Source organism: Ruegeria sp. AI3, from assembly GCF_056541245.1.
Genome location: NZ_JBQFYA010000014.1, coordinates 1 through 56,997, shown reverse-complemented (window position 1 = coordinate 56,997; position 56,997 = coordinate 1). Strand labels below are relative to the sequence as shown.

The window sequence follows — 56,997 nt, the reverse complement described above, 5'->3', positions numbered from 1 at the left end:
CTGCTATTTGCGACGTGCATTTTAGCAATTGCCGTATTCAGAAGCCGAGCGGTCTTCTTTGCGCAAGTTGAAGCTGATCTGGAGCGCGGTCGCGAACGCGCAAAAAGACAACATGTCTCGGACCTTCTTAGCAAATACCTGCCGGAAGAAATCGCGAAGAAGCTCATTGACGACAACGCTCCGCTGAGGCCTCAGAAATCATTTGGTACGGCGCTCGTGTTGGATATTGCCGAGTTCACAAGATTTTCCTCACAGCATGATCCGGACGAAGTGATCAAACGCTTGGACCTCTTTCTCACGGACGCGACCGAGGAAGTTTCAGCCGAAAATGGGATCGTTATTTCTTATCTTGGCGATGGTTTTCTTGTCACATTCAACGCACCAGTCAAAGTCGCGCCTCCAGCGGATGCGGCGATAAGAACTGCAGAAGCCTTGCACGCGACCGCCGCCAGGCACGGGCTTTCAATTCGGATTGGCATCGCAAGCGGAGAGCTTGTCACAGGCACGATCGGGTCAGACATCCGCCAGTCGTTCACTGTGTACGGAGATCCCGTCAATCTTGCTTCTAGGTTAGAGGCCAAATGCAAAACGCTCGGCGCGGCGACTCTTTTTGATGCCGCAACCAATGACGCTCTATCGGGGATTGATAGGCTAGTGAGCTTTGGTTCGATTGAGATCGATGGTCTGGCCGAACCTGTCGCCGTATTTGGTGCTGACAAGTAGTATGTAAAGCTGTTTGGCTGTTTGCTCCGTGCGTCACCTTTTCGGTTACCGCAATCGAAAGCGCGCTCAATATGCAGAACAAGAAATTCTGTCAAATACATCCGCATAGCGGTCGAATAAAATTGAACTATGGCACAACTTCGGAAGTTAATTGCAAGCGGACATTCGAATTATATTTGTCAACGGCGACAAAGTCCCTCTTTACCGACCTCGGGCACGCGTCAATCTCGTAGGCACTGCCAATGGCGGGTTCAATGAAGCTGCATTGCGAAATGAACCGAAGCGCTGAATGGCTGGTATGGGCCGTGCGCTAGGAGAGAGTGTTCTGTCCGATCGGCCAAGTCCTAGCAAGACACACAGCGCCTGTTTCCAGGTTGCAAAGAGGCTCAATTGCTTTCTGTTTGACGCAGGCTTGAAGCGCTTGAACCGCCGAAACGCTCAAAAAGCGCAAAAAACACAGGGTGTTGAATTTAATAGGGGACGAGTCTCAACATTTAAGTCCCATTATTTTAGTGCTCCAACAATAGTGTCGGATCACCTAATTTGTGAGACTGCGGTTGAATCAAAATCAGTTACTTAAGGCTTTGAATTTTTGAGACTCCAGATTTCACTATTTTCTGGCCGAGCGATCGAGAAGCAGTCCTTCGTTTAATGCGCCGAGAATGTCGGGAACGAGCCCAAAGCGGGCTTTTAAATGACCGCTCTCTGCCCAAAAGCTAAGCGCGGGGGCGGACCCGGAATTACGTTTGTCGGTGCGCTGCATTACAGATTGTTCCGTGTTGGACTGTAGGTAGTCGCGCAACCTGCTCCAGCTCTTCTTTACTCGTCATAAAGTTCCACATCATGGGCGTAGCCACTACCGCGATTTGTATTTTTTGTGCTGTCCTGCCCAGAATGTTATTTTCGGTCGCGAACGCTCTTCCTTCGGCTTCCGCCGAGCCATCGGGTCCATGGCAACGTTCACAACGCAATCGGTCTGTCTCAGCTAGTCAAATCGATTCCCCTGCTACGACTTGAGGTGCAAAATCTTCACTCTGCGCTGTTGCCGGGAGAGCAAAGCTGACTGAAATGAGAAGTATGCTAGTAAGTACTTTCCACTTGGAGTGCCTCCTTCTTTTGATACTAAAGAACCATGCGAAAAACCCTGCGGTGCGGTAGCCATTTGACCTTGCTCTAACGCTCTCGCGGAGCGGACATCCGAGAGCAGTTGGGCTGGCTCGAAACTGAAAAGACATTGCAGGTTTCTGCTCTCAGCCCAAGGCCGTTTTCGAACTCCGCCGGGAAACCAGCAACGACCGAAAACGAAGCAACCCGAGACCAGCTTAGCCGTTTCCTGCCGTGGCACAGCTACCCTTTCGGGTTTCTCTTGGCACTGGTTCGAAAATGGTTCTTTGCCTCTTTTTCATAGTGCGAATCAATGGTAACCAAGCCGAAAACGAGGTTTTTCTATTGGCGAACTCTAGTTCTTGGACTCAACACGTTTCACATGGCATGTCGGAGTGTAAATCGGCAGGCGACGCTGCCGATACAACTTCAAGCGAACAAAAGTTAATTTCAGTGGTCATACCAGTTTTTAATGAAGAACTGTGTGTAGTTGAGACTCTTCAGAGGTTGAACGCTCTAAGAGATGGCATGGCCAAGAGAACTGATTTGGAATTCGTCTTGGTTAACGATGGTTCTTCTGACACGACTGGCCAAATAATCGCTGCAGAGGCCGCGCTGAATACGCACGTGAAGCTGGTCGAACTTAGTCGGAACTTCGGCCACCAGGTCGCGGTCACAGCTGGGCTTGACGCCGCAAGGGGCGATTATATTGCTATCATAGACGGCGACCTTCAGGACCCACCGGAATTAATCGAGCAAATGTATGAAATCGCGTTGGAAGGATATGATGTAGTCTATGGCCAAAGACGTGAAAGGTTAGGAGACACTTGGTTCAAAAAGGCTTCAGCTTCTGCGTTCTACCGACTGCTTAATGCACTTTCTGACACCCCGATCCCAAATGATACTGGCGATTTTCGACTGATTTCCAGGCGCGTGGCGATCGTTCTTTCTGACATGCGAGAACGAAATCGCTTCCTTCGTGGAATGGTGCCATGGGTTGGTTTCACCTCGTACGCGTTTCAATATGACCGTGATCAACGACGTGCGGGTACGACTAAATATCCACTTCGCAAGATGTTGGGTCTTGCGACCAATGCAATTACGTCATTCTCAAGCAAGCCTCTCTTGCTAGTCGTTCGCCTGGGATTGTTTATGTTGGGAATTGGAGCGTTCAGCGGCGTGTGCTTGCTCTGCCTTAAGCTCTTCACAACAACGGTTGTTCCAGGTATTACCTCAATTCTGATTTCAATTTTGGTCTTCAATGGTCTTCAGATCCTAATAATTGGGGTTGTCGGGACTTACGTTGCCAAGATGTTTGACGAAATCAAAGGCCGACCACTCTATGTTGTTAAGCGTACGATCAACATTTGAGAGGCTTCTCAGCTACTTCTGCGCGGTGACTGTCGGGTTTACTGCCGATGTCTTGGTGTTTCTCGCCCTTTCGAAGCTTGGCTGGCCTATTCTACCTGCAAATGCCGTGGGTTTTCTGATCGGTGCATCAGTAAACGTTCTGCTTATACGTAGGTTAGTATTTCGAGGTACGCCGGTTCCACGTCATTTGGATTTGCTATTCACTATTACCAGCAACGTGGCTATCATGTTGCTGGGCTCTTTGATCATCTGGACATTGTCGTTGAAGTTTGGTTTATCCCTACTCACTGCGAAGTTTGTGGCAAACGGCTGCACGCTCATATTGAACTTCGCGATAAGAACTCTTCTCGAACGGTATTGGCCTTGTTCTCAGATCTCTCGAAAAAAACCCTAGCGCGCGCCGCACTTCTTCAAGATGCGCCGGTCTATGTGCAGTTCTATGTCACTGCTCGCTGTAACCTGACCTGCGAACAATGCAATATTATCTACGCGAATGCAGATGTGCGCGAAGTGACAATCGACGAAGTTGAACGGATCGCGGACAATTTCGCTGAGATGGGCGTCGCTATCGTGCTTCTTACTGGAGGTGAGCCGTTTGCCCGCCGCGACCTTGCCAAGGTCATCCATGCTTTCGAAAGCCGCGGCGTTCATGTTCGGATGCAGACCAACGGTTTCGCGTCCGAAGACCGTATTGCTGAGGCCATAGAGGCTGGCGGTCGAGATATCTCGATTTCGCTCGACAGCCTGCATGGTGCGCAACAAGATCGCATCAATGGTGATTTCGACGAAAGTTGGCACCAAGCCCTAAAGGCGATCGCGGCGTTCACGCAGTATCTTCCCAAGCACAACAGTTTCGCGTCTTTAGGATGCGTGATGCAACCCTCTAACCTGTCGGACATCGAAGATGTAGTTCGCTTCGGGACAGAGATCTCGTGGTTCACGTCGCTTGTCCCGGCCCATGTCAGCAGTTTCGGACGCCCACGCGGGTTTCGCACGTTTGACCAAAGCCTGCGCTTCCGGCCCGAAGAACTGGGCGAAGCGGACAAGTTGCTCGATCGAATTCGCAAAATGCGCAAAGAGGGTTTTCTGCTTTATGATAGCGATCAGTATATCGACGATATAAAGCGCTTTATTCGCGGCGAGGCGACCACGTGGAGAAACAAGAACAAAGGTGTTTGCGACTCACCTAACTTGTATTTCGCGCTACTACCGAACGGAAACTTTGCACCATGCTGTGATTTCCGTTTGCCGACGAAGTATCCCGCATACGACCCGCATTTCCCAAAAACCTACCGAGAAGCCGCTTTCCGCAAGGAAGTGCATAAAGTGGTCAGTGAATGCGATGGTTGCATGTATGGCAGTTACCCCGAGATAACCATCTCCATGCGTTTCATGGCTGCCAAGTTGCAAAGGGTTCAGACATTTCTCACTTCACCGCCCGAGAAGAAATGGCCTGTTACTTACGAAGAGCTGTTGGAAAAAGCCGAGCGCATACGTAATGAAAAACGCGAGAGACCGCAATCCCGTCAGCTCCCAGAAAAGAAAGCTCAAGTAAGTGCCTAAAAAGATCCGTTTTGAGGCTTTCAAGTATCGTTTCCTCATCGAAGCCGAAAAGCATCCCATGACGCAAGGAATGAAAGCTTCCTCGGCATGGGACATATTCGTGGACGAGCTTGAATTTGCATACGACGCCGGAGATGTGGTCATCACCCACCCTTCATATCCGGGTCTCTGCGAACGCGTAGCGTTGAACGAGGCAGTCCTCTACAAGCGCGGCGACAACGAAATTGCGATCAGCAAACAAGAGACCGCAGGTCTCAGATTTGCTAACGACAAAGTGCAAGACGAAAACGAAGACTTTTTTCGCAATGTACTTGTGAAGGTCGGTATTGCTTCAGGGTTTGAGGAACAGGCCGGTGAAGAAGCCCGGATCGAAGCGGAACGCGAGTTTCACGATGCTTGGGCCGCCAGCGAGGATCTGTCCAAGATTGATGTAAGGCTTGCCAACGAAGCCTGCACGGCTCCGGAGATGCGGCACATCGCAAAAAAACTTGGGGACCTATCGGGCAAAACGGTGCTTGATCTAGGGTGCGGACTTGGCGAGGTGAGCGTCTATTTCGCGACCCTCGGTGCTGAGGTGACTGCCTCTGATCTATCTGCAGGAATGTGCGAGGCTGCCAGCCGACTGGCTCAGATCAATGGGGTTTCGATCAATACCCATGTTGCGTCATCCGAGTCGCTTGGACTTCCGGAGGACGCAAAATTCGACGTGATTTATGCGGGCAATATGCTCCACCATGTCGACATTGATGCCACCCTCGCGCAAGCCTTGCCCCATCTCAAGGAAGACGGCACATTTGTCAGCTGGGATCCTGTTGCCTACAATCCGGTCATAAACGTTTATCGTCGGATGGCCATGGAGGTCCGGACGGACGACGAGCATCCACTCACCAGAGCTGACGTCGCAAATATCATTAAGCACTTTGAACGCAGCGAAACCCGGTTTTACTGGCTTTCAACCCTTGTGATCTTCATTATTATGGCGGTTTTTCAGCGACGAGATCCAAACAAAGAAAGATACTGGAAAGCCGTAGTGCAAGAGGCGCCGAAATGGGAGCGGCTCTACACGCCTCTGGAGCGCTTTGACACGCTCTTGATGAGGTTTCTTCCGCCGCTGCGCTGGCTATGCTGGAATGTCGTAGTGATTGCGCGAAATCCACGGGCCAAGTGATGCAAGAAAAGGGCGCTGCGTCGAGAAGTTCTCAATTTGGAGCGGTTCACGACGACCAAGCAGCCCCAGATCGTCATCAATCACTGGCTCAAGCAATACAATCACGCCCGCCCTCATCAGGCGTCCAACAGTTCCAAAAACCTTACTAGAAAAACCGACTGATTAGTGGCCCAAGAACAGGAGGCTGTACAGTCGATCGCGGTCCACGTGTGAAGAGGTAACTACGTGACCATCGGTTTGGCAATGCTCAAAACTGACTAACACCGTGCGGTGATAGAAAGAATTCTGGCATCTTCGGAGACTCAAGAGGCCAAGGTCTTCTTCTTTCAGCCGAGATCGATTGGGGCAAAAAAATATAGCACCCAAGCTACCTCCTTCAGTTCAGTCGAGATGTGTAGACGTTAATAGCGGCGCAAATAGGTAATTCGACTTGTTTCTCGTTTCACAATGCACACCTCAAGTAAGGTCGAATTCCAGCTTCGGTTGCTGGGGTGGCCTGCTGAACAACAACACCGACAAGATCGTCATTTTCCCCAAGCGATGGCTTCCGGGCGAGGAACGCGGCCCTTAACTGGAAGGTTGCGATGACGCGCATGTGACTATCCTGGCTTTGAGAAGATAGAAAACTTCTCTTCGGCATAACGTAAATCTGAATTTCTTGAGGCTTGGCGAAACAGTTTCGCTTACTGGCAGAAGGTATATGCGACGGCATCGGACATTCCTGGGAACACCGCTTCAAACTCTACACTACCACGTTCGCACTCCAAACTGTTGGCCTTTGCAATATGCGATGTGATCTCCTCTTTGGTTCGAGTGCGCTCCTCCAAAGTCGCGTGGTCCTCCAAGTTTAAAATAAACTTTGGAGACTTTGAACCAATACACTCAATCAGAGCGCCAGCTATCTGGGGGTCGCTGACGAAATGATTGTAGATCATGCAAGTTTCGGGCTTTGCTTCCAGTACGGCATAGATTCCTGGAAAACCGCTCAGAATAAGGCCTCCTTGTCCTTCGGTCTTCCCTTCAAATTCTTTTTGAAATGCCTCAATCACCGGAACTTTCTCGTTACTTACCAAGATGCCTTTGAAGATGCTCACGTCGGTAAAGCTGCGTCCCACGAAAAATGTCGAAGGATCTCGATAGGGCGTGAGCTGCCAAAGTGTTAGGTAGATCGATAAGACACCGAAGAGCAGCGCGTGGGGCATCCATCTCCCCGCACCACGCTCAGCCCGTATGCCCAATGTCGCAAGGGCAGTTGCAATTGGGAGCAGGATCATCATCGCGGCAACACCCGCGATCACGCCTCCGCTGCTTGTTCCGGCGAACGCCGTGAACTGGCAAATAGCAACAATGCCCACCGCTCGAACTGGCCACTCGCTGGACCCGTTAGAACGTGCTGCAGTCCGCGCTGTGAATTGTGCAACAGCGCACAGCACAGGCCATCCCGCCAAGGTGTCAGTTCTAGGTCCGGGATATGGCAAACCAGCGGCCCGAAACTCAAGGATGTCGTGCACAATAGCAAACAGGAACAGGCAGGTCAGACAGAACAGGACAACCAAGAGGAGATTTCGCAATCCTCTCGGGGCGGGCGCAAAAAGAGCAGCAAGCATCAAAAGAAGGATAGCAAGATAGTCGCGTTGCATTTCGCGATCTGTCCAAAAACTTCCAACTGAAAAGCCTGAACTAAACCGTAGAGAACGCATAACGTCCTCAAAATCTGTAAGCGAAAGTATGACAGCCAATCCCAACGCACCGAAAAGCAACCCAAAACCGATCACTCGGAGAAGCGGATCAAACTGCTTGGACACCAAAAGGTAGATCAATAGGATTGCTGCCATTACCAAACCGGCGACAGGATAGGCTACGCCGGCCACCACAATCGTAGCGGCCCACCACCACGGCCTGACGGTCTTGGGCGATGCGAAGAGTAAAGCAAAAACAATCCACATCGCTTGAGCTACTGTGTTGTAGCTAACAGCAAAAATAGAATGGTGGGTTACCGCAAAACTCAATGCGACCGCCGCCAGAAGTGCGTTGGAGGGCTCTAGACCCAGACCGACAAGCCTGCGGCAACAAAACCAGCAAAGAAAAATTAACCCGATCACACAGAGCGCTCGTCCGAACAAAATAATACCCGTGTCACCGAACGCGAAAAGGTACGCCTTAAAGAACGGGAGAACGAAAACATAAACAAGTTGCTGGATATACAGATCGTTTGAAAAGAAACGGTTCGTTTCGGCGAGTCCAATGGCTTGGTAATAGTATTGGATTTCGTCTGTGAAATCTAAGCCGATCAAACTCCGCATAGTCAAAAGACAAAGGAATGCTCCTAGAAAAATGAAGAACTTTACCTTTTCTAGGTTTTTGCAGTCGCCTAACCCTTTCATTTGTATAGCCGCCGATATTGAAGTTTTTTTAAGATCACAGAAGAACCGCCGCTTTCTTTTTTATGGATCACACAGTCACTGGTCGAATACGCCTTCGCTTTGCACCCTAGAGAGGATTCAAGCAACCCTTTTCGAACTAGTTTCGAGAGAAGTTAGGACCTTGGAGGGCATCTGCGCGATGGAAGGAAGTGGCTATTCCGGTCATGGGTTGCCCCGCTTGCGGTCATTGCTGGTTTCCCGTCGAAATTGGACAGCTGCCTTGGGCGGGCAGCAGCGGTCCATGCTGCCGAGTCCAAAAGCGGCCTTGTCCCGCGTCTTACCTGTTCATAAGGCGTGCAGCTAATTTCGATCCATACAAACCAGCCTTTGGTGCAGATCGCGGCGAATGTGTCAGGAGAGCCCAGAACCACTGATGCTGCGTGACGCATGTATGACTGGTTCGCGGAACTCATTGGCTTTTTCGGCAGATTAGTCACCTGCAAGCGGCGGGTTTTACCTTACATCCGGGAACTGTAAAGCTTTCGAGCAAGGCACGTGGCCGGGCGGCCCGATTTCGAGGCATTTGGGGCGCGTGGATTTTACGAACAATAAGGCGGATGGGTCATACCTGACTGGAACGTACGGTTGGTTATCAGCTTGTTAACTGCAGTGGCGGAAGCTTTCATTGAATTTCTTCTACGCTCAGGCTCCCATGATAGTCGATCAATACCTTTGCCGAAAAGCCTTTCAGGAATATCTTAGAAAAGGCACCCCGATTATGTGGTCGATCAAGCAAGAGCGACCAACAACGCATTACATTTGGCGAACACGCCGCGGTGGCAGACGCCACTGCGGATCTGCTTCGCAGCTCTGCCCGGATGCTACGAAGATCGTTATAGGATGGAGCTATGATGTCTTTTGCAAGAGGTCTTTTGATGACCTGCAGCGCGACGTTCGGCTCATCACGGCCGATTTGCCAAACAGAATCTCTGAGGTAGCGATAGGCTGTCTCTCCCCTTGGACTTCCGGTGCCCCAGCTCGACCGAAGAGGAACGACGGGCCAATGCGGGCGATATGCAAGTTGCAGTTGCTCAATTTTCTCAGCCGACAGCGTCGACCAAATGTCATCTCCCTGCCGACCGCGGTCCCGACGACGCTCCAACCAGAAGACAAGGTTGGGTTCCCGGATCACGTAGTCCCAGACTTCGGGGTTGATCTCTTCGGCAAACCAAAAATCCCGCATGAACCAAAGTTGCCGCTGCTATTCGTGCCGATGGGGCAGCATGCCTATCCCAGGGCGACACAGCGATCTCGGATCAGAGAAAGGAGGGCCTCGCGATCTCCAAAACTCGCGGTCATATCGAAGAGTTTTTCGAGGGTATGGATCGCAAGTCCTGAAAATCGCCGAAGCCATTCAAGCGGAAGTGTGGCTCTGAGGTGGTGCATTGGCTCGCGCTGCAGGATATGCAGATCACAGAAACCGCCAGGTACTTCCAGCGCGGGCTCAAGATAAACCCGCGCATAGGCCTCGCGCTCGTTAGGGAGCGCTAAGCCAATCGCTGAACTTCCGTGTGGAATTCCTCTTGCTCGCCGTCTGCATAGGTGTCGTGACCGCCGGTGTCGGGTAGGATGGCAAGCGCCACCTCGTGGGCCACCCCATCCAAGGTGCCAGTGGCGCGATATTCCGCAAGAGCCCCGGCTAGGATGTGATTTCGTTGCCGACCAACATGCCCATGACTGGAATGGCGATGCAACGCTCCAAACGGTTTGGGATCAGATCATCTCCTATGAGCAGTTCCTACTGAAGGTCATGAAGCAGAGGACAGTGCGATCGAAGAGACAGCGCCTTGTCTCCGAGTTCCGCGGACTACTCGATCTTCTGCTCAGCACTCAAAAACCAAATGACCTGCGTCCGGTTGATGTGCTCGACAGCGCGCATTTTCCATCACCGGCCAAGCTGGGCTTCGCAACCCGTCAGTTGACGCAGCCATGTCACATCTGTCATCTGGTGGAAAGTCGTAAGGCTCTAGCAATCGTGATTTGCATGCTCGAAGATAAAGTTGAAGGATACGGATTCGACTCAGGAGCATCACCTATGCATCGAATCCGAGAGTTGATGTACCGCGATACCTTTGGCTGGTTTGAACAACACATCCTCAACATCGCCAGGCTCGCGCTTCCAATCTGAAGGGCCAGGGTTCTGGAATTTCTCTGTTGATCGAGTCCCAAAATTGGAGTCTCCTTTTTAAGGGAACTTAACAAATAGGCGCTTTCTCTATCGATTATCTAATAATAATGATTATGTTATTTATTGGACGCTTTAGGCATAGATTTGCGCAAAGCTAAAACCTCATGGTCTGGCCCGACGTTGACCCCTTGCTAAAAAAGGCGCGTAAAGCTTCCCTAACCCAAGAAGGTGGCAGGTCGTTGCAAAAATCTGCCATAAGTTGTCAGGCAAGCACTTAAATTAATACTATAAGATCGGCCAGCAGACTATGCCATCCGTTGCGGACATCGATCTGGATGCTCCAGGTCTCGCATTTTCTAGCCTTTTAAGACTAGCGAATCCGAAGAGGATCAAGACACTTCTACCCAACGAAATACTCGAGGTCATGGACGGGTTGGAGCCTGGTTTCAGTGATTCCGGCAAACTAACCGAACTCGCGGTTAAGATGTTGGATCCAGCTGCTACGCTTCAGGATGATACGTTGCGTTCAGAGATTATTTCGTTGATGCCGCTTAAGAAAGCGCGGGAGCTCTGCTCGAAACTCGGTAGTTTAGAGGGGCGCAACCCGTTTGATGAACTGACGAACGATTGTCTGTTTCATACAAACGGTTTGGGAATGCGACTAACTTATGTCGACGAAAGACACTCCCGTCGGGGGACTAGTGGACGCCATTTGTTGCCTGCTAAACATTCGCGGTAAGGGTCATAGGCGGGGCGCTTCAAGAGGACATAGAGGCTGACAGATCTACAGAGTCGAATGGTTTTGGACTGTCTCAACAACTTTGTCATGCGCGCCGACAGTGATCCAAGCCTCATATTGCGACATAAACACCTGACCGTTTAACTGATCAAGGAAATGAGATCGTTCCAGCCTGTCCATAACCGGCCCCTTGACCTCGGACAGATGCAGACCGACGCCCATATCAGACAGGCGTTGGTTGATCGCCTCAAGACTTTCCAACGCGGAATAATCAACTTCGTTCACCGCAGAAAACATCAAGATCACATGACTAACACTGCCTCCTTCAGGCACACGGTGCTGGATCAGATCTTCCAGAAACCGTGCGTTGACGAAATACAGGCTTTCATCCACGCGTAGGGTCACGACGGAAGGGATCGTCTCAACCTCGTGACGTAGAATGTTGCGGAAATGCTGTGTGTCGGGCACAAGCCCGACCTCGGCCACATGCGGGCGCGAAGTCTTGTAAAGGTGCAGTAGGATCGAGGTTCCCACGCCAGAGGCGACCCCCACCTCGACCCCCAACCCCAACGTAAGGCCAATGGTTGCGGCGACTGCAACAAAATCTGCACGAGAATAGACCCATGTCTTTTTCAGAACTGAAAAATCCACAAGACTGAGAACGGCAACGATGATCGTTGCTGCCAAAGTGGCCTTGGGCAGGAAATAAACCAACGGGGTCAGTGCAAACGCGGCAATAGCAAGGCCAACGGCCGTGAATGCACCGGCAGCCGGTGTTTCCGCTCCGGCATCAAAATTGACAACCGAACGCGCAAATCCACCCGTAACCGGATAGCCCCCTGTAAACGCTGCCCCCAGATTGGCCGCGCCCAAACCAATCAACTCCTGATCCGGATCGATCCGCTGGCGTTTTTTTGCAGCAAGTGTCTGCGCGACCGAGACACTTTCGACGAATCCGATGATCGAAATCAGGATCGCAGGAGCGATCAACTCTCCTACAAGATCGAAGGAAAGATCAGGCATTGTGAACGGAGGCAAGCCCTGTGGCACCGTCCCTACAATCTGCACCCCTTGAGCATTCAGGCCCAAAGCCCAGACGGAAACAGTTGTGGCGACCACGGCGGCGACAGGCCCGGCTTTCGTCAGAATGTCGGCAAGAACCGGCCCTGCCCCCAAGAACCCAAGAAAATGTTTGAGGTGCTTGCGCACCCAGAACAAAAAGCCGGTGGCAAGGCTTCCGATTGCCAGCGTCACCCAATTTGTCTCAGGCAAATGGGGAAGGATTGATCCGATCATTTCAGGCAGTGTGTGCCCATGCGCATCGACCCCCAGAATGTGCCTGAGTTGACTGGTCGCAATCAAAACGCCCGAGGCTGTGATAAACCCGGCAATCACCGGGTGGCTGAGGAAATTGGCCATGAACCCCAACCGCATCACGCCCATAAGCACCAGAAACGCGCCAGACAGAAAGGCCAAGGTCAGGGCTGCGACGGCATAACCTGCAGTGCCCTGCTCAGCCACCTGCCCGATCGCGGTGGCCGTCAAAAGCGACACCACCGCAACCGGTCCGACGGCCAGCGCGCGGCTTGTCCCGAAGATCGCATAAAGCACAATCGGAACAATCGACGCGTATATGCCGGCCTCGGGCGGCAATCCTGCCAACAGAGCGTAGGCAAGCGATTGCGGGATCAGCATGATCGTCACGATCAAGGCCGCAATCAGGTCGTTGGAAAATGCGCCGCGCGTATAGTTCCGGCCCCAATCGAGAATGGGGACAAATCGGCTAAGATGGTTGATCATCTGAGGTCTTCCGATGCGCAGGGCTATTCCGGGGCCACGTTCAGTTTTTCCGGATGCGCCATCCATTCCTTGCCACGCAGCATTGCCTTCCAATAGATCGGCGGCAGCACGCTTTCCTTCAGAAACCACGCCAAACGACTGGGTTTAGTGCCATCTAACAGAAATCGCGGAAAACTGGGCTTGAGCGCTCCACCATAGCCGAACTCTGCCAAGACGATCTTGCCGCGTTCGACGGTCAGCGGGCACGAGCCATAGCCGTCATATTGCGCCGTAGCAGACCGACCTGCGATGTCAGCCACGATGTTTTCCGCCACAGTGGGCGCCTGCTTGCGTGCTGCCGCCGCTGTTTTGGCATTCGGCGCATTCATCACATCGCCCAGGGACCAGATATTGTCAAAGCTCTTGTGCCTTAGCGTGGCCTGATCGACATCGACCCACCCAGCCGCATCCGCAAGCGGTGACACCCGCACAAAATCCGGAGCGGTCTGCGGTGGGCAGACATGGATCATGTCGAATCCCACTTCAACCCTGCGCTGTTCACTATCTGGTTGGGTCACCTCGAACACCGCCGTCTTTGCAGGCCCGTCGATGGCAACGAGGTTGTAGAAAAAGTTCAACGAAGCGTCGTATTTTTCTACATAGCGTTCCAGCGCCGGGACATAGTCTTTGACGCCAAACAGCACTCCACCGGCGTTCATGAACTGGATGTCAATGTCGCTCAGTACGCCCCGCCGAGACCACGCGTCGCCGGATAGGTACATGGCCTTTTGCGGCGCACCGGCACATTTGATTGGCATCGGAGGCTGGGTAAAAATTGCTCTGCCCTTTTGCATCTCTCGCACCAACTGCCACGTACATGGGGCAAGATCATAGCGATAGTTCGAGGTTACGCCGTTGCGACCAAGAGTTTCCTCCAACCCCTCGACCTTGCCCCAATCCAGCTTCAGACCCGGGCAGACGACAAGTCGGTCGTATTTCACCACTCGGCAACCATCCAAAACGACGGCGTTGCTTTCCGGCTCAAACGCGGCGACGGCCGCCTTGATCCAATGCACGCCTTTGGGAATCAGACTGCCCATGGTCTTGGCCGTCGTCTGGGCATCAAAGATACCGCCACCCACCATGGTCCAACCGGGCTGATAGTAGTGAACATCTGCTGGATCAATGACGGCAATATCCAGATCGGGTTGCCGCGATTTCAGACTGGCTGCGACCGAGATCCCACCTGCCCCCGCGCCGACAATAACAACCTGAAAATGGGCGTCGCCCGTATCTGTTGGGGTCTTGCCGCCATTTGCGATCCGGCGGGCCACGCCGTTCATGTCGTAGCCCGCTGCCTTGGTGGCTGTCAGGATTTCGGCAATCGGCCGTTTTATAGCCTCGTGAAACGACCACAGCATCGCCGAGCGTGTCCCGGTGCGACAATAGGCAAACACCGGGCGTTGCAGGTCCTCAAGCGCTGCGCCAAACGCCTCGACATCCTGATCCGTCACCATGCCTGATTGCACGGGAACATAGCGGGCCTTGATCCCTGCGGCCCTGGCTGCGGCGGCGATTTCCTTGAACGTGGGCTGATCCGCCCCTTCGCCATCCGGCCGGTTACAGATGATCGCGCGGAAACCCTGCGCAGCGATTGTCCCGACATCCTCGACAGAGATCTGAGGACTGACGGTGAATTTGGGTGATAACGTGCGAAACTCCATTTCTGCTCTCCTTCTGGCCCTTTAGAGGGCGTTTACAGGCACTTTGAGCATCGGGTTGCCGTCGGGATCCTTGGGCACCTCGCCTGCTCTCATGTTGACCTGCAGTGAAGGGATAATGAGGTTTGGCATCGCCAGCGTTGCATCACGTTCGGTGCGGAACTTGACGAATTCTTCCTTTGTCTTGCCGCCGCCAACATGGATATTGTGGGCCTTTTCCTCGGCTACGCTGGTTTCCCAGGCAATATCGCGCCCGTTCGGCCCATAGTCGTGGCACATGAACAGACGCGTCTCATCCGGCAATGCCAGAACTTTCTGGATCGAGTCATATAAAACGCTTGCGTCGCCGCCCGGAAAATCGGCCCGGGCGGAGCCGCCATCCGGCATGAACAGCGTATCCCCAACAAAGGCCGCATCACCCATGACATGAACCATGCAGGCTGGCGTGTGTCCGGGCGTGTACATGGCGTAGGCCTGCATATTGCCAATCATATAGGTGTCGCCATCTTCGAACAGAGCATCGAATTGCGAGCCGTCTCGTTGGAACTCGGTTCCTTCGTTAAAGACCTTGCCGAACGTGTCCTGCACTATGGTGATTTTGGAGCCGACCCCGATCTTGCCACCGAGTTTTTCCTGAATATACGGCGCAGCGGACAGATGATCGGCATGCACATGGGTTTCGATAATCCACTCCAGCTGAAGGCACCTGTCGATCACAGTTCGGATCAGTTCATCCGCGTGGTCGAAAGTGATACGCCCGGCCGCGTAGTCGATACCCATGACACTGTCGACGATCGCGCAAGCGCTCGAATCCGGGTCTTTCACGATGTAGCTGATCGTGTTCGTTGAAGCGTCAAAGAACGCAAATACGTCTGGCTTGATCGCCATGTTTACGGGGTAAGTGGCCATATCTTGTCTCCTCCGGGTCTCAATTCAGGTATCTGTTTGCAAATCAGGAGCCAGCGCCGCCTGCAGGCCCTTGGCGAGGGAAATGCCCACAATCAAGGCACCGACGAAAGCAAAGACCTCCCATCGGCCCGTGCCCAGTGCGGGCAATGCGCCGCCGGGGCAGAATCCGGCGATGCCCCAACCGATGCCGAACAAGGCGGACCCACCGACGAGCTTGACGTCGATCTTTCGCGCCGATGGCAAATGAAACGCAGGTTCAAGCACGGGTGCGGCGCGGCCGAAGACCATCTTGTAGCCGACAAAGGTGGTTATCAGTGCACCTCCCATGACAAAGATCAGGGACGGGTCCCAGGCACCAAACAGGTCGAAGAAATTCAGCACCTTGGCTGGGTTCGCCATGCCGGAAAGCGAGATTCCAACACCGAAGACCAGACCGATCAAATAGGTTGAGATGAGTTTCACGCTTTATCCTCCGAAAACGTGGCGTGTGACGAAAACCGTGGCAAAGGCGAACAGCATGAACGTTGCTGTGGCTGTGATCGAGCGTACGCTTAGTCTCGCCATTCCACACACACCGTGGCCCGAGGTGCAGCCGCCGCCCAGGGTCACACCGACACCGACAATCACACCGCCCAGAACAAACGCGGCAGTGGAGACCGGCACCTGTACCTGAGGCATCTGCCCAGACACTACCCACCCCACCAAGGGGCCGGTTGCCATGCCGGCCAACAACGCAGCGCGCCAAGTAAAATCACTGGACGATGCAGGCCGCAACAGCCCGGCCAAAACACCGGTTGCCCCCATCACGCGCCCAATCAGCAACATCAGCAGAACCGAGGCCACTCCAATCAGAACGCCGCCCGTCAGCGACGCCCAAGGGGTAAATGCCGTCTCGATCATCAGCAGTTCTGACAGGTCTTGAGGCCAACGATGCGATAGAGCGGGCAGTTGCCGACAAAGGCGGTAAGGGTGAACACACCCGCCACGATCAGCGCTAGCCAGAACAGGAGTCCCGCCCCCAGCACGCTCGTGCCCAAAGCCATGTATAAAAGCATCGCAGCAATCAAAATGCGCAAAACGCGGTCAAGTTTGCCCATATTTGTGGTCATGTCACACTCCATCGGGAATCGATGAAATGACAATTGCACAGCGCAGCTCACAGCTTTGGTGACATGGTCACCAAACTGCCGAAGCAAATTCAAAGTTTGAGTTCAGACCTCGGGCGTCGCCGATCTTGCTAGGCGTTCCAGCCCCTCGCGGTCGGTCAGGCAGACTTCGCCACGCGACTGTTCCACCCAGCCGCGGCGCTGGAATTCCGCCAAGGTACGCGAGATCACTTCGCGCGCCGTGCCCAGCTCTGTGCCCAACACTGCATGCGTTGCGTGTACGGTTTCGCCTACCCCTGCCAGCTCTAGCAGCCGCGAGGCCAGCCGTACGTCCATACGCTTGAACACGATATCGTCGATCAAAGTAAAGAGATCGGTGATCCGGCGTGAGTAAGCTGAAAAGACGAACTCGCGAAACACAGGGGATTTCGCAACCAGATCGTCGAACGTTTGGCGCGGGATAGCTACCGCTGAAACGTCTGTCTCGGCAATGCCGTCGGCGGAATAGTCTTCGAAGGCCAGCATACACGCCGTGGTCAGCACACAGCTTTCACCGGCGTGAACACGGTAGAGGAACACCTCGCGCCCGGTCTCAGATTTCTGCTGAACCCGGACGGTTCCCTCCAGCAGTAGCAATAGATTGTCAGCCGTTTGGCCAGGCGCGAATATCTGCGTGCCAGCGGGAACGTTGACGATCTGACTGCCGCTGATCAGGTCGGCGCGCACAGTATCCGGTAAGCGGCTGAGACCTTTGAACTTATCAATCCAAGAGTGTTGCATAGCCGAAAATCCTACCATTTTGCTTGCCGCAGCAATTGTGTCAGAACGGCGCTGTTGTTCAATGCGATATCTTGAATGTGAGGCGAACAACCGCGTTCTGAAAGATGCCATTCCTGTCACATGGCATTTCCCCGTGCTGGAATAGAATTGGGCTGCGTGGCTGGAGGTGGTGAACCCCCGCCCGCTTATCGCTCAGCAGTGTTTTTAAGCGATGCCATCAGGTTATGAAACTTCTCGCCTTGAACTGCGACATGGGAACGAAGGGCATTGGCAGTATCGTCCGCCAAACCGTCCTCAAGAGCGCGAACGATGTCCTCATGTTCGGACATCGACTGCGCCATACGGCCACGAAATCGAAGCTGTTGCCGCCGGAAAGGTTTGAGGCGCCGATGCAGTTTGGAGGCCTCTTGTTCCAGAAACGAATTCCCGGATTGCTTATAGATAATTCGATGAAACCGTTCGTTTTCGAGGTAGTACGTGTCTGGATCACCGGCATCGACGGCCTGCTGACATCTCGCGTTGGCGTCCGTCAGATCTTTCAAAGCCTCCTCGGAGATACGCATAGCGGCAAGTCGGCCGCAGACAGCTTCGAGCTCGGCCATGACCTCGAACATCTCCATCAGTTCTACCGGACCCGGCTGTCGCACAAAAGCACCACGGCGCGGAATGAGGTCGACCAAGCCCGACAGCGCAAGTCGTTGAAATGCTTCTCTAAGTGGTGTTCTCGAGACACCAAACTGTTCAGCCAGTTTGACCTCATCCAGACGATCGCCATCTGAGAATGTACCGTCAAAGATCAACTCTTCCAGTTCCTGGGCGATATTATCGGCAAGTCGTAAGTCCATAGGATTATGTATAGGACTCAATTTGCGAAAAATTCAAGAGCAATGATCTTGTATACAAAAACGTTGACTAAAAAACAGAACCGGCTTAAGCATACCCTGACCCCGGTACGCCGGGTCGAACCAGGGAGGAAATAATGAAAACCATTTTTAAGACAGCCGTTGCTATAGCAGCGCTTGTATCTGCTGGCACGCTTGTATCCGCAAAAGAGCTGCGCCTGTCGCACCAGTGGTCCAACAAGGACATCCGTCACCAGGTCGCCCAGATCGTGGCCGATGAGGTTGCCGCCGCCGATGTTGATCTGGAGATTAAGATTTTCGGCTCAAAATCGCTGTTCAAACCGCGCGAGCAGTACAAGCCGCTCAGCCGAGGTCAGCTGGACATGACCGTTCTGCCGCTCAGCTATGCCGGTGGTCAGCAGCCCGCCTATAACCTGACTTTAATGCCCGGTCTGGTGAAAAACCACGATCACGCAGCGCGTCTCTCCGACTCTCCCTTCATGGAAGCGTTGGAAGAGAAGATGGCCGAGGATGACGTGATGGTTCTGGTCCATGGCTATCTGGCCGGTGGCTTTGCCGGAAAGGACAAGTGCATCACCAAGCCCGAAGACATCGCCGGCTTGCAGACCCGCGCAGCAGGTAAATCCTTTGAGCAAATGCTGGCCGGGGCCGATGCTTCGATCGCCTCGATGGCGTCATCGGAAATCTACAATGCCATGCAAACCGGTGTTCTGCAGGCGGCCAATACTTCATCATCTTCCTTCGTCAGCTATCGCATCTACGAACAGGTCAGCTGCTATACGCCAGCGGGCGACGTCGCGCTGTGGTTCATGTATCAGCCACTGCTGATGAACAAATCCACCTTCGACGGGCTTAATGAAGATCAGCAAGCTGCATTGCTGGCCGCGTCTGAAAAGGCACAGACCTACTATCTTGAAGAAGCCAAGAAGCAGGACGCAAACTCAGCCAAAGTCTTCGCCGAAGCGGGCGTCGAGATCGCCGAAATGAGCGCGGAAGACTTCGAAGCATGGCGCGCCTTGGCGCAGGAAACATCCTATAAGGCTTTCGTGGAAGAAGTGCCGGACGGGCAGGAGCTGCTGGACAAGGCTCTGGCGGTCGAGTGACCCTTTCTTGCCCGGGCGGCTCCGCTGCCGCCCGGCACTGATCTCAGTTCTGATCTTCAGACTTAATTGCATCTCAATCATCAGGAGACGCAAATGGCCGGCCATAGCTCTGCCGTTGCTTCCCATACCGGGAACAATCCTTTCCTTCGTCTTGTCGCTGCGCTTTCAACTTTGGCCGGATGGTGTTCCGCAGCCATGATCGTTTCTGCCGTCGCCATCACCTGCCAAATGATCGTCGTGCGTTTTGTCCTGAATGGCTCGACAATCTGGCAGACCGAAGCGGTCATCTATCTTGTCATCGCTGCCACGCTTGTTGGTCTGCCTTATGTGCAACGCCTGCGTGGGCATGTGAATGTCGACCTGATCCCGATCTCGCTGGCCCCGCGCCCCCGCTATTTTATGGCGATCCTGACTTCAGTTCTGTCCATCGCCATCGTCTCGGTCATGCTGTTCTACGGCTACGAGTATTGGCACTTCGCATGGGAGCGAGGTTGGAAATCTGACACCGTATGGGGTGTGCGGCTGTGGATTCCCTACCTGTCTATCCCGGTCGGCTTTGGACTGCTGCTGCTTCAGCTAATCGCTGACCTCGTCGCCGTCCTGCTTGGCATCGATAAACCCTTTGGTCTGGAGTAAAGCCGATGGACCCCCTCCTGCTCGGCGCCATTGTCGCCATCGCCACCATCCTTGTTCTGTTTTCGGGCGTATCGGTCGCCATCGGTTTGTTGATCGTTTCAGCCGGGTTTCTGATTGTCTTCGACGGTCCGCGCTCGCTGGAACTGATGCCCGAGATTCTGTTCGGAAAGCTGGATAACTTTGCACTTCTGTCGATCCCGATGTTCATCATCATGGGGGCGTCCATCGCGTCGACGAGGGCCGGAGCCGACTTGTACGAAGCCTTGGAACGCTGGCTGACCCGTGTACCCGGAGGGTTGGTCGTATCAAACCTTGGTGCCTGCGCTTTGTTCGCAGCCATGTCCGGATCTTCACCTGCCACATGTGCCGCCATCGGCAAGATGGGCATCCCCGAGATGCGCAAGCGCGGCTATCCCGACGGCGTTGCCGCAGGTTCCATCGCTGCAGGTGGTACGCTTGGCATCTTGATCCCGCCCTCGGTCACCATGATCGTCTACGGCATCGCCACCGAGACTTCGATTGGTCGCCTGTTCCTGGCTGGCGTCATCCCTGGCCTGATGCTGGTCGGTCTGTTCATGGCCTGGTCACTTTATTCTACTTGGAAATCCGGTGACGCCACCCGTCTGGGGTCTGGCAGCTACACTTGGCGTGAACGTTTCGAGATCCTGCCGCGGGTTCTACCCTTCCTCGGCATCATTCTGGGTGTGCTGTACGCCATGTATGGCGGTATCGCCACGCCATCGGAAACGGCTGCCGTTGGTGCCCTGCTCTGCCTGCTGATCGCAATGATCATCTACAAGCTGTGGAACCCCAAGGACATCTGGGTCGTGCTGCGCGACAGCACCAAGGAAAGTGTGATGATCCTGTTCATCATCGCCGCTGCCGGTGTATTCTCGTACATGCTCAGCTCGCTGTTCATTACACAGGCGATTGCTGAATGGATCGGTACGCTGGATGTGAACCGCTGGGTTCTGATGGGTGCGGTCAACGTGTTCCTTCTGATCGCCGGGTTCTTCCTGCCCCCCGTCGCTGTAATCCTGATGGCGGCACCGATCCTGTTGCCTATTATCACTACCGCTGGCTTTGATCCGATCTGGTTTGCGGTTGTACTGACTATCAACATGGAGATTGGTCTGATCTCACCCCCCGTCGGCTTGAACCTCTATGTGATCAACGGCATCGCGCCCGACATCTCGCTGAAGACCATCCTGACAGGCTCTCTCCCCTTCGTGGCCTGCATGGTGATCGCAATTGTCCTGCTCTGCCTGTTCCCCGGTCTGGCCACCTGGCTGCCAGACCTGGTGATGGGAACGACGGTATGACCCTATTGGCGGATCTTCTGTCCACTGTGTTCGAGCGGCGCTATCGCCGCTCGGGCGCGGCGGCCCTCGACGGCCGCCCGCTGACCGAACTGGCCGATGCGCTGGTCGGGTCAGCGGGCGAGACTTCGGGGCTGGCGCTGGCCGAGGAAATCCTAACCCGGTTCGACACTCTGGGCGACGAGGAAAAGCTGGAGTTCTTCCGCTATATCGCCTCGGCCATGAATATCGACCCCGAGGCGGTGCGGTCGTCGCTGGATGAATACGAACGCGACCCCTCGAAAGCCACCTATCGCAGCTTTGCGGCTGCGGTGGAACCGGCCCGACAGGAATTGATCCGCCGGTTGAACCGCGTGCCCGGTGCCACCGGCGCACTGGTACAGATGCGCGCCGATCTGCTGCGGCTGGGCGGCAAGGAACCGGAACTGCAGGCGCTTGACCTGGACTTCCGGCATCTATTCGCCAGCTGGTTCAACCGTGGCTTTCTGGTGCTGCGCCCGATCAACTGGGAAAGCCCGGCGCATATTTTGGAAAAGATCATTGCTTATGAGGCAGTCCACGCCATCGACAGCTGGGATGACCTGCGCCGCAGGCTCGAGCCAACCGACCGGCGCTGTTTCGCTTTCTTTCACCCCTCGATGCCTGATGAGCCGCTGATCTTTGTCGAAGTGGCTCTGAACCAAGGTATCCCGGGCTCGGTTCAGGCGTTGCTTGCCGAAGACCGCGATCCGCTGCCGCAGGATCAGGCGGATACGGCTGTGTTCTACTCGATCTCGAATTGTCAGGCCGGGTTGGCCAGCATCTCGTTCGGCAACTCGCTGATCAAGCAGGTGGCCTCGGATCTGGCGGCGGAATTGTCGGGGCTGAAGACCTTTGTCACCCTGTCGCCCATTCCGGGCCTGAGCCAGTGGCTGACGCAGGAAAAAATTGAATGGGACATCGAAAAGCCCGATCAGATGAAGGGGCTGGCGGCGCATTACCTGCTGAACGCCAAGGGCTGGGGCAACATGCCGTTCGACCCGGTGGCGCGGTTCCATCTTGGCAACGGTGCGCTGATTCACGCGGTTCATGCCGATGCCGATACTTCGGACAAGGGGCGGGCACAGTCCGGCGGCACCATGGTCAACTATCTCTATGACCTTAGCCGCGTGGCGCAGAACCACGAGCAATTTGCGAATACCCGCGAGGTGAACGCCTCGACTGAGGTCAAATCGCTTGCCGCGTCCGCCTCTCTCACATCGACACAGGAAAGGTAATCCCTATGGCCAATCCTCTCTATGACGGTTTGTTCGGCGCTCACGCCGGCAAAGACACACCTTTTTTGCATCTGCTCGACGGTTCGGTGATAACGCATCAGGACTTTTTAAGCACCGCAGCGCAGATCGCCCACCTGACCACACAGCTAGGCCTAAAGCCCGGCGACCGGGTTGCGGCGCAGATCGAGAAATCAGCAGAAGCGCTGGCCCTCTATGCCGCCTGCGCGCAGGCCGGCCTGGTGTTTTTACCCTTGAATACCGCCTATACCGTTGATGAGCTGACCTACTTTATTGAAAACAGCGGTGCCTCGCTGATTGTCTGTGACGCCAAAAGTGAAGAGAAACTTGCCCCCATTGGCGCGCAACTGAGCGCGCGCGTAGAGACCCTGAACGCGGATGGCAGCGGTAGCCTGATGGAAAAGGCATCGGCTATGCCTATCAGTTTCGACACAGTCGATCGGGACGGCGAGGATTTGGCGGCATTCCTCTATACATCCGGCACCACGGGCCGGTCCAAAGGCGCGATGCTGACCCAGAACAACTTGTTGTCGAATGCTGAAACGCTCGTCGAAGAATGGCGTTTCACATCCGACGATGTGCTGCTGCACGCGCTGCCGATCTTTCACACTCACGGACTGTTTGTGGCAACCAATGTGTCACTGGCTGCGGGCAGCAGCATTATTTTTATGCCCAAGTTCGATATGGACGAGATTATCCGTCAGATGCCTCAGGCCACGACGATGATGGGCGTGCCCACTTTCTATACCCGCCTGTTGGATGACGATCGGTTCACAAAGGAACTGACCGAACACATGCGCCTGTTTGTTTCCGGTTCCGCGCCTTTGCTGGCGGAAACGCATGTGCAGTTCGAACAGCGTACCGGTCACCGCATACTCGAACGCTATGGCATGACCGAAACCAATATGAATACGTCAAACCCATATGAAGGGGAGCGTCGCGCAGGCACCGTTGGCGTGCCACTGCCCGGGGTTGAGCTGATAATCTGCGACTCTGACGGCAACGCCCTGCCCAATGGCGAGATCGGAGAGATCGAGGTGCGCGGACCAAACGTATTCAAAGGCTATTGGCAAATGCCGGAAAAAACCGCGGCCGAGCTACGGGAGAACGGCTTTTTCATCACCGGCGATCTGGGCCGGATCGATGAAGAGGGCTATGTCCAGATCGTAGGCCGAAACAAAGACCTGATCATCTCAGGTGGCTATAATATCTACCCCAAGGAGATTGAACTGGTGCTCGATGACCAACCCGGCGTGCTGGAAAGCGCCGTCGTTGGCGTACCCCACCCAGACTTCGGAGAAACGGTTCTTGGTGTGATTGTCGCGGAACCGGGAGAGACCCCCAACCTTGAACAGATGCAGGCTGCGGTATGCAACAGCCTCGCGCGGTTCAAGCACCCCCGCAAGTTGATCCTGATAGATGAGCTTCCCCGCAACACCATGGGAAAGGTTCAAAAGAACATCCTACGTGACCAGTACAAGGAAATGTTCGTGGCCGCATGAGAGGCTGCCGTTTTTCCGATCAAGCAATGCAACGTGGGGGCAACTGCGGCTTGCCCCAATTTCGCAAAAGTCGTGCGCGAAAAACACGTTAGATGTCACTTAGCCAAACCTGTCGAGGAGTCTCAGTCAGTTCGCAGATATACATATATTCCTAACCGCATGACGAATCAGCTGGCCATCCGTCATGGTATGGTTCGAAAATTTGAGCCAATACTTGGATGATGTCATGTATAGCGCATGGCGGGTCAAAGTTTCTTGCAGTAAACCGGCGCTGCGACAGAGCTGCGGTTTCGCCGAGCGCAACAATACTGGCGGCCCCAAAGGCCGTTTTCCCAAAGTTGAACGTTTTGTATCTCCTTCAGGTCGGGTAAAGCGCAGCCCGATTAATGTTGCTATTAGAGGCAAGCCATAGGGGTTTATTCCGCTGCCAATGGAGGCAGGAACCGGAATTCTCTGATGCTGTCGGGCTTCATCTCGATCGAGAACCCGGGCTGCGTCGGCGCGAAATAGGCCCCGTTCTTCACCACGCAGGGGTCGACAAAGTGCTCATGCAGGTGATCGACATACTCGATCCGCTTGCTGTCCTTCTCGCCCGAGATCGCGATGTAGTCGATCATCGACATATGCTGGACATATTCGCACAGGCCCACGCCCCCGGCATGGGGCCAAACCGGCAGTTCGTATTTCGCCGCCATCAGCATGACAGCGAGCACCTCGTTCAGCCCACCCATCCGGCAGCTGTCGATCTGAACGATGTCGATCGCGCCTTCCTTGATGAACTGCTTGAAAATGATCCGGTTCTGGCACATCTCGCCGGTCGCTACTTTGACCGGTGCGACGCCTTCTCGGATCGCCTTGTGGCCATATACATCGTCGGGGCTTGTGGGTTCTTCAATGAAGAAGGGGCGTGCAAAGGACAGGGCCTTGACCCAGTGGATCGCCTGATCGACCTCCCACACCTGATTGGCGTCGATCATGATGTTCATGTCTTCGCCCAGTACTTCACGTGCGATGGTCAGGCGGCGAATGTCGTCATCCAGATCGCGGCCAACTTTGAACTTGGTATGAGTAAAGCCCGCCTCCTTGGCCTCATGGCAAAGGCGGCGCAGCTTGTCGTCGGGATAGCCCAGCCAGCCCGCCGAGGTCGTGTAGCAGGGATAGCCCTCGTCCTTCAGTTTAGCGATACGCTCCGCTTTGCCCGGTTCAGCGGCGCGGAGCATCGCTAACGCCTCATCCGGAGTAATCGCATCGGTCAGGTAGCGGAAGTCGATCAAGCGCACGATTTCTTCGGGGCTCATCTCGCTGACCAATTGCCAGACGGGTTTGCCCGCCTCTTTGGCCCATAGATCCCAAGCCGCGTTCACGACCGCACCAGTCGCTAGGTGGATCGCCCCCTTGTCGGGACCAATCCAGCGCAGCTGGCTGTCACCGGTGATATGACGCCAGAACAGGCCCATATCTTCGATGATCCAGTCCAGTTCCAGCCCTTTTACCAACGCACCGAGGGCTTCGATCGCGGCTACACAGATCTCATTGCCGCGGCCAATGGTGAAGGTCAGTCCGTGACCCTCATGCGCGCCGTCAGTTTCCAGCACCACATAGGCGGCGGAGTAGTCGGGATCAGGGTTCATCGCATCTGAGCCATCCAGATTGTCCGAGGTCGGGAACCTCAGGTCCTCGGTCCGAATGCCGGTTATCTGGGTCATTTGCTCGCCTCAACGGTTTGGCGCTGAACGCCCAAACCTTCGATCCCCAACTCCATCCGGTCGCCGGGTTTCAGATAGGTCTGCGGGTCCTGCCCCATACCCACGCCCGGAGGCGTTCCGGTTGAGATCACATCGCCGGGTTGCAGTGACATGAATTGCGACAAGTGCGAGATCACGGTTGCTACGTCAAAATGCATCGTTTTTGTCGAGCCGTCCTGATACCGGTGCCCATTCACCTCAAGATACATCGGCAGGTTCTGCGGGTCCGACACCTCATCACGCGTCACCAGCCATGGGCCGATGGGGCCAAACGTGTCGGCGGACTTGCCCTTTACCCACTGGCCCGAGCGGCGCAGCTGGAAGTCGCGTTCCGACAGATCGTTGACCACGCAATAGCCCGCGACATGGTCCAGCGCGTCCTCGACGGTTACGTATTTTGTATGCTTGCCGATCACCACACCCAGTTCGACCTCCCAATCGGTTTTGACTGAGTTGCGGGGGATTTCCACAGTGTCATCAGGTCCCATGATCGCCGAGGTCGCCTTGAAGAAGATCACCGGTTCTTCGGGCAGTGCCATGCCAGATTCAGCAGCGTGGTCGGCATAGTTCAGGCCGATGCAAATGAACTTGCCCACATGCCCGACACAGGCTCCAATGCGCGGGGTACCTTCGACCTCGGGCAGAGCATCCACATCCAACGCGCGCAAGGCATCAAGCCCGGCATCCGACAACGCGTCGCCCGCTATATCGTCAATGACACCCGACAAAACGCGGATCACGCCATTTTCATCCATAAGGCCGGGTTTTTCTTGTCCGACCGGACCGTAACGCAGCAGTTTCATCTCAAATCTCCCTGATCAAACGGTCCAGCCGCCATCGATGGCGAAGGTCTGTCCGGTGGTGAATGCGGTCTCATCGCTGCCCAGATAGACGGCCAAGGCGGCAACCTCGTCTGCGTGACCGATACGGCCCATGGGCTGGCGCGCGATGAAGTCTTTCATCGCTTGCTCATAGTCGCCGGTGGCGCGCAGGCGGTCGTGTAGGCTGGGGCTATCTACGGTGCCAGGGCAGATCGCGTTGCAGCGGATGCCCTGCGTGATGAAGTCAGCGGCGATCGATTTCGTCAGGCCAATCACGGCCGCTTTGGACGCGCAGTACGAAAAGCGGTTCGGCACGCCTTTGATCGACGATGCGACCGAAGACATGTTGATGATCGAACCACCGCCATTTTCCAACATGCCGGGCAGAACCAGCTTAGCCAGCCTGTACATCGCCTTGACGTTCAGATCAAAGCTGAAATCCCACTGGTCGTCGTCGCAATCCAGAATGGACCCAGCCCCAACGAACCCTGCGCAGTTGAACAAAACGTCCAACGCTCCGACGGTTGCGACGACCCCAGCCACGGCATCCGCATCGGTGACGTCCAGCTTCAGAGCCGTCACACCCTCGATCGCAGCCAATTCCGCAAGCGTTGCATCATTGATATCGCAGGCAATCACCTGCGCGCCTTCGGCCACATATTTCTCGATGCTGGCGCGGCCAATGCCCTGCCCTGCAGCAGTAATCAGTGCTTTCTTTCCGGCCAAACGGCCCTGTGGTTTGGTCATGTCGTCCTCAATCCGTATGATAAACTTTGGTCATGGGTGCCCATTGTTTGTTTTCGCTGCGGCACAAATCAGTGGCAGGTGTGGAGCCATCAGGAAACCCACGCAGGTGGTGGCGTTCTACGCCTTGGTTTGATGCGTCAAATTCAGCCATGAGATAATGTTCCCGAACCTCCCGCGCTTACAGCTAGCGGTTTGATTTTGCTCGTTTGGAAATTCGCAAACGTATCAACGGTGTCACTGTTTTCGCAGCCGTTAGTGTCCAAGAAACCGTTGTGGCCCGACCAGCAAGCGCGCGTGACCGACCCCAACGGCTGGCTCGTCACGCCGACATTGCCAGCAGCCTTGGACGATTTTGGATCGTTGGAGAACACGCCGCTGCCCTGCCACTGCAGGTTAGGTGAGAGACTTCCCTCGATCACGTCCTGACCCAAATCGACCCTCATCTTCGAAGAGGTGCCTGTCAGAGATGCTTGCGCCTCATCAAGGCCAATCAACAACGGCAATGCTCGCCAGTCGGTGTTCAAGCTCACAATGCACTTATCGCTTTCGGCCACAGCCACCTCGTGGGGCTGGTAAACGAGGGCTTCCTGCGTGTTTGCATCATTTGTGCCGTAGAAGATCGCCTGATCCTTCACCTGTGGCCAGGTTTCGGAGACGGACAGAGCCTTGTTGCATTGCGCTTTATTCATTGCAGCCTGTTTCGCGCCTTCGGAGTTCGACTTGAGATAGCCCAGTTCCGAAACGTCAAACTGCGCGCACTGCAGCAGCAGAAGCTCGCCGTTCTTGGGAGGTGCATTAGTGTTGTTTGGTGCGAATTTGGAAATAGAGTCGTCCGAAACAAAACCGCCTATGTCGACATACAAACCTTCGTTTTTCTGTCCACCAATCAGCTTGGGTCTAAAAACAGCCTCGGGGTAAGACCTCCAGTCCGATTCGGCGTGCACTGCACCCGCGATCAGAATGACGCAGCTTGCAAGCAATCCATTGATTGTATGGGACGATTTCCTCACTTGCTTCTCCCTGATCTCGTTTTAGCGACTCTCCCGCATCGCTTTACTTTGTATTTAAAACTTTTATTTACCAATAAATCAACATTGACATCCACCGCGCATTCAAGGCACTTTGCCCACGCATTCGCCCGCAAGCGCGAATTGGGAGGAATACGTGTCGGCAACTTCAGAGAAATATCGTGCCCCTGCCCTAGAGAAGGGTTTGGACATCATCGAGTTGCTATCGCTGCATGCCGACGGGCTGGCGCAAGGTGACATTGCACGCGCTCTGGACCGGTCCCAAAGCGAAATCTACCGCATGCTGTCCACACTGGTGCGACGCGGTTATGTGATCCGGTCCTCTGACGATGATCTCTATTCGCTCAGCCTGAAAATGTTTGCGATTTCGCAAAGGTATCCTCCGGTCGAGCGGTTGCTTGAGATGGCGACACCCAAAATGCGGGCCGTAGCGCGAAAGGCCTGGCAATCCTGCCATATGGGTATGGAGAGCAATGGAGACATAGTTGTTGTCGCTTCGATCGCCTCACCCGGGAACTGGGGTTTGGCGTTGCGCGTCGGAACCGTGATTGGCCTTGGGAATACCGGCACCGGCCGTGTTCTTGCAGCGTTTCGCAGTGACGCCGCCCTTGAAGACCTTCTAGACAATCACAGGCTTGCGCAAGGTGAGCCGGAATTGGATGTCGTTGAATTCAGGGAACATGTCGCCCGCATACGCGAATTGGGCTACGAGCGAATGCCGTCAGCCACAGCTGTTGGTGTGACGAACCTCGCCTACCCTGTGCTGGACCAAGAAGGGCAGGCAATCAGCGTTGTGAACTGCCCATTTTTGGAAAGGATCGATCAGCTTGAAGTTCCGGGAATTGAAGACGTACATCAACTCTACAAATCGCTGGCGGAAGAATTGACCAATTTCTATACGGGCAAGTCGCAAGCCTGACCTACCAGTCGCTTGTCACCATGGGATAAGGTCAGGCAGGCTAGTACATATCCGTCCTGGTCCATGTGAGAAGAGGCTGTTTTCGCCAATAGTCGCATCTTTAGACAAGAGATGCGTCCTCTTTGGTTTTGTTGGCTAAAAGACCGCCAACTGTGATGAGACCAGCGCCTATCCAGCCCCACAAATCGGGCAAGGTATTCCAGATCAAATATCCGAAGAATACTGCCCAGAGCATTCCGGAATACTCAATCGAGGCCAGCGTACTAATTGGTGAGAAGGAACATGCTGACGTTCTGAAATACACACACAAAGCGCCACAAACACCCAGCAAGCCAACGAGCCAGATGTCGGAAGAACTTGGAACGTAGCTCCCATAGGGAACCAAAACAGCGGCTGCGGCAAAGACCATGAGATACTCATATCCAGCGATTGCTTCCGGTGTATCCCGTCTTGAAAGGGCACGCGCCGTGATTAAGCCGAGTGCGCTACACAACGCCGCCGCCAATGGAAAAAAGGCAGCCACGTTAAGACCTAGGCCCGGCGGGCGTATTAAAAGTAAAGCGCCCATAGCGCCTGAAACGAGTGCAAGTAGTTGTGGAAGTCCAGGATGTTCCCGAAACACAAGTGAAGACAAGACCATCGAAAAGATAGGCGCGACCATGAAGATCATAGTCACTTCGGCAAGCGGCAAGTTTTGAAGACCGGAAATGAAAAAGTACATTGTGCCTAAGGTCAGCACCCCTCTGGCCATCAATAGTGGCCATCTTGGTGAGGCCAATGATCCCCAGTTTCGAGGCGCAATAAATACAAAGAAAAACAAAAGGCCAAAGGTGCTTTCGAACAAGATGATCTGAAGCCCGGAATACGTCTCGGAAAGTACCTTGGCGACCGCATCCATCGCAGACATAAAAAACACGCCAAGCGCAAAGTAAGCTGGACCATTGGCGTAGAGTTGCGATGGTTTGAGGCGGGCGATCATGATGTGAGCTGATCAAAGACTGACGTGCGCTCAAGGCGAAAGCGCGCAGTGAACGGACCAGGTGTTTCGCGTAAAAATGCGTCCATGGACTTAAGCATTTCGATCGCATCTATTTTTTTCTGATTTACCGTGTTGCCCTCAAGCCATCGTTCAAGCCGAAGCAATTCATCGGGTTGCACACTGTTCTGTTGGCCGAGGTGTAGCATGTGTCTGTACGAGCGATTAGAGAAATACTCTTGATCCATCAGATTCAGGAGCTTATCGGCAGTTTCTTGGGAAATGACTTTGCATTCCGAAGCAACCTCAAGTGTTGCCCTGATGTTTACAAGGGGCTCTGACAACGACGGGTATTTCAGTTCGGCAGGTCCGTGATTCAAGGCAACCTCGTCGTCACGCGTCAATAGACCGTCGCGGTATTCCTCAAAGATGCGGCCGATCCCTTTCATGCCAAAACTATGCAGTTCCGCTGCCCTTAAGGCGCCCATGCTGGAGCTGCCGAACACGTGTATGCCCTGGTCAAGCGCCCAGAGTATTTCCTTGTGCAGCACGGAGGGTGTGAATTGAAAATAGCCGTCAATTATTCCGATGGCGTGTGGCTTTCGCGCGACCGCATTCAATACATCCCCCTGAGCTGCCGGCGGCAGATACTCAGCCGCCAAAATCTGCTTGGCTTCACATTCGTGAATGGTGGGGCCGCAGAAAACAAAAACCGTCATTGCATTAACTCTGACGCGTTTTGCGCACGCAAACCCGGCGTATAGCGCGGGTCGTCATGCGGCCCCTCCAACCCGGGGACGAGCACCCGAACAACTGCGATGTGATCGGAGACATAGTCGGCTGTAATGTCGATGCAGCAGGCACCGTCCAGTCCAGCTGCGGTCAATCGCGATTTGAGCCAAACAAGATCTCCCTCGGGAGATTTGCTTTCATGCGACTGCCTGGAGGCAAAACTCCGGCATCCAGGTCGGGCAATCGTTTCTTGGAACTTCATCTCAGAGTAGTAGTCTGAGTGCAGATCATCGCGCGCACCTGTGATCAATGTCAGCCTCTCCTGCGCAGCTTCTGTCAGGGCGCGTGAGAGCGCGATCTGCCGACACGGGTGACACCCTGCTCCGACAGATGGGCGCGAGAGAAGTACCGGCACGTTTCCGTTTTCACATGCCCATACCAAGTAGGCGGGCACGCCGATTTCCGTCGTCACGTCCCAGATCGCCAAGTTTATGTCTGCGTCCTTGAATTTGCTTAGGGTCTGGCACAAACCGTGATCTTCGATAGTCCGTTGATCAATTCGACGTGCATCACGCTCTTGCCACGGCAACCGCGACCATAGCGCAACAGCGTCCCGTTCGATCACCTCGCACAAGCCGTGTATCTTTGCTTCGGAAAGTGAGTTCCCCGAGGCCAGACCATTCGAACTCGACAGGAAAAACCCGCTCCCGGGTGGCAGAGGGCGTGTGTAGTTTGTATGAACCAATTCGTAGGGAACCCACACATCTCCGGACACCGTCAATAGTTGCATTTCGATCCAGAGGTTCGGCGCGAAAGGATCAAATTCCATCTCATTGCTCAGCGGCAATTGATCAACTGGCAAAACGTTGTGTGTGTATCTGATATCTTCAAGGCTCGCGAGTATGACCGGAGCCACAATACGTTCTGCGTGGAAAATCTCGATGGACTCCATCACGGCAGAAGCGACCGCAGCGTCATATGTCACGCCCTTCCCCTGAGAAACTGCCATTGATCGCGAGTTTGGCCTGCATACGACGGTTGTCGGTAGCCCAACACGATCAAGCCCCGTGACATCCGCTATTCGCGTGATGCCAAAAACCGGAAACAGGTCACGCAAAAGCTCAACCGTCTGCTTGGGCGAGCGAATGCGATGTGTCCCATCAAAATACTGTTTCAAAACAAGTTCTCACGCGACTGGGAACAATCTATCAGTGCGCGCAATGACGATTCATACTGCGCGACACGAACGTTGGCTCAAAGGCTTGAGCCAACACTCACATACGTTGCTTTGACTGGTTTTAAGCAGTTGGTTGAATCTTCGCCCCGACTTGGGCCGGATCAATCTTTGCACCCAGCTGAGACGGGTCAATTTTGGCTCCGTGTTGGCCGGGGTCAATCTTGGCTCCAATTTGGCCTGGATCGATCTTGGCCCCGATTTGGCCCGGATCAATCTTTGCACCCAGCTGAGACGGATCAATTTTGGCTCCATGCTGGCCGGGGTCAATCTTGGCACCGACCTGCGAAGGGTCACCGTGGCATACGTCTTCGGTAGTGATCGCAGATTGGCGATGTGCAGAATTGCTACCGGGCTGAGCAAAAACTCCGGATTGATCGATGGTGATCAGACGGCCATCAGGCGCACGAACAGTTCTTTTATTTTCAAACATTTAATTTCTCCCTTTGTTGGAATCTTCATTCTAATTTGTTTTGCACTTCAAGAACCAGAGCGCGCCTTTCACTAACATAGAATTTGCATGATCACCAAGGCGCATGACGGGCGCTATCCCAGATGAGTTGGAATGAGAAACCATGGTGAGGCCAATACAAAAGGCGTCGGTTTGACCAGTTTTGGTGTCTTTTGAAACCGCAAGCATTCATGAAGCAAAAGAAAAGCAGTTTTTTGACGTTCATTCTTTGCGTGACACCAACAAGCGCCATCAGCCAAAACCGAGTACTCAAACTTTTCTAGAAATGACCTAGTTCTCTAGCATTGGTAGCGGTCTGTTCAACTGCAAGTCGACTCGTTTTTAACACCACAAACAAAAACCAAAATGGTCTGCGGAGTCTGTTTGCTTGGTACTAGAGGTTTCGTTTGCAGCGCAAGCGCAGACCGCGATGTGAAACAAACTGCATGTCGTCCAAGCCCCGTGAACCAAACGTTTTCTGAAGGGCGCAATAAGCAGTAGTTTTAGGCACAAAACAGTCTCGCTTGCCCAAAACGCTCTCTTTTTGATTGGCCCTAAGGGAGATCAACGCCGACTGGTCAAAGAGACAGTGCGCCGTCTTAGAAACTCGAGTAGTTCCCGAGGATTGTTTGCCCGTTTTTCAATCTCGTCTCTCTCAATAGGGTCACCGACGATCGGGCGCTGGGGTTTATCCAAGGCATGCCGCACCTCGTACAAAAGCAACCCTTGGCGCAGCGTGGCGGAGACATTGCTGGCGATTTGATATGCGCGACTGTTGCGTCCCGGAAAACGAATGGGGACAACTGTGGCCCCAGAGCGCTGGATAAGTTTGGCTGTAAAGGGATTCCATTCGCGTTCGATCGCAGGCCCCCACCAACTGTTCGACGAGGCAACAACCCCGGAAGGGAACAATGCGATTAAACCTCCGTTCGCAAGATGCTCCATAGCTTTTCGGCGCATTTCCAGGCTCTTTTCAAGAGCGTTGGGTTCATGATCAAAGGGGACCGGGATCATGAACTGGTCAATCTCAACGACACCCGTCAGCAGAGACCGCGTTAGAATTTTATAATCGGTTCGGACCTGACCGATCAGTTCCGCCAGGATCATGCCGTCGACAAGCCCGTGCGGGTGATTGGCGACAACCACCACGGGCCCTTTGCTCGGGATTTGACGAATTTCTTCATCGGGCGTTTGCAGCGCGATGCCCATCACCTTGAGGGCCTGCCCCCAGAAGGGTTGCCCAGCGGGCACGCCCATTGCCTCGAATTTGCGGATGCGACGCAACAAATGGAATTTGCTTGTAGCCAGCTCAATCGCTTTGATCGCCCATCGCTGAACCGGGTTGCTGAATGTGGATGCATAAGACAAGCGGCGCCGATCATAGGGCTGTTCGCTCAGGTTTGTTCCGTCACTCTGGCCAAGCAACAGCCGTGTCTCTTTGTCCGGGCGGCCAGTACCGGGCCTTTTGAGGGTCTTAGACCCCTTACCCCTCATCGAAGGATGAAGACCGAACACGGCGCACGGCGTGAAATACGCGACGCCGTCGAGCCCAGAAGATAGTCTCGAACGCCAGGTTTGTGAGATCCGACAATAACCAAATCAACATGGTTCTCGCGGGCAAACTCCGCGACCTTCAGGCCGGGCTTGCCAGTGATGACTTCGGTCGAGATGTCGTCCGCATCGCCTGCAAGGCGATCCAGTTCGTCCTTGATGCGCGCTGTCAGGTGGTTCTCGGGTTTCGACTCCACGAATTCGGCGACGAAACCGGGTATGTCTTCCAGCACTGTCAACAAGGTCATCCGGCCGTCTTCGGCAAGCAGACGGTGCCCAGCGGCGATTTTGTTGGCGACAACGCCTTCGTGGTCCAGAGCGACCGGGATCAGAATGTGCTTGTACATAGTCAGTTCCTTTGTCGATTTAGGGGGCGTTTGTGGCGGCCGTGCCGCGGGAAACGATCATCTTGGCGGCCTCAGACATTTGCGCGCGCGAGTTCGCGAGCCAGATCAAGATATTGACCGGGAACCGCTATGCCATGCGCCTGCGCGCGGCTGATCGACTCTGCACGCCGATCCCCCGGAAGCCGTGCGCCTTCGAGGCTGTCGATGGCCGTCAGCACCATTTCGAGGCGATCCGTGAAGGCGCCCAGATTGCTTGGGAACATGGCAATCAGGAACTGCCCGGATCCCGGAGAAGGCCCCTCTGCGTCAAAAAACGAAGCCACGCCTAAGCTGGGGTTTGCACCGGTGAAAACCGACGCAAGAACCTCGACCATCAAGGCGAGCACGGTTCCCTTTGCCCCTCCGGCGGGGGCCATGGAACCAGCCAATGCGGCGGCTGGGTCGGTTGTGGGCTTGCCGTCTTTGTCAAAGGCCCAGTCCGGTGGGATGGGCTTACCTGCTTTTTTGGCATGCATGACCTTGCCGCGCGCAACATTCGAAAGCGCCAGGTCAATCACCAGCGGCGGCGCATCGCGTTGCGGCGCGGCAAAGGCGATGGGGTTGGTGCCAAAAACCGGGCTCGCGGCGCCCCAAGGCGCAATTGCTGGAGGGGCATTGGCAAACATCAAGCCCACAAGACCCTCGGCGGCGAGCTTTTCGACCTGCACCGACAGTGCGCCGGCGTGATGCGAGTTTTTGACCGACATCGTTGCTGTGCCGTATGAACGCGCGACACTTATGCCCTGTGAGATGGCATGATCCAGCGCCGGGTACGCAAAACCGAAATCGGCGTCCGTAGAAATCGCAGCTTGACTGGTCAGGCGAGAAGTAATGTTTGCGTCCCGGTTTATCTTTCCGCTACGCACTTGCGCGACATAGTCCCCGAGGCGCGAAAACCCGTGACCCGTCTGGCCTTCGGCTTCTGCCGCCACCAGCACATTGGCGACGGACTCAGAGTGTTCCTTAGAAACCCCCTGAGCCATCAATGCACCCGAAATGAGGGCCTTGGCCTCGGAAAGGCTGATGTTTTCCATATGTGCCATGGTTTTGTCTTTGGGTGGGGCGGCACCTTGGCGCCGCCCCTGCCAGATCTAGGCGCTGCGATAAAGCTTGGTCATCGAGAATTCGCGATGGCCAAGCGCTTCGGCGGCTGTGTTGCGGCCATTAGCTGTGCGGCGGATCATGTCGATCAAGGCATCGCCCGCTTCGTCAATGGTCTGTTCCCGGCGCAGGATACCCGAAACGTCGACGTCCACGTGCTCTCCCATCGTCCGCACGGTCCGAGGGTTCGCAGTGATCTTGATAACCGGAACAATCGGATTGCCCACCACATTGCCTTGACCCGTGGGGAAGGTGTGGATAACTGCGCCACCGGCCGCCATCAGGGTCACACATTCCGCCGCGGCCGAGGAGCTGTCCATGAAGTACAGCCCCGCGCCCGAGCTTGGCGCTTCGGCGGCATCGAGGATGTCGATATATTGCGAGGTCCGACCGATCTTCTCGAGGTTGCCCAAGGCTTTTTCCTCAATCGTGGTCAAACCGCCTTCGATGTTGCCTTTGGTCGGCTGGGAGTCCGAAAGGTCATCGGTTTGATGGGCAAAGATCACGTCGTCCTGATAGGCTTTCCACATCTTGTACCAGCGCTCGCCAACTTCGTCATCGATCGCGCGTTTCTGACAGATGTGTTCAGCGCCGGTTATCTCCGAAGTCTCGCCAAAGAAGCCGGTGATACCTTCGGGCAGCAGCTTGTCGTACATATTGCCAACCGTCGGGCAGGACCCCAGACCGGTGGTGGTGTCGGACTCACCGCATTTGGTTGAGATCCACAGCTCGTTCAGCGCGCATTCTTCGCGCTGGTATTCCGAGGTCAGATGCACGAATTCCTTCGCGGCCCAGCTGGCCTGACGGATGGTTTCAAAGTCGCCTTTTTGCTCGATCGAGAATTCGGCCACCGGTTTGCCGGTTTCGCGAATGCCGTCTGCAATCCGTTTGGTCCAACCGGGCTCAATGCCGATCACGACAACGGCGGCTACATTTGGGTTCGCCCCAGTGCCAATCATGGTCCGGAAGTGCAGTTCCAGATCCGCGCCAAACTGCAGGCGGCCATAGGCATGCGGGATCGCAAGCGTGCCTTTGACGTTATTTGCAATGGCTTCACAGGCCGCGTTCGAGATATCGTCAACCGGCAGGATTACCACGTGGTTTCGAACACCGACACGACCATTCTCACGACGGTAAGCATGCACAGACATATTTTTGAAATCGAGTGCCATGAAGAGGACTCCTTACCAGCGCTTTGTTTTGCAGTTGTGTGTGTGGACGTGGCCACCCTTGGGAATGTCGGCGATGATCTTGCCGATGTCCTCGCCGTATTTGATCGCGGTATCTCCGTCCTTGAAGTCTTTCAGCGCGATCTTGTGGCCAATTGGCACATCAGCGCCCGATGTCAGGCGGAAGGTCGAATTGTCATGGGTTACGCAGACCAGCATATCGGTGCCGGCCGTCAGGCCCTCGACCACGACAACACCGACATTGTCGGCATGTTCGTGGACGAGCAAGTGGGGGATTTCAGCCATTTGTAGTCTCCTCAGGCGTCAGGTTTTAGAATGATTTTCGGGGCCGCGACTCGCCCTGCCAGAATGTCCTCGAAGGCATGCGCGCCATCTGACAACGGGCGGCTTTCCACCCAGTCCAGTGCGCCCAGCCTGCCCTCGAACATGGCGGCGGCGGTGTCGCGAAAATCTTGTGCGGTATAGGTATAGGTGCCGATAAAGGTGATCTCTTGCAGGGTCATGCGACGTACATCCAGACCGCCTGTGTCTTCACCCAGGCCGATATGCAGAACCACACCTCCGGGCTTGGCAGCTGCAGAAGCAGCCGCCCTTGTTGCCGCAAATCCAACAGCGTCGACAACAACAGGGAATTCGCCCTGAACCTCCTTGGCGACCTGCATTCCGCAGGTGGCGGCGAGGTATTCTCGGCGGATGTCATTTCTCTCGACGATTACAACTTCCTCAAAGTCCATCGCTTGCAGGGACAAAGCGGCGGCCACTCCAATTGCGCCGCCACCAATGACAAGCGCTTGGCGCGGTTCCGATGGATGCAGCGCCTCAACGCCAAGTCGGGCCGCATGCCAGCCCACGGCGATGGGTTCGGCCAGTGCTGCCTTGGCCAGTGAAACATCGTCAGGAACCGTGACCAGATTGGCTTCGGGGATCCGCACAAGCTCGGCGAAAGCGCCCTCTCGCGGGGGCATCGAGATGATCTGGCGTGTGGGACACAGGTTTTCACGTCCGGAAACACAGGCCGGACAGGCACCGCAATGGACCAGAGGGTTGATCGTCACACGTTCACCTGCGCGGGGTCCGTCAACGATAGTGCCAGCCGCTTCGTGCCCTAGGATAAGAGGGGCCGGGCGGCGGTTGTCGTGACCCATATAGGCATGCATGTCAGAGCCACAGATGCCGACGCTTTCCACCCGGATCAGCGCCTCGCCCAGCTGTGGGGTTGGGTCCCTGGTCTCTTCGTAAGACAGGGCCTTAACATCTTTATAAACAAGAGCTTTCATTTAGCGGTGAACCCTCCATCCAGCATCAGGATTTGGCCGGTCACGTAGCGAGAGGCTTCTGAACACAGAAAGAGCAGAGGCCCATTGAGATCTCCGAGCGCCCCGTTGCGGCCAATGCAAGTTTGGGCTGCGTTTCGTTCGGCCCGTTCGGAATCGGCAAAGACCGCCGCAGTCAGTTCGGTCTCAAAAAAGCCCGGACCAATCGCATTCGTATTGATCCCCGCAGACGACCACGCCTCGGCCATGGCGCGGGTCATCTGGGCCACGCCACCCTTTGACGCCCCATAGGGCAGCCCGTTTGGAAAGGCCCGAAAGGACTGCAGCGAGGCAAAGTTGATAATCCGCCCCCAGCCTTTTGCCTTCATGGCCGGGACGAAAGCTTGGCTCAGGAAGAACGGGGCGGACAAGTTGACTGCAAGGGTCGCGTTCCAAATATCTGGTGAAAGGTCCTCGGCTGGCAGTCTAGGGTTGAGGCCCGCAGCATGAACAAGAATATCCGGCGCGCCGAACGGAGCAGCGATTTCGCGCACCAGCTCCGGTTGGTTTTCAAGATCGGCCACATCGCCAGCGACGACGGCAACGTTTCCGCCCATCTCGTCCGCCCAGCTTGCCAAGGCTTCGGCGCGGCGGGCGACGCCCACCACCTTTGCACCGGACTTTGCCAAGATCGTTGCCGCTTGTTGTCCGAGGCCAGAACTGGCCCCGGTCACAACGGCCAAGCGGCCGTCAACGCTGAATAATCGTGAGGAAGACAAGTGTTCTAGCCTTGCGCCGTCAGGTTGAATTCTTCGTCTGGGAAATATTTCTTCAGGCGGATGTCAGCCGTGCGAGCGTGGCCTTCCATACCTTCGAGGCGTGCAATCCGTGCGGTCGCTTCAGCGACGGGCTTGGCACCTTCACGGGTCGCGCGCTGCCAAGTCACGATTTTCATGTACTTGTGCACACTCAGGCCACCTGTGTAGCTGGCAGCCCCAGAGGTCGGCAGGACGTGGTTTGTACCTGCCGCCTTGTCGCCAAAGGCCACGGTGGTTTCCTCGCCCAAGAACAGCGAGCCATAGCAGCTGAGGCGATCCAGCCACCACTCCAGATCTTCCGCCTGAACGGTCAGGTGTTCGGGGGCGTAAGCGTCGGAAGTTGCGGCCATTTCCTCACGATCCGCGCAAAGGATGACCTCTGCGTAATCGCGCCAGGCGGCGGTGGCATTGTCGCGGTTCACTTCTGGCAGATCGGCAATCAGCTCTGGCACCAGCCGCATGACCTCTTCAGCCAGCGCGCGATCATCGGTGACCAGCCAAACCGGCGAGTTATAACCATGCTCGGCCTGACCTACGAGATCGGCTGCAACCACCATCGGATCGGCTGTTTTGTCGGCCAGGATCAGGCTGTCGGTCGGGCCTGCTATCATGTCGATGCCGACACGGCCAAACAGCATCCGTTTGGCTTCTGCCACGAATTGGTTCCCCGGGCCCACGAGAATATTGGCCTTGGGCAAGCCAAACAGGCCAAACGTCATCGCTGCAACGCCCTGAACACCGCCCATGGCCAGGATTTTATCTGCACCACAGATATGCGCCGCATAGATGATGGCTGGCGCGATACCCACATCAGGACGCGGTGGAGAACATGCGACGATGTGTTTACAACCGGCGACTTTCGCCGTTGTAACGGTCATGATCGCGCTTGCAATATGGCTATACCGCCCGCCGGGCACATAGCAGCCTGCAGCATCCACCGGGATCGCCTTCTGACCGGCGATAAAGCCCGGGACGACCTCGGTTTCAAAGTCTTTGACCGTGCCCAGCTGCGCTTCGGCGAACTTCTTGACGTTGGCGTGGCTGAACTGGATGTCCTGCTTCAGCTTTTCGGGCACGAGGGCCGACGCAGCCTCAATGGCCTCAGGTGACAACAGGATTTCGCCATCGTAATTGTCAAACTTCCGGGCATAGGCCATGGCTGCCTCATCCCCGCCGGCCTCAATTTCATCGAGAATGTCGCGGACGATTTTCTTGGTTTCCGAAGCATCGCTTTTCGAGGTCAGCGTCGCTTTTTTGAGATATTCTCTCGGCATTGATTGCTTCCTATTTGTAAATATCTGGCAGAAGAACGGTCGAGATCGTCGGCACGTAAGCGATGAACAGAGTGACGATCAGCATGAACAGGACGAACGGAATGGCGCGATAAGCGATCTTCAGGATCGACTCGCCCGTTATTCCTGCGACCACGAAAAGGTTCAGCCCCAAGGGTGGCGTGATAAAACCAACACCCAATGCGGTGATCATCATGATGCAGAACTGGATCTCGTTCATGCCGATGTCATCCGCCAGAGGCTTCAGGATCGGCGCGAGGATCACGATGTTCGGCGTGGTTTCCATCACGCAGCCTGCTGCGATTAAAATGCCGACCATCATCAGTATGAGGACAAGCGGTTCGTCACTGACCGAGGTGGCGGCTGCCACAAAGCCTTGCGGGACACCAATGATGGCCAGTGCTTCGGCCAAGGGAGCCGAAAAGGCGATGATCGGTAGAATGACCCCGTTCACCTTGGCTGAACTAACCAGCATCGCCGGAAAATCGCTCAGGCTCAGAGTGCGCAGGATGAACCCCATGACGATCGTGACTACCACGGCAGTCGCACCTGCTTCGGTCGGCGTCAGTCGACCTGAAAAGATGCCGTAGAAGATGATGCCGGGCACCAGAAAGGCATACCAACCGGACTTCAGGGCTTTGCCTAGCCGCGAGAAGTATTCGCCCATGCTGATGTTGCCTCCACCTTCCCAGCCTTTGAGGCGGTTCATGATGATGTTGGTGGCAAGAATGGACAGCAGGATCGCAATGCCAGGGATCAGAGCGGCCAGGAACAGTGTCGAGGCAGAAATCCCCAAAACAAGGCCGATGATGATATAGGCGATCGATGGAGGGATCAGGATACCGGTACAGGCACCCGCCGCAACAAGGGCACAGGCATAAGGCCGAGGGTAGCCGGATTCGACCAGTCGGTCGATCGTCATACGGCCAACAGCTGCGGCCCCTGCGGCGTCCGAGCCCGAAATCGCGGCGAACATACCGCAGACAAGCACCGTTGCTGATCCAAAGCCGCCCTTGGCGAATTGTGTTAAAGCCTCGGCTACATCAAGGAATTTTCGACTGAGCCCGGTTCTAACTAGGACGTCGCCCGTTAAGATGAACAGCGGTACAGCCGTCAGCGCGAAAAAGTCTATGCCAGAGAACAGCTTTTCCCCGACGAGGCTCAAAGGCAGAGCCCCTGACCAGACAAGCATCAGGATCGCGGCGGAGCCGATGGCGGCCCAGACGGGAACGGCAAGTGCGACAAGGACGACGAACAGGATGACCGGGCCATAAAAATCCCAGCCGAGGACAACGGATTGATCGAGTTGGTTCCAAAGCATGTCCAGCCCCCTCAGTCGAACAGTTTGTCACCTTCGTAGACGGGGCGACCCGCACGAAGGTCCGCGATGTCGCGGAGGATGGATTGGAAGAGGCGAAGCAGAACCAGTGCGAAACCGATTGGAACGGCCATCAGGAACCACACGCGGCTGATACGCAGACCGTCTGTTACAGATCCAAATTTTGCGGAAACGTGGACTGTTTCATACGAGTAGTAGAGCGCCACGACCGATACGGCGACCATCACAAAATCGCCAAAGAGATACAGCAACGCCTTAATCCGCGGGCTGACATAGTGCATGATCACGTCAATGCGGATATGTCCGCGTTCACGAACCGCAGCGGCAGCGCCGATCCACGCGAGGTAGATAAACGAGTATCGGACGATTTCCTCGCCCCAGATCGAGGAATAGGACAACAACTCGCGCCGAAGCACTTCGATGAACATCGTCGCCACCAGCATCGTGTAGAACACGAGCAGCAGCCAGCGCTCGGCATTCCGGTTCAGTTCTTGCAGTATTCGTTGCATGCAATCCTCCCGTTCACCGACACCTCAAGGGCAGCCGGCAGCCGGATTTCCAAGTTGTCGTCAGATTTGTGGGGCGGCCAGTAACTATGCCGCCCCTGAAACGCGACGAGGCGTATCAAGCATCGTGGACGTAGTAGCGTCCTTTCGTGCCAGCCGCTTCTTCCAGCTTGGCAAAGTTGTCCATGGAACCGGCGAGCTCGACCTTGAACTCGTCCCAATCGGACAGCTGGTATCCACCAGCGGCTTTCCATTCCGCAAGCTGATCCTCGGTGAGGCTGTGGAACTCGACACCTGCTTTGCGCAGTTCTGCCATTGCATAGGTGCGTGCAGATGGAACCTTGGCCAGGTTCTGATGCGAGGTCAACTCGCCCGCGAACTCGATGCCTTCCTGCACATCTGCGGGTAGCGAGTTGAACCATTCCAGATTCATCGAGTAAATCTGGCTGTCCGGCACCGCCTGTGTAAAGGTGACATGGCTCAGGATGTCCTTGAAACCAAACACAAAGAGCGCGCCAACCGATGGGTCAAGAGCATCCGCCACGCCCTGCTTGATCGCCGAAGGCGTTTCGCCCCAGGCCACCGGCGTCGGGTTCGCGCCGACCATGCGATAGTACTGCTGCAGCATCTTCGAGCCGGGCACGCGGAACTTGACCCCTGCCATGTCGCCGGGCGTGATCACGGCGTTTCCGCCCTTGCGCACGGCCACAACACGTGGGTCGATATTGATGTAGAAAAGCGCCTTGAAACCCGCCGCTTCAATCTTGGGATGTACTTCGGCTTTCCACGCATCAGAGGTAACTAGGTTGGTGAAGCGCTGGTTCGAGCCGCAGAAATAGGGCATGTTGATAAGGTCAGCCGCGCTCGCATAGGGCGCGAAATTCGACAGGGAATGCTGCGCACATTGGATTGTGCCAGCCTGTACCGCCTGCACCAAGGCGCCACCGGCCCCGAGCTGACCACCCGGTGCTAGCTTGACATAGACCTTGCCATTGGTGGCGTTCTGGATGTTCTCCTTCAGGTCCAGCTGCATGATCGGATAGCTGCGCGATGCACCCAAGACATACGCTGTCGCAAGGGTCATCGTGAATTCCGCTGCATCCTCGCGTTCACGCTCTTCCTTGGCGGTTTGTGCCGCAGCCTCGCTAGACCACAAGGTCCCCGCAGCCCCTGCAACCAAAGCTGCGGTGAAGCTACCGCTTCCTGCCAGCTTCAAGAAGTTCCGGCGTGAAGCCGAAGCCAATTCCTGCTTTTCACGATCCATGTTTTCCTCCCTATGGGTCATGTCATTTATTGTTTTTTTGATTGTGCAGCCGCCTCTTTCCTTAGCGTGACGACAACGAATGCGAGCGATGCCGCGAAGAGCAACACCATCTCTCCTACGTCGCCCAGGAATTGGCCGTAGCCAAATGCGCCCGCGACGACGTTGATCAGGAACGCCAGAAAAAGCGCAATGGCCGCGAAAATGAACATTGCCAAATCCCCCCCTCTCCGATTCGAGGTAACTGTAAGCGCTTACATTTTGCATTGCAAGCGCTTACACTGTACCTAGAAGGGCACCCTAGTTGACCCCGCATTCCGAAGCGCGCAAATGAAGCGCCAAAAACAAGAGTGTATTAAGGTAGATGACGAAGGCACCTTTTGCAGACGAGCCAAGCCGGACGTCACCGACACTGGAAGACGTTGCGCAGCGTGCAGGCGTTTCGACGGCCACGGTGTCAAGGTGCCTCAACAATCCCAAAATGGTATCCGAGAAAACGCGCGAACGAGTTCTGAGCGCGGTCAAAACACTAGGCTATACACCGAACTTCGGGGCTCAGGCCCTTGCAGCCAAACGCACCAGAACCTTTGGCGCAATTATCCCGACGATGGAAAACGCCATCTTCGCACGTGGCCTCCAAGCTTTTCAGGAAGAGCTTCAGCGGCATGGTATAACCCTCCTCGTCGCCAGCTCTTCCTACAACCCCGAGCTTGAAGAAGAGCAGATCCGCAGCCTCGTGGCACGCGGCGCGGATGCGCTTTTACTGATTGGCTTTGACCGGACTCCACAGGTTTACGAGTTCCTTAAGAAACAGCGAATCCCGTGTGTGGTCGCCTGGGTTTATGATCCCAGCCAATCGCAACTGTCCATCGGGTTCGACAACCGAAGCGCGATGAGGGCGCTAACTGAACAGGTTCTCGACCTGGGACATCGCGCCATTGCCTTTGTCACAGCCGAGCGGGACGGCAATGACCGGGCTCGGTTGCGTTGTGAGGGCGTGGAACAAGCGATGCTGTCTCGGAACCTTGATGTCGGCAACCTGCACGTGATCGAAACGCCCTACTCGATCGACAACGGAGCGCACGCCCTTGAGGCGGCGATGGAATTGGACCCGAGACCGACTGCAATCCTATGCGGCAACGATGTGCTTGCTGCCGGTGCCCTCAGGCAGGCCCGGAAGATGGGTCTTGAAGTGCCTCGGGATGTCTCCATCACCGGGTTTGATGACATTGAAATAGCCGAGATCGTGACTCCAGCCCTGACAACGGTTCATGTTCCTCATCGAAACATGGGTAAAGGGGCCGCGCGTATGCTGGTCGCTTTGCGCAAAGGTGAGGATGCGGGGTCAAGTGTACAGCTCGAAGCCACGACAAAGATACGCGAGTCACTCGGGCCTGCACCCCAGGCCTAGGACACATGGCCACTAGTTGACCCGAGCTACCTCTAACGCATCCGGCCCACCCAGTAAGGACAGGCCGGACAGGTTATCGTGAGTGGATGGTCTTAGTCGTACAGAACGGCCGAGATTTTCGGGTCGTCGATATTCGAAGCATCGTAGTAGTAGAAGCCCGTGTCGATCAGGCTCGGCACTTCTTCACCTTTCAGGGCTGAAACGGCAGCTTTGACGGTTTCATAGCCGATACCAACCGGGTTCTGCGTGATCGCACCCGCCATCAGACCGCTTTTGATCGCATCTTTCTGTGCCTTGCCGCTGTCATAGCCGATGATGACCAGACCTTCGGTGCCCAGTTCCTGAACGCCGTTCACAACGCCGATGGCCGAACCTTCGTTGGTGCCGAAGATACCATTCAGATCCGGGTTTGCTGTCAGGATCGCCTTTGTTACCTCGGTCGACTTCAGATGATCGCCCTGACCGTACTGAACGGTAACGACCTCGATGTCGGGGTATTTCTCGGCGATACGGTTGACGAACCCGTCGCGGCGGTCGATGCCTGTGCGGCTGGTCTGGTCATGTGCCACAACGGCGACCTTGCCCTTGCCGCCGATCTTCTCGGCCATCTTGTCTGCGGCCAGACCGGCTGCTGCAAGGTTGTCGGTGGTTGCGGTCGAAAGCGGGATGTCGCTGTCGACGCCACTGTCGAAGGCGATGATCGGAATGCCTTTGTCATTGGCCTGTTTCAGCAGCGGGATCGCCGCCTGGCTGTCCAGAGCGGCAAAGCCGATGGCCTTGGGATTGTTGGCCAGGGCCGCAGCCAGCATGTCGATCTGACGGTCCACCATGGTTTCGTTGTCAGGGCCTTCGAAGGTGATGGTGACGTCAAACTCATCCGCCGCCTGCTCGGCCCCGGATTTCACCGCCTGCCAGAACTGGTGCTGGAAGCCTTTGGACACCAGCGGGATATAGATTTCTTCGGCAGCCGCCATCGAGGCGGGACCTGCCAGGGTGGCCGCACTCAGCGCCCCCAGAATGAAACGACGTGAAAACATGTTTTCTCCTCCACAGTTGGTCGTTTTGTCGTTAGTTTATTCAGCCGGATTTCTTGCGCCGCGCCATGTCGGCATAGACGGCCAGAATGATGATCGCGCCGGTGACAACGGTCTGCCACTCCTGCGCGACGGACAGGACGCGCAGCCCGTTGGTCAGAACCGCCATGATCAGGGCGCCGATCAACGTGCCCAGGATCGTGCCGCGACCGCCCGAGAGCGATGTGCCACCGATGACAACCGCCGCGATGGCCTCCAGCTCATACCCCAGGCCCAAGGCAGGCTGGGCCGAGTTCAGACGCGAGGCGATCAGGATGCCGCCGATGCCGCAGATCGCTCCGGCCAGCGCATAGATGCGGATCTTCCACATATCGGTGTTCACGCCGGACAGGCGTACCGCCTCTTCGTTTGACCCCAGCGCAAAGGTGTAGCGACCCAGAACCGTGCGGCTCAGGATATATGAGGCGGCGATGGCGACGATGAACAGGATCAACACGCCATTGGGGATGGGCAGCGCGGGGAAGACCTCTCCGATCAGGGACCCGCGCGAGATTTGGTCAAAGCCCGGCGTGTCGTTGAAATAGATTGGTCGCGTCCCCGAGATCACCAGCGAGAGACCCTTGAGGATCAGCATCATGCCGAGTGTGGCGATGAAGGGCGGGATTTTCATCTTGGCGACGAATGTCCCCGAACACAGGCCACAGAACGCGCCCGCCGCGATTGCGGCCGCAACGCCCAATAGCAACGGCATGCCCAGATAGGTCAGCACCACCCCCGCGATCACCGCGCAGAAGGTCATCAACGTGCCCACCGACAGGTCGATCCCGCCGGTGATGATCACCAAAGTCGCGGCCACCGCCAGCACCCCGTTGACCGAAGTTGCCTGCAAAATCGCAATCATGTTCGAGGTTTGCATGAAGTTCGGCGACGCGATCGAAAAGCCGATCAGCAACGCGATCAAGCTCGCGAAGGCCAGCATTTTCTGGTAGGCGCCGCTTTCCGACAAGCCCGCCAAAGGCTTTTTCTTGTCGATATCCGTAGCTGTTGTCATTGCATTGTCCCCGTTACCTGCATCGCCGCCGCCCGTTGCGTGGCCAGATGCATGATGTCTTCTTGTGTGGTGTCTTTTCCGCCGGGCAGAATGCCGGTCAGCCGGCCTTCGCACATCACGGCGATACGGTGGCTGAGGCGCATGATCTCGGGCAATTCGGACGAGATCACGATGATCGTCTTGCCCTGCTCTGCCAGCTCCTCGAGCAGTTTGTAGATTTCGGATTTTGCGCCCACGTCGATGCCCCGTGTGGGTTCATCGAAGATCAGGATATCGCAATCGCGCAGCAGCCATTTGGCGATGACAACCTTTTGCTGATTGCCACCCGAAAGCAGCCGAACCTCTTGCACGTCCGATGGTGTCCGAATGCCGAGCTGCGCGATGTAGCCTTTGGCGGTGGTGCTAATATCACTGTCGTTCAGAACGCCGCCGGTGCTTGTGAAAAGATCCATTGAAGCCAGCGCGATATTGTCACGCACATTCATCCCCGTGGCGAGGCCGAAATGCTTGCGGTCCTCAGACAGATACCCGATCCCAGCCTTCACCGCGTCGGTGGGCGATTTGATCGAAACCACCTGACCATGCACCCGGATTTCACCGGCATCTTTTGGATCAGCGCCGAAGATCGCTCGTGCGACCTCGGTCCGGCCAGCGCCCATCAATCCTGCGAAGCCGAGTATCTCGCCTTTTTGAACCGAAAAACTGACATCGCGGATTTCTTTGCTGCGGCTCAGACCCGTGACTTGCAGAGAAACCTCTGCATTACCCAGATCGGGAACATCTAGGGGCTCCTCGTTCACCTCACGCCCCACCATCATTGCGATGATTTGGCTGATCGGGGTCTCTGCAGCACCCACAGTGCCGACATATTCTCCGTCGCGCATGACCGTGACCCGATCCGAGATCTGCTTCAACTCGTCCATTTTGTGGCTGATATAGACGATGCCGACACCCTCCGCCTTGAGGCGGCGGATGATCACGAAGAGCTCGGCGATCTCTGCGTCGTTGAGGGCCGCGGTCGGCTCGTCCATGATCAGAACTTTTGACCGGAAGGACAAAGCCTTGGCGATCTCGACCATCTGCTGTTTTGCAATGGTGAGGCTACCGACCAGCGCCTTTGGGTCGAGGTTCAGGTTCATCGAGGCGAAGATTTCTGCCGTTTGCGTATTCAGCGCGGCTTCGTCCAGACGACCAAAGCTTTTGCGCGGTTCGCGTCCGATGAAGATATTCTGCGCGACGGTCAGGTCATTCATCAGGCTTAGCTCCTGATGGATGATGCCGATGCCCAGATCCTGCGCCTCGCGCGGGGTGGTTGGGCTAACGGATTTCCCCTCGATCACCAGATCGCCGCCGTCACGCTGATAAATCCCGGACAGAATCTTCATCAGCGTGCTTTTCCCGGCACCGTTCTCGCCCATCAGCGCATGAACTTCACCCGGAAACAGATCGAACTGCACGGATTTCAGCGCATGCACACCGGGGAAGTGCTTATCAATCCCCGTCATGTCGACCAGTTTCGTCATTTCTCCTCCCATTCTGCCCCTCTCCCCAAGGGCGGTGCGGCTTACATCACCGCGCCGATTTGCCAGGGGACGAACTCGACGCCCCCAAAGCCAAGTTCCTCACTTTTGGTTTTCTCACCCGAGGCGACACGGATCAGTATCTCGAACAGCTCTTCGCCTTTTGCCTCGATGCTGACGCCATCGGTGACGATGTCGCCGCAGTTCAGATCCATGTCGTCTGCCATCCGGGCGTACATTTCCGAGTTGGTCGCCAGTTTGATGCAGGGTGTCGGCTGATAGCCCGAAACCGAGCCGCGCCCGGTGGTGAACACAATCAGGTTCGCGCCTGATGCCACCTGCCCCGTGACCGAGCATGGATCAAATCCGGGGCTGTCCATGAAGACGAACCCATGTTTGTCTACCTTCTCGCCGAACTTGTAGACATCGCGCAGCGGTGCCGTGCCGCCTTTGGCGACAGCGCCCAGCGATTTCTCCAGAATGGTCGTCAGCCCGCCGCGTTTGTTGCCGGGGCTTGGGTTATTGTCCATCTCACCGCCATTGCGCTCGGTATAGTCTTCCCACCAGTTGATACGCTCTATGAGCTTTTCTCCCACTTCGATGGTCTCGGCGCGGCGGGTCAAAAGATGCTCCGCCCCGTAGATTTCAGATGTCTCGGACAGGATCGTTGTTCCGCCGTGACGCACCAGCAGATCTGAGGCATACCCAAGGGCCGGATTGGCCGTGATCCCGGAATACCCGTCTGATCCACCGCACTGCATTCCGACGGTGATCGCACTGATGGGTGCGGGCGCGCGCGCGGCTTGATTGGCCAGTTCGACTATTCCTCGCAGCTCATCCAGCCCGCGTTCGATGGTGCGGCGCGTGCCGCCCTCGTTCTGGATGGTCATGTAACGCAATACACCATCGGTGCGGATCGGGCGTCCTCCGACAAGGTCTGCGACCTGCATGACCTCGCACCCCAGCCCGATCAGCAGGATTCCTCCGAAATTCGGGTGCTGCGCGTAACCAGCCAGTGTGCGGAACAAGGTGGCGTAGCCTTCATCCTTACCGGACATGCCGCAGCCCGTGCCGTGCACAATGGGCACCACCCCATCGACATTCGGGAAAGCATCCAGCAGCCCAGACTTCTCGGCCGCCTCGGCAATGAACCTTGCAACCGAGCCTGAGCAATTCACGCTGGTCAGGATGCCGATATAGTTGCGGGTCCCTACCCGACCGTCGGCACGGTGATACCCGTCAAACGTCCGATCTGCGGGCAGCACTGGCAGCGGAGTATTGGCGCTGGCATGCGCGTAGTCCTGTTGATGCGCGCCCATCCCCAGATTGTGGACATGAATGTGCTCACCCGGCGCGATGTCGCTTTTGGCCTGACCAATAGTCTGACCGTAACGGATGACATTTTCGCCAGCCCGAATCGGCATCGTCGCAATTTTGTGCCCACGGGCCACTTGCGAGGTCAGAGGGGATGGCACATGTGACGGCTGCTCGCCCGCCTGCAAGTCACGCAGGGCAATAACAATATTGTCATCAGGGTTAAGCTGAACGACGTCCCGCGCCGCCTTTTCCAGAACATTTATGCCGTCGTGTGCTTGCATCACTTCCCCGCTTGCTTGGTCCATGTTGCTAAGTGGTAGATCTTCTCTTGTCAACTAACATGTTAGAATGTTAAAACCTGGCTATGAACAAGCTCCAAGATATTGATGCCTCTCTCCTGCCCGAGATTACGACCACCGAAGGATCGCTGGCTCAGCGGGTTCACCACTCTTTGAAAACGGCGATTCTGGCGCTGGACTTTCCACCAGGCGCGAATCTTCGGAAGGCCCCGGTTTGCGAGCGTTTAGGCGTGTCACGCGCGCCTGTTGCGGACGCCATCGCCCGACTGGCATCTGAAGGTCTGGTGGATGTTGTCCCGCAATCCGGGACGCGTGTGTCCTATTTCTCGATGGATGAGATCCGCGAAGGTGCCTTTCTGCGCGAAGCACTCGAACTAGCAACCGTCGCCAAAGTGACGCGGGACCTGACCGAAGACCAGCGCAAACGCCTCAGCCGCAATATGCGCCTGCAAGAACTTTTGATCGAAGATGATGATATTCCCGGCTTCTATCAGGCCGACGAAGAGTTTCACGGCATGCTGATGGACTTCACCGGCTTCCGTCACCTCGCCAACGTTGCGCAGAATGTTTCTCTGCAGGTGAGCCGGGCGCGGATGCTGTTGCTGCCGACCCCCGGCCGGATTGCGGAAACACTGGCGGAACACAAAGCCATTTTTGACGCGATTTGCAGCCGCAACGAACAGGCCGCTCAGGACGCAATGCGCGCCCATTTGGGACAGTTGATGCCGCGCATCGAGGAACTCAGGCAGCAAAAACCCCACCTTTTCAATCTCACCCAACAGTCGCACAGCGAGGCAGGATGACCGTTTCACAGACAGAATTGCTCAATCACCGCACCGCGCGGCCCGTTCCGCTGACCCGGATGGGATTTGGCGGTGCCCCGCTGGGAAACCTGTACCGCAAAGTGTCGGATGAGGATGCGCAGGCCGCGCTTCAGGCCGCCTATGATGCGGGTATCCGTTTCTTTGACACCGCACCGCAATACGGGCTTGGACGGTCCGAGCGCCGCTTTGGCGAGGCGATTGCCCGCTTTGGGCGCGAGAACATCCAGCTGTCCACCAAGATCGGGCGTCTGCTGCTGGATTGCGAACCCCATGAGGTCACGCCCGAGGCCTTCGTGGACGTCCCTCAGAAACGGATCGTGTTCGACTATACCTATGACGGCGTAATGCGCTCTTACGAGGCCAGCCGCGAACGGATCGGCGTCGCAAATGCCGACATCCTTCTGGTGCACGACGTCTGCGTCTTCAGCCAGGGCAGTCAGGAAATGTCGGACGCCAAGGTGCGTGAGCTGTTCGACGGTGGTGGCTACAAAGCCTTGGTCGAACTGCGCGACGCCGGAGAGATTGCCGCCATCGGCGCAGGTGTGAACGAATGGCAGGTGTGTGAAAAGCTGCTGGGTCTGGGTGATTTCGACGGCTTCCTGCTAGCCGGTCGCTACACGCTGCTTGAGCAAGAGGCATTGGACAGTTTCCTGCCCCTTTGTGAAAAGCGCGACGTAGGGATCATTCTGGGCGGGCCCTACAATTCCGGCATCCTCGCCACCGGAGCCGTGCCGGGCGCAAAATACAACTACGCCGATGCGCCCGAGGACATACTGGCGCGGGTCCGTAAGATCGAGGCCGTTTGCGCCGCGCATGACACCCCTCTGATCGCGGCGGCCCTGCAATTTGTTCTGGGCCATCCGTGCGTCAAAACAGTCGTGCCGGGCGCTGTTAGCGCGGCTGAAGTGCAATCCAACGTGGCCCTGCTAGAACGGGAAGTACCCCCGGGCCTCTGGTCTGATCTGCGGTCCGAGGGGCTGATCCGTCCGGATGCACCGCTGCCGAGTGAGGCCGCCGATGCTGCGTAACATCGACCCCATTCTGTCGCCCAGCCTGCTACATGCGCTTAGGGCCATGGGGCACGGCGATGAAATCGTGATCGCTGACGCGAACTTTCCCGGCACAAGCACCGGCCCGGATTGCATCCGCGCGGATGGCTCAACCGCCAGTGAGGTGCTGCGGGCTGTGCTGTCCGTAATGCCTCTGGATACATTCGTGACCGACCCGGCCCTGACCATGCAGGTGGTCGGTGATCCGGACGCAATTCCCGAAGCCGTCGCCGATTTTCAGGACATCATCGACACGACAGCGGACAACCCTGCTAAGATTCAGGGGCTCGAGCGGTTTGCCTTCTATGAGCGTGCGGCCAACGCATTTGCCATCGTCCAAACGGGCGAGCGCAGGCTCTATGGCAATATCATCCTGAAAAAGGGCGTTGTCGCATGAGGATAGACGCGCATCAGCACTTCTGGACCTTGGCGCGGGGGGACTATGGCTGGCTGACGCCTGACTTGGACTTGATCTACCGTGACTTTGCCCCCGATGATCTGGCCCCGATGCTGAAAGACGCCGGCATTGAAGGCACCGTTCTGGTGCAGGCGGCACCAACGGTGGCCGAGACGGAATACATGCTGTCACTGCCCGATGAGACTCCATTTATCAAAGGTGTTGTGGGTTGGGTGGATTTCGAAGCCCCGGATGCGGTGAACCAAATCGCTGCGTTGGATGCGCACCCAGCGCTGGTTGGGCTTCGTCCGATGATCCAAGACATTACCGACCCACAATGGATGCTCGGCGACGCGCTGACTCCAGCCTTTACTGAACTCACAGCGCGGGGCCTGACGTTCGACGCATTGACCTTGCCGCATCATCTGGGACCGCTCAAAAAGCTACTGTCCCGTCATCCGGATATGAAAGTTGTCATTGATCACGGTTCCAAGCCGCTGATCCGGGACGCAATATTCGAGGGTTGGGCTGAGGATATGGCAGCGCTGGCCAGCGAGACCAACGCATGGTGCAAACTGTCCGGTCTTGTCACCGAAGCGGCATCCGATTGGACCGTCGATGATCTGCGACCTTATGTGGACCACCTGCTGAATACCTTCGGCTCCTCCCGCCTGATCTGGGGCAGCGACTGGCCGGTTTGCACCTTGGCCAGCAGTTATGAACGCTGGCTGGAAACTACGGACCTTTTGCTGAGCCAACTCTGCAGCTCCGAACGAGATGCCGTCATGGGTGGCAACGCCGCGCGGGCCTATAACCTCAGGGATTGATATGACTCTACCAAATCTGGACTCCAACGGGCTGTGGCTCGGACGTATTGAGCGCGCCGGGATTGGCCCCTGCGTTGTGACCATGCGCGATGGTCGCGTGGTCGATATCACATCGAAAACCGCGCCAACCGTTCGGGATATTCTTGAGCGGGACGATGCAGCGGACTACGTCCGTGCGGCGCAAGGCGAAGACCTTGGCCCTTTTGACGCCGATCACCACTGGCTGGCGCCGTGTGACCTGCAAGCGGTCAAAGCCTGCGGCGTCACATTTGCCGGTTCCATGGTCGAGCGCGTGATCGAGGAACAGGCCGCAGGCGACCCAGCCAAAGCCGACGCGATACGATCGCGCATCGGCGCGCGAATTGGCGACAGCCTGTCCAATATCACGCCCGGCTCAGATGAGGCTGCTAAGGTCAAAGAGGCGCTGATAGAAGAAGGGCTCTGGAGCCAATACCTTGAGGTCGGGATCGGACCGGATGCCGAGGTATTCTCCAAGGCGCAGGTTTTGTCTTCGGTCGGCGCGGGCGCGGATATCGGGCTGCACCCGATTTCCACCTGGAACAACCCAGAACCCGAGGTGGTTCTGGCCGTCACCTCACGCGGCGAAATCAAGGGCGCGACGCTGGGAAATGATGTGAACCTGCGCGATGTCGAGGGGCGCTCGGCCCTGTTGCTCAGCAAGGCCAAGGACAACAATGCCTCATGCGCGATCGGCCCAATGATCCGGCTGTTCGAGGATGGCTTCACCCTCGACGACGTGCGCAAGGCCGAGTTGACGCTGACTGTCACTGGACCCGATGGGTTTGTTTTGAATGGCGCGTCTTCCATGTCCCAGATCAGCCGCGATCCGGCCGATCTAGTGAAACAGACCATTGGACGCCACCACCAATATCCGGACGGGCTGATGTTGTTTCTGGGCACGCTCTTTGCTCCAACCCAGGACCGCGACACACCCGGAGGCGGCTTCACACATAAACTGGGCGATATCGTCACCATCGCCAACAGCCAGCTTGGGGCCCTGACAAACACGGTGCGCCTGTCCACGGAATGCCCTGAATGGACCTTCGGGGCCTCACACCTGATGCGAAACCTCGCCCAACGCGACCTGCTTTAAGAGAGAACCAACATGTTAACCGGAAAACACCTGATCGCTGGCGAATGGGTCGGCGCAGACGCCACTTTTACATCTGAACCTGCCCATGGCCCAAGCCATGACTTTGCAGTGGGCACGCCCGCGCTGGTTGACCGTGCCGTAGACGCTGCCGAGGAGGCCTTTGCCTCGTTCGGATGGTCGACCCGGGCCGAGCGGGCGGTATTGCTGCGCACGATTGCCGACGAGATTGATGCACGCGGTGATGCGATCACTGAAATTGGAACGCAAGAAACCGGCCTGCCCGAGGTCCGTTTGCAAGGCGAACGTGGCCGTACCGTCGGTCAGCTGCGTCTGTTCGCCGATCACATAGAGGCGGGCGAATATCTGGACATGCGCCACGATCCGGCCATGCCCGACCGTGCGCCCCTGCCCCGCCCGGACCTGCGCATGATCCAGCGCCCGCTAGGGCCTGTAGCTGTGTTCGGCGCGTCCAACTTCCCGCTGGCTTTCTCGGTCGCGGGGGGCGATACGGCCGCTGCTTTGGCCGCAGGTTGTCCTGTCGTTGTCAAAGGCCATTCGGCGCATCCGGGCACGGGTGAAATCGTCGCGCAGGCAATCGACGCCGCGATCAAGGCGACAGGCGTTCATCCCGGAGTGTTCACTTTGGTGCAAGGTGGCAAGCGGGACGTTGGGACGCGTCTGGTGCAGCATCCTCTGATCCGAGCGGTTGGGTTTACCGGCAGCCTTGCTGGTGGTCGCGCCCTGTTCGACCAGTGCGCTCAACGCGATGAACCAATCCCGTTCTTCGGTGAGCTTGGCTCGGTCAATCCAATGTTCATCCTGCCGCAAGCCGCCGCCGCGCGCGGTGCCGAGATCGGGACCGCCTGGTCTGGTTCATTGACCATGGGAGCTGGTCAGTTCTGCACCAATCCCGGCATCGCGGTTATCATTGACGGCCCCGAGGCAGATGCATTCCAGTCTGCCGCCGCAGCTTGCCTGTCCGCCATAGCAGAGCAAACCATGCTAACCGATGGCATCGCCGAAGCCTACCGGCAGGGGGTTTCGCGTGTCGCAGCGGGCACCGGAGTCACTCAGATCATGGGCACCAGCTGCGCGACGCGTGATGCGGCCGCCTACTTGTTCACGGTGTCCGGCGATGACTGGCTGGCCGATCACAAACTGCAAGAAGAGGTCTTTGGCCCGCTCGGCATCGTTGTCCGCGTCCGCGACTCAGCTCAAATGCAGCAGATTGCGCGCGCTATCGAAGGCCAGCTGACTTGCACTTTTCATTTGGACCCCGGCGATAAGTCCGACGCACAGGCGCTGCTGCCACTGCTCGAGCGGAAAGCCGGGCGCTTGCTGGCCAACAGCTTCCCCACAGGAGTCGAGGTCTGCGACAGCATGGTTCATGGCGGCCCCTACCCGGCATCGACAAATTTCGGCGCTACATCGGTTGGCACTCTGTCGATCCGTCGTTTCCTGCGGCCAGTTTGCTATCAGGACATCCCTACTGATCTGCTTCCTGAGGATGTTTAAAGCCGCCGGATGCGCCTTGCGGGCGATGTCAGCAGAAATACCATCGAACAGCCGTTTGCTCTTGGCGACGGCTGAACGATCCAAGCAACGAAGGAACTCGATATGAAACTGCTCCGCTATGGCCCAAAGGGCGCTGAGAAACCTGCACTGCTGGATGCTGAAGGTACGATCCGCGATCTTTCGGGGGAGGTTAGCGACATTTCGGGCGAAGCGCTGGGGGATGAAACGCTTACGCAGTTGAGGGCAATAGATCCCGCAAGCCTGCCCAAAGTCGAAGGCTCACCCCGAATTGGCGCCTGCGTCGGTCAGGTGGGAAAGTTCATCTGCATCGGTCTGAACTACGCAGATCACGCCGCCGAAAGCGGCATGGAACTGCCGCAAGAGCCGGTGATTTTCTTCAAAGCCACCTCAGCGATCATTGGCCCGGACGATACCGTAGAAATTCCGCGTGGTTCGGTCAAAACCGATTGGGAGGTCGAACTGGGCGTCGTCATCGGTAAAGAGGCCAAGTATATTTCGGGAGAAGAAGCGCTGGATCATGTGGCTGGATATTGCGTCGTCAACGACCTGTCCGAGCGTGATTTTCAACTGCACCGCTCGGGGCAGTGGGTCAAAGGCAAGTCCGCCGACACGTTCGGCCCCATCGGCCCATGGCTGGTGACACGGGATGAGGTCTCGGACCCGCAGAACCTGCCAATGTATCTTGAGGTGAATGGGCATCGCTATCAGGACGGCTCGACCAGAACGATGCATTTCGGTGTCGCGACGGTAATCTCGCACCTGTCGCAATTCATGTCACTACTACCCGGTGATGTGATCTCGACCGGGACACCTCCGGGCGTGGGTATGGGGCAGAACCCTCAAACCTATCTGAAGCCAGGCGACCAAATGGAGCTAGGGATCGAAGGGCTGGGTGTGCAACGACAGAGTGTCGTCGCCGGGTAACCGATAGCGTCCTTTCTATCGGACGCCATTGTATCAACAAAAAAAGCGCCGCCCTTTTGGGCGGCGCTTGGATTGTTTGTGTTTTGATTGGTTTATTCTGCGGCCTGTGGTGCCTCGGCGTGTTTGTCACGCT

55 protein-coding genes (1 of these 55 only partly in view) are annotated in these 56,997 nt (G+C 56.1%); 21 read left to right on the top strand and 34 right to left on the bottom strand.

The features are described from left to right. From ACRZ95_RS19110 to ACRZ95_RS19085, 6 genes are all read left to right on the top strand, one after another. Nucleotides 1–723, top strand: the 3' portion of a protein-coding gene (locus ACRZ95_RS19110) for an adenylate/guanylate cyclase domain-containing protein (RefSeq protein ID WP_170681135.1). Its footprint begins 612 nt before the window's first position; 723 of the gene's 1,335 nt are visible here — the last part of the coding sequence; the start codon falls outside the window, past its left edge; its stop codon occupies nt 721–723. A 1,383-nt stretch (nt 724–2,106) separates the two neighbouring features. Continuing rightward, complete coding sequence (locus ACRZ95_RS19105; protein ID WP_480555433.1) at nt 2,107–3,198, top strand: glycosyltransferase family 2 protein; 1,092 nt, start codon at nt 2,107–2,109, stop codon at nt 3,196–3,198. Next, the gene (locus tag ACRZ95_RS19100; RefSeq protein ID WP_170681131.1) at nt 3,170–3,592 is read left to right on the top strand and encodes a GtrA family protein; all 423 of its coding nucleotides are present in this window, start codon (nt 3,170–3,172) and stop codon (nt 3,590–3,592) included. Before ACRZ95_RS19105 ends, ACRZ95_RS19100 begins: the two co-directional genes overlap by 29 nt. Beyond that, on the top strand, nt 3,562–4,761 hold the full coding sequence (locus ACRZ95_RS19095; RefSeq protein ID WP_170681129.1) for a radical SAM protein: 1,200 nt from the start codon (nt 3,562–3,564) through the stop codon (nt 4,759–4,761). Before ACRZ95_RS19100 ends, ACRZ95_RS19095 begins: the two co-directional genes overlap by 31 nt. Continuing rightward, on the top strand, nt 4,754–5,929 hold the full coding sequence (locus ACRZ95_RS19090; RefSeq protein ID WP_170681127.1) for a class I SAM-dependent methyltransferase: 1,176 nt from the start codon (nt 4,754–4,756) through the stop codon (nt 5,927–5,929). The genes ACRZ95_RS19095 and ACRZ95_RS19090 overlap by 8 nt, the downstream gene beginning before the upstream one ends. A gap of 15 nt (nt 5,930–5,944) precedes the next feature. Then, complete coding sequence (locus ACRZ95_RS19085; RefSeq protein WP_480555431.1) at nt 5,945–6,091, top strand: integrase core domain-containing protein; 147 nt, start codon at nt 5,945–5,947, stop codon at nt 6,089–6,091. A 521-nt stretch (nt 6,092–6,612) separates the two neighbouring features. Here ACRZ95_RS19085 and ACRZ95_RS19080 read toward each other — a convergent pair. Both ACRZ95_RS19080 and ACRZ95_RS19075 read right to left on the bottom strand, forming a co-directional pair. Beyond that, complete coding sequence (locus ACRZ95_RS19080; protein WP_170681123.1) at nt 6,613–8,313, bottom strand: hypothetical protein; 1,701 nt, start codon at nt 8,311–8,313, stop codon at nt 6,613–6,615. 661 nt (nt 8,314–8,974) lie between these two features. Beyond that, on the bottom strand, nt 8,975–9,535 hold the full coding sequence (locus ACRZ95_RS19075; RefSeq protein ID WP_170681121.1) for a hypothetical protein: 561 nt from the start codon (nt 9,533–9,535) through the stop codon (nt 8,975–8,977). Nucleotides 9,536–10,117: 582 nt separating this feature from the next. Between ACRZ95_RS19075 and ACRZ95_RS19070 the strand changes: the two genes are divergently transcribed. Beyond that, on the top strand, nt 10,118–10,480 hold the full coding sequence (locus tag ACRZ95_RS19070; protein WP_170681119.1) for a hypothetical protein: 363 nt from the start codon (nt 10,118–10,120) through the stop codon (nt 10,478–10,480). A 784-nt stretch (nt 10,481–11,264) separates the two neighbouring features. Here ACRZ95_RS19070 and ACRZ95_RS19065 read toward each other — a convergent pair. From ACRZ95_RS19065 to ACRZ95_RS19030, 8 genes are all read right to left on the bottom strand, one after another. Beyond that, nucleotides 11,265–13,019 carry a sulfate permease gene (locus ACRZ95_RS19065; protein ID WP_170681117.1) on the bottom strand — a complete coding sequence of 585 codons (1,755 nt, stop codon included), beginning with the start codon at nt 13,017–13,019 and terminating at the stop codon, nt 11,265–11,267. Nucleotides 13,020–13,042: 23 nt separating this feature from the next. Then, a complete protein-coding gene (locus ACRZ95_RS19060) occupies nt 13,043–14,722 on the bottom strand; it encodes a bifunctional protein tyrosine phosphatase family protein/NAD(P)/FAD-dependent oxidoreductase (protein WP_170681116.1) in 1,680 nt (559 codons plus the stop codon). A 21-nt stretch (nt 14,723–14,743) separates the two neighbouring features. Beyond that, the gene (locus ACRZ95_RS19055) at nt 14,744–15,628 is read right to left on the bottom strand and encodes an MBL fold metallo-hydrolase (protein ID WP_170681114.1); all 885 of its coding nucleotides are present in this window, start codon (nt 15,626–15,628) and stop codon (nt 14,744–14,746) included. Nucleotides 15,629–15,652: 24 nt separating this feature from the next. Beyond that, nucleotides 15,653–16,090, bottom strand: coding sequence for a DUF6691 family protein (locus tag ACRZ95_RS19050; protein WP_170681112.1), 438 nt, complete (start codon nt 16,088–16,090; stop codon nt 15,653–15,655). Between the two features lie 3 nt (nt 16,091–16,093). Continuing rightward, nucleotides 16,094–16,528 carry a YeeE/YedE thiosulfate transporter family protein gene (locus ACRZ95_RS19045; RefSeq protein ID WP_170681109.1) on the bottom strand — a complete coding sequence of 145 codons (435 nt, stop codon included), beginning with the start codon at nt 16,526–16,528 and terminating at the stop codon, nt 16,094–16,096. Further along, on the bottom strand, nt 16,528–16,737 hold the full coding sequence (locus tag ACRZ95_RS19040; RefSeq protein ID WP_170681108.1) for a YgaP family membrane protein: 210 nt from the start codon (nt 16,735–16,737) through the stop codon (nt 16,528–16,530). The genes ACRZ95_RS19045 and ACRZ95_RS19040 overlap by 1 nt, the downstream gene beginning before the upstream one ends. 102 nt (nt 16,738–16,839) lie before the next feature. Next, nucleotides 16,840–17,514, bottom strand: coding sequence for a Crp/Fnr family transcriptional regulator (locus tag ACRZ95_RS19035; protein ID WP_170681106.1), 675 nt, complete (start codon nt 17,512–17,514; stop codon nt 16,840–16,842). A gap of 185 nt (nt 17,515–17,699) precedes the next feature. Further along, nucleotides 17,700–18,359, bottom strand: a complete 660-nt coding sequence (locus ACRZ95_RS19030) for a GntR family transcriptional regulator (RefSeq protein ID WP_170681104.1) — start codon at nt 18,357–18,359, stop codon at nt 17,700–17,702. Nucleotides 18,360–18,493: 134 nt separating this feature from the next. Between ACRZ95_RS19030 and dctP the strand changes: the two genes are divergently transcribed. The 5 genes from dctP to ACRZ95_RS19005 all read left to right on the top strand — a co-directional run bounded on the left by dctP (nt 18,494) and on the right by ACRZ95_RS19005 (nt 24,211). Then, nucleotides 18,494–19,480, top strand: coding sequence for a TRAP transporter substrate-binding protein DctP (dctP, locus tag ACRZ95_RS19025; RefSeq protein WP_170681102.1), 987 nt, complete (start codon nt 18,494–18,496; stop codon nt 19,478–19,480). Between the two features lie 93 nt (nt 19,481–19,573). Further along, a complete protein-coding gene (locus ACRZ95_RS19020; protein ID WP_170549798.1) occupies nt 19,574–20,116 on the top strand; it encodes a TRAP transporter small permease in 543 nt (180 codons plus the stop codon). A gap of 5 nt (nt 20,117–20,121) precedes the next feature. After that, nucleotides 20,122–21,438 carry a TRAP transporter large permease gene (locus ACRZ95_RS19015; protein ID WP_170681100.1) on the top strand — a complete coding sequence of 439 codons (1,317 nt, stop codon included), beginning with the start codon at nt 20,122–20,124 and terminating at the stop codon, nt 21,436–21,438. Continuing rightward, nucleotides 21,435–22,691 carry a malonyl-CoA decarboxylase domain-containing protein gene (locus ACRZ95_RS19010; RefSeq protein ID WP_170681098.1) on the top strand — a complete coding sequence of 419 codons (1,257 nt, stop codon included), beginning with the start codon at nt 21,435–21,437 and terminating at the stop codon, nt 22,689–22,691. Before ACRZ95_RS19015 ends, ACRZ95_RS19010 begins: the two co-directional genes overlap by 4 nt. Before the next feature lie 5 nt (nt 22,692–22,696). After that, complete coding sequence (locus ACRZ95_RS19005; protein ID WP_170681096.1) at nt 22,697–24,211, top strand: malonate--CoA ligase; 1,515 nt, start codon at nt 22,697–22,699, stop codon at nt 24,209–24,211. Nucleotides 24,212–24,627: 416 nt separating this feature from the next. Here the strand turns inward: ACRZ95_RS19005 and ACRZ95_RS19000 are convergent, their stop codons facing one another. The 4 genes from ACRZ95_RS19000 to ACRZ95_RS18985 all read right to left on the bottom strand — a co-directional run bounded on the left by ACRZ95_RS19000 (nt 24,628) and on the right by ACRZ95_RS18985 (nt 28,534). Further along, nucleotides 24,628–25,917, bottom strand: coding sequence for an L-fuconate dehydratase (locus ACRZ95_RS19000; protein WP_170681094.1), 1,290 nt, complete (start codon nt 25,915–25,917; stop codon nt 24,628–24,630). Then, complete coding sequence (locus tag ACRZ95_RS18995; RefSeq protein WP_170681092.1) at nt 25,914–26,759, bottom strand: fumarylacetoacetate hydrolase family protein; 846 nt, start codon at nt 26,757–26,759, stop codon at nt 25,914–25,916. Before ACRZ95_RS18995 ends, ACRZ95_RS19000 begins: the two co-directional genes overlap by 4 nt. 15 nt (nt 26,760–26,774) lie before the next feature. Beyond that, the gene (locus ACRZ95_RS18990; RefSeq protein WP_170668160.1) at nt 26,775–27,524 is read right to left on the bottom strand and encodes an SDR family oxidoreductase; all 750 of its coding nucleotides are present in this window, start codon (nt 27,522–27,524) and stop codon (nt 26,775–26,777) included. Between the two features lie 143 nt (nt 27,525–27,667). Then, nucleotides 27,668–28,534, bottom strand: coding sequence for a hypothetical protein (locus tag ACRZ95_RS18985; protein WP_170681090.1), 867 nt, complete (start codon nt 28,532–28,534; stop codon nt 27,668–27,670). Nucleotides 28,535–28,688: 154 nt separating this feature from the next. Between ACRZ95_RS18985 and ACRZ95_RS18980 the strand changes: the two genes are divergently transcribed. Further along, a complete protein-coding gene (locus tag ACRZ95_RS18980) occupies nt 28,689–29,471 on the top strand; it encodes an IclR family transcriptional regulator (protein WP_170681088.1) in 783 nt (260 codons plus the stop codon). A 100-nt stretch (nt 29,472–29,571) separates the two neighbouring features. Here the strand turns inward: ACRZ95_RS18980 and ACRZ95_RS18975 are convergent, their stop codons facing one another. The 16 genes from ACRZ95_RS18975 to ACRZ95_RS18900 form a co-directional block, all read right to left on the bottom strand. Next, complete coding sequence (locus ACRZ95_RS18975) at nt 29,572–30,450, bottom strand: DMT family transporter (protein WP_170681086.1); 879 nt, start codon at nt 30,448–30,450, stop codon at nt 29,572–29,574. Continuing rightward, nucleotides 30,447–31,166 (bottom strand): TfuA-like protein, encoded by a 720-nt coding sequence (locus ACRZ95_RS18970; RefSeq protein WP_170681085.1) that lies wholly within the window; start codon nt 31,164–31,166, stop codon nt 30,447–30,449. Before ACRZ95_RS18970 ends, ACRZ95_RS18975 begins: the two co-directional genes overlap by 4 nt. After that, entirely contained in the window at nt 31,163–32,356 is a 1,194-nt protein-coding gene (locus tag ACRZ95_RS18965) for a YcaO-like family protein (RefSeq protein WP_170681083.1), read from the bottom strand. The genes ACRZ95_RS18970 and ACRZ95_RS18965 overlap by 4 nt, the downstream gene beginning before the upstream one ends. Nucleotides 32,357–32,477: 121 nt before the next feature. Continuing rightward, the gene (locus tag ACRZ95_RS18960) at nt 32,478–32,846 is read right to left on the bottom strand and encodes a DUF4573 domain-containing protein (protein ID WP_170681081.1); all 369 of its coding nucleotides are present in this window, start codon (nt 32,844–32,846) and stop codon (nt 32,478–32,480) included. Nucleotides 32,847–33,428: 582 nt separating this feature from the next. Then, nucleotides 33,429–34,073: a lysophospholipid acyltransferase family protein gene (locus tag ACRZ95_RS18955; protein WP_480555401.1), complete on the bottom strand. Its 645-nt coding sequence runs from the start codon at nt 34,071–34,073 to the stop codon at nt 33,429–33,431. A 281-nt stretch (nt 34,074–34,354) separates the two neighbouring features. Continuing rightward, nucleotides 34,355–34,762 (bottom strand): universal stress protein, encoded by a 408-nt coding sequence (locus ACRZ95_RS18950; RefSeq protein ID WP_170681077.1) that lies wholly within the window; start codon nt 34,760–34,762, stop codon nt 34,355–34,357. Nucleotides 34,763–34,833: 71 nt separating this feature from the next. After that, nucleotides 34,834–35,844 carry an Ldh family oxidoreductase gene (locus ACRZ95_RS18945; RefSeq protein ID WP_480555399.1) on the bottom strand — a complete coding sequence of 337 codons (1,011 nt, stop codon included), beginning with the start codon at nt 35,842–35,844 and terminating at the stop codon, nt 34,834–34,836. Between the two features lie 48 nt (nt 35,845–35,892). Beyond that, on the bottom strand, nt 35,893–37,074 hold the full coding sequence (locus tag ACRZ95_RS18940; protein ID WP_170681075.1) for a UxaA family hydrolase: 1,182 nt from the start codon (nt 37,072–37,074) through the stop codon (nt 35,893–35,895). A 12-nt stretch (nt 37,075–37,086) separates the two neighbouring features. Beyond that, a complete protein-coding gene (locus tag ACRZ95_RS18935; protein WP_170378184.1) occupies nt 37,087–37,377 on the bottom strand; it encodes a UxaA family hydrolase in 291 nt (96 codons plus the stop codon). Nucleotides 37,378–37,388: 11 nt separating this feature from the next. Continuing rightward, entirely contained in the window at nt 37,389–38,369 is a 981-nt protein-coding gene (locus tag ACRZ95_RS18930) for an alcohol dehydrogenase catalytic domain-containing protein (RefSeq protein WP_170681073.1), read from the bottom strand. After that, nucleotides 38,366–39,088 carry an SDR family NAD(P)-dependent oxidoreductase gene (locus ACRZ95_RS18925; RefSeq protein WP_480555397.1) on the bottom strand — a complete coding sequence of 241 codons (723 nt, stop codon included), beginning with the start codon at nt 39,086–39,088 and terminating at the stop codon, nt 38,366–38,368. The genes ACRZ95_RS18930 and ACRZ95_RS18925 overlap by 4 nt, the downstream gene beginning before the upstream one ends. Before the next feature lie 41 nt (nt 39,089–39,129). Next, nucleotides 39,130–40,437 carry a histidinol dehydrogenase gene (gene hisD, locus ACRZ95_RS18920; RefSeq protein WP_170549840.1) on the bottom strand — a complete coding sequence of 436 codons (1,308 nt, stop codon included), beginning with the start codon at nt 40,435–40,437 and terminating at the stop codon, nt 39,130–39,132. Nucleotides 40,438–40,447: 10 nt separating this feature from the next. After that, nucleotides 40,448–41,776: a TRAP transporter large permease gene (locus ACRZ95_RS18915; RefSeq protein WP_170378176.1), complete on the bottom strand. Its 1,329-nt coding sequence runs from the start codon at nt 41,774–41,776 to the stop codon at nt 40,448–40,450. An 11-nt stretch (nt 41,777–41,787) separates the two neighbouring features. Next, complete coding sequence (locus tag ACRZ95_RS18910) at nt 41,788–42,303, bottom strand: TRAP transporter small permease (RefSeq protein ID WP_170378174.1); 516 nt, start codon at nt 42,301–42,303, stop codon at nt 41,788–41,790. A gap of 115 nt (nt 42,304–42,418) precedes the next feature. Beyond that, entirely contained in the window at nt 42,419–43,564 is a 1,146-nt protein-coding gene (locus ACRZ95_RS18905; protein ID WP_170549844.1) for a TRAP transporter substrate-binding protein, read from the bottom strand. Between the two features lie 26 nt (nt 43,565–43,590). Continuing rightward, entirely contained in the window at nt 43,591–43,773 is a 183-nt protein-coding gene (locus ACRZ95_RS18900) for a hypothetical protein (protein ID WP_170467628.1), read from the bottom strand. Nucleotides 43,774–43,925: 152 nt separating this feature from the next. Between ACRZ95_RS18900 and ACRZ95_RS18895 the strand changes: the two genes are divergently transcribed. Further along, nucleotides 43,926–44,972, top strand: coding sequence for a LacI family DNA-binding transcriptional regulator (locus tag ACRZ95_RS18895; protein ID WP_170681069.1), 1,047 nt, complete (start codon nt 43,926–43,928; stop codon nt 44,970–44,972). 92 nt (nt 44,973–45,064) lie between these two features. Here ACRZ95_RS18895 and ACRZ95_RS18890 read toward each other — a convergent pair whose 3' ends face one another. From ACRZ95_RS18890 to ACRZ95_RS18875, 4 genes are read right to left on the bottom strand one after another with little or no spacing between them, the layout of a single operon-like run. After that, complete coding sequence (locus ACRZ95_RS18890) at nt 45,065–46,009, bottom strand: ABC transporter substrate-binding protein (protein WP_170378167.1); 945 nt, start codon at nt 46,007–46,009, stop codon at nt 45,065–45,067. Between the two features lie 40 nt (nt 46,010–46,049). After that, complete coding sequence (locus ACRZ95_RS18885; protein WP_170463775.1) at nt 46,050–47,057, bottom strand: ABC transporter permease; 1,008 nt, start codon at nt 47,055–47,057, stop codon at nt 46,050–46,052. After that, nucleotides 47,054–48,580, bottom strand: a complete 1,527-nt coding sequence (locus ACRZ95_RS18880; protein ID WP_170549853.1) for a sugar ABC transporter ATP-binding protein — start codon at nt 48,578–48,580, stop codon at nt 47,054–47,056. The genes ACRZ95_RS18885 and ACRZ95_RS18880 overlap by 4 nt, the downstream gene beginning before the upstream one ends. Nucleotides 48,581–48,621: 41 nt before the next feature. After that, nucleotides 48,622–50,175 carry an altronate dehydratase family protein gene (locus ACRZ95_RS18875; RefSeq protein WP_170681067.1) on the bottom strand — a complete coding sequence of 518 codons (1,554 nt, stop codon included), beginning with the start codon at nt 50,173–50,175 and terminating at the stop codon, nt 48,622–48,624. Between the two features lie 83 nt (nt 50,176–50,258). Here ACRZ95_RS18875 and ACRZ95_RS18870 point away from each other — a divergent pair, with 83 nt between their 5' ends. From ACRZ95_RS18870 to ACRZ95_RS18840, 7 genes are all read left to right on the top strand, one after another. Further along, on the top strand, nt 50,259–50,996 hold the full coding sequence (locus tag ACRZ95_RS18870; RefSeq protein WP_480555394.1) for a GntR family transcriptional regulator: 738 nt from the start codon (nt 50,259–50,261) through the stop codon (nt 50,994–50,996). Next, nucleotides 50,993–52,045 carry an aldo/keto reductase gene (locus tag ACRZ95_RS18865; protein ID WP_170681065.1) on the top strand — a complete coding sequence of 351 codons (1,053 nt, stop codon included), beginning with the start codon at nt 50,993–50,995 and terminating at the stop codon, nt 52,043–52,045. The genes ACRZ95_RS18870 and ACRZ95_RS18865 overlap by 4 nt, the downstream gene beginning before the upstream one ends. Then, on the top strand, nt 52,035–52,463 hold the full coding sequence (locus ACRZ95_RS18860) for an RbsD/FucU domain-containing protein (RefSeq protein WP_170681063.1): 429 nt from the start codon (nt 52,035–52,037) through the stop codon (nt 52,461–52,463). The genes ACRZ95_RS18865 and ACRZ95_RS18860 overlap by 11 nt, the downstream gene beginning before the upstream one ends. Further along, nucleotides 52,460–53,290 carry an amidohydrolase family protein gene (locus tag ACRZ95_RS18855; protein WP_170681062.1) on the top strand — a complete coding sequence of 277 codons (831 nt, stop codon included), beginning with the start codon at nt 52,460–52,462 and terminating at the stop codon, nt 53,288–53,290. The genes ACRZ95_RS18860 and ACRZ95_RS18855 overlap by 4 nt, the downstream gene beginning before the upstream one ends. 1 nt (nt 53,291) lies before the next feature. Further along, nucleotides 53,292–54,404 (top strand): fumarylacetoacetate hydrolase family protein, encoded by a 1,113-nt coding sequence (locus ACRZ95_RS18850; protein WP_170681060.1) that lies wholly within the window; start codon nt 53,292–53,294, stop codon nt 54,402–54,404. 12 nt (nt 54,405–54,416) lie between these two features. Beyond that, nucleotides 54,417–55,919 (top strand): aldehyde dehydrogenase (NADP(+)), encoded by a 1,503-nt coding sequence (locus ACRZ95_RS18845; RefSeq protein WP_170681058.1) that lies wholly within the window; start codon nt 54,417–54,419, stop codon nt 55,917–55,919. 102 nt (nt 55,920–56,021) lie between these two features. Then, on the top strand, nt 56,022–56,864 hold the full coding sequence (locus tag ACRZ95_RS18840; protein ID WP_170681056.1) for a fumarylacetoacetate hydrolase family protein: 843 nt from the start codon (nt 56,022–56,024) through the stop codon (nt 56,862–56,864). Nucleotides 56,865–56,997 lie beyond the last annotated feature (133 nt).

What these genes read in the sequence shown, in the direction of transcription:
- ACRZ95_RS18850 (WP_170681060.1), top strand. Translation starts at nt 53,292, where the DNA reads ATGACTCTACCAAATCTGGACTCCAACGGGCTGTGGCTCGGACGTATT.
- ACRZ95_RS18995 (WP_170681092.1), bottom strand. Translation starts at nt 26,759, where the DNA reads ATGAAACTGCTGCGTTACGGTCCGGTCGGACAAGAAAAACCCGGCCTT.
- ACRZ95_RS18915 (WP_170378176.1), bottom strand. Translation starts at nt 41,776, where the DNA reads ATGCTTTGGAACCAACTCGATCAATCCGTTGTCCTCGGCTGGGATTTT.
- ACRZ95_RS19015 (WP_170681100.1), top strand. Translation starts at nt 20,122, where the DNA reads ATGGACCCCCTCCTGCTCGGCGCCATTGTCGCCATCGCCACCATCCTT.
- ACRZ95_RS18970 (WP_170681085.1), bottom strand. Translation starts at nt 31,166, where the DNA reads ATGACGGTTTTTGTTTTCTGCGGCCCCACCATTCACGAATGTGAAGCC.
- ACRZ95_RS18890 (WP_170378167.1), bottom strand. Translation starts at nt 46,009, where the DNA reads ATGTTTTCACGTCGTTTCATTCTGGGGGCGCTGAGTGCGGCCACCCTG.
- ACRZ95_RS18930 (WP_170681073.1), bottom strand. Translation starts at nt 38,369, where the DNA reads ATGAAAGCTCTTGTTTATAAAGATGTTAAGGCCCTGTCTTACGAAGAG.
- ACRZ95_RS19105 (WP_480555433.1), top strand. Translation starts at nt 2,107, where the DNA reads ATGGTTCTTTGCCTCTTTTTCATAGTGCGAATCAATGGTAACCAAGCC.
- ACRZ95_RS18940 (WP_170681075.1), bottom strand. Translation starts at nt 37,074, where the DNA reads ATGGCACTCGATTTCAAAAATATGTCTGTGCATGCTTACCGTCGTGAG.
- ACRZ95_RS18950 (WP_170681077.1), bottom strand. Translation starts at nt 34,762, where the DNA reads ATGTACAAGCACATTCTGATCCCGGTCGCTCTGGACCACGAAGGCGTT.
- ACRZ95_RS18870 (WP_480555394.1), top strand. Translation starts at nt 50,259, where the DNA reads ATGAACAAGCTCCAAGATATTGATGCCTCTCTCCTGCCCGAGATTACG.
- ACRZ95_RS19060 (WP_170681116.1), bottom strand. Translation starts at nt 14,722, where the DNA reads ATGGAGTTTCGCACGTTATCACCCAAATTCACCGTCAGTCCTCAGATC.
- ACRZ95_RS19000 (WP_170681094.1), bottom strand. Translation starts at nt 25,917, where the DNA reads ATGACCCAGATAACCGGCATTCGGACCGAGGACCTGAGGTTCCCGACC.
- ACRZ95_RS18845 (WP_170681058.1), top strand. Translation starts at nt 54,417, where the DNA reads ATGTTAACCGGAAAACACCTGATCGCTGGCGAATGGGTCGGCGCAGAC.
- ACRZ95_RS18900 (WP_170467628.1), bottom strand. Translation starts at nt 43,773, where the DNA reads ATGTTCATTTTCGCGGCCATTGCGCTTTTTCTGGCGTTCCTGATCAAC.
- ACRZ95_RS19035 (WP_170681106.1), bottom strand. Translation starts at nt 17,514, where the DNA reads ATGCAACACTCTTGGATTGATAAGTTCAAAGGTCTCAGCCGCTTACCG.
- ACRZ95_RS19005 (WP_170681096.1), top strand. Translation starts at nt 22,697, where the DNA reads ATGGCCAATCCTCTCTATGACGGTTTGTTCGGCGCTCACGCCGGCAAA.
- hisD (WP_170549840.1), bottom strand. Translation starts at nt 40,437, where the DNA reads ATGCCGAGAGAATATCTCAAAAAAGCGACGCTGACCTCGAAAAGCGAT.
- ACRZ95_RS18895 (WP_170681069.1), top strand. Translation starts at nt 43,926, where the DNA reads ATGACGAAGGCACCTTTTGCAGACGAGCCAAGCCGGACGTCACCGACA.
- ACRZ95_RS19055 (WP_170681114.1), bottom strand. Translation starts at nt 15,628, where the DNA reads ATGGCCACTTACCCCGTAAACATGGCGATCAAGCCAGACGTATTTGCG.
- ACRZ95_RS18860 (WP_170681063.1), top strand. Translation starts at nt 52,035, where the DNA reads ATGCTGCGTAACATCGACCCCATTCTGTCGCCCAGCCTGCTACATGCG.
- ACRZ95_RS18875 (WP_170681067.1), bottom strand. Translation starts at nt 50,175, where the DNA reads ATGCAAGCACACGACGGCATAAATGTTCTGGAAAAGGCGGCGCGGGAC.
- ACRZ95_RS18855 (WP_170681062.1), top strand. Translation starts at nt 52,460, where the DNA reads ATGAGGATAGACGCGCATCAGCACTTCTGGACCTTGGCGCGGGGGGAC.
- ACRZ95_RS18945 (WP_480555399.1), bottom strand. Translation starts at nt 35,844, where the DNA reads ATGGCACATATGGAAAACATCAGCCTTTCCGAGGCCAAGGCCCTCATT.
- ACRZ95_RS19080 (WP_170681123.1), bottom strand. Translation starts at nt 8,313, where the DNA reads ATGAAAGGGTTAGGCGACTGCAAAAACCTAGAAAAGGTAAAGTTCTTC.
- ACRZ95_RS18880 (WP_170549853.1), bottom strand. Translation starts at nt 48,580, where the DNA reads ATGACGAAACTGGTCGACATGACGGGGATTGATAAGCACTTCCCCGGT.
- ACRZ95_RS18990 (WP_170668160.1), bottom strand. Translation starts at nt 27,524, where the DNA reads ATGACCAAACCACAGGGCCGTTTGGCCGGAAAGAAAGCACTGATTACT.
- ACRZ95_RS19045 (WP_170681109.1), bottom strand. Translation starts at nt 16,528, where the DNA reads ATGATCGAGACGGCATTTACCCCTTGGGCGTCGCTGACGGGCGGCGTT.
- ACRZ95_RS19065 (WP_170681117.1), bottom strand. Translation starts at nt 13,019, where the DNA reads ATGATCAACCATCTTAGCCGATTTGTCCCCATTCTCGATTGGGGCCGG.
- ACRZ95_RS18885 (WP_170463775.1), bottom strand. Translation starts at nt 47,057, where the DNA reads ATGACAACAGCTACGGATATCGACAAGAAAAAGCCTTTGGCGGGCTTG.
- ACRZ95_RS19040 (WP_170681108.1), bottom strand. Translation starts at nt 16,737, where the DNA reads ATGACCACAAATATGGGCAAACTTGACCGCGTTTTGCGCATTTTGATT.
- ACRZ95_RS18960 (WP_170681081.1), bottom strand. Translation starts at nt 32,846, where the DNA reads ATGTTTGAAAATAAAAGAACTGTTCGTGCGCCTGATGGCCGTCTGATC.
- ACRZ95_RS19020 (WP_170549798.1), top strand. Translation starts at nt 19,574, where the DNA reads ATGGCCGGCCATAGCTCTGCCGTTGCTTCCCATACCGGGAACAATCCT.
- ACRZ95_RS18955 (WP_480555401.1), bottom strand. Translation starts at nt 34,073, where the DNA reads ATGGGCATCGCGCTGCAAACGCCCGATGAAGAAATTCGTCAAATCCCG.
- ACRZ95_RS18865 (WP_170681065.1), top strand. Translation starts at nt 50,993, where the DNA reads ATGACCGTTTCACAGACAGAATTGCTCAATCACCGCACCGCGCGGCCC.
- dctP (WP_170681102.1), top strand. Translation starts at nt 18,494, where the DNA reads ATGAAAACCATTTTTAAGACAGCCGTTGCTATAGCAGCGCTTGTATCT.
- ACRZ95_RS18975 (WP_170681086.1), bottom strand. Translation starts at nt 30,450, where the DNA reads ATGATCGCCCGCCTCAAACCATCGCAACTCTACGCCAATGGTCCAGCT.
- ACRZ95_RS18905 (WP_170549844.1), bottom strand. Translation starts at nt 43,564, where the DNA reads ATGGATCGTGAAAAGCAGGAATTGGCTTCGGCTTCACGCCGGAACTTC.
- ACRZ95_RS18910 (WP_170378174.1), bottom strand. Translation starts at nt 42,303, where the DNA reads ATGCAACGAATACTGCAAGAACTGAACCGGAATGCCGAGCGCTGGCTG.
- ACRZ95_RS18840 (WP_170681056.1), top strand. Translation starts at nt 56,022, where the DNA reads ATGAAACTGCTCCGCTATGGCCCAAAGGGCGCTGAGAAACCTGCACTG.
- ACRZ95_RS19010 (WP_170681098.1), top strand. Translation starts at nt 21,435, where the DNA reads ATGACCCTATTGGCGGATCTTCTGTCCACTGTGTTCGAGCGGCGCTAT.
- ACRZ95_RS19075 (WP_170681121.1), bottom strand. Translation starts at nt 9,535, where the DNA reads ATGCGGGATTTTTGGTTTGCCGAAGAGATCAACCCCGAAGTCTGGGAC.
- ACRZ95_RS19030 (WP_170681104.1), bottom strand. Translation starts at nt 18,359, where the DNA reads ATGGACTTACGACTTGCCGATAATATCGCCCAGGAACTGGAAGAGTTG.
- ACRZ95_RS19100 (WP_170681131.1), top strand. Translation starts at nt 3,170, where the DNA reads ATGTTGTTAAGCGTACGATCAACATTTGAGAGGCTTCTCAGCTACTTC.
- ACRZ95_RS18935 (WP_170378184.1), bottom strand. Translation starts at nt 37,377, where the DNA reads ATGGCTGAAATCCCCCACTTGCTCGTCCACGAACATGCCGACAATGTC.